Source organism: Nonomuraea harbinensis, assembly GCF_019396385.1.
In the GTDB taxonomy this organism is placed as follows: domain Bacteria; phylum Actinomycetota; class Actinomycetes; order Streptosporangiales; family Streptosporangiaceae; genus Nonomuraea; species Nonomuraea ferruginea.
Genome location: NZ_JAHKRN010000007.1, coordinates 171,196 through 226,593 on the forward strand (window position 1 = coordinate 171,196; position 55,398 = coordinate 226,593).

General features: G+C 71.6%; 58 protein-coding genes and 1 pseudogene (2 of these 59 cut by a window edge). 27 read left to right on the forward strand and 32 right to left on the reverse strand.

Going from position 1 to position 55,398, the window contains the following annotated elements; all coding sequences use genetic code 11:
* Both KME79_RS10185 and KME79_RS10190 read left to right on the forward strand, forming a co-directional pair.
* Positions 1-56, forward strand: the final stretch of a protein-coding gene (locus KME79_RS10185; protein ID WP_148033593.1) for a GntR family transcriptional regulator. 421 nt of this gene lie to the left of the window's left edge; only the last 56 of its 477 coding nucleotides appear in the window; the start codon falls outside the window, past its left edge; its stop codon occupies positions 54-56.
* A 36-nt stretch (positions 57-92) separates the two neighbouring features.
* Positions 93-614, forward strand: coding sequence for a GntR family transcriptional regulator (locus KME79_RS10190; protein WP_219544208.1), 522 nt, complete (start codon positions 93-95; stop codon positions 612-614).
* On the opposite strand, the gene KME79_RS10195 is transcribed toward KME79_RS10190, so the two are convergent.
* The 3 genes from KME79_RS10195 to KME79_RS10205 form a co-directional block, all read right to left on the reverse strand.
* The gene (locus tag KME79_RS10195; RefSeq protein WP_219544209.1) at positions 536-952 is read right to left on the reverse strand and encodes an ASCH domain-containing protein; all 417 of its coding nucleotides are present in this window, start codon (positions 950-952) and stop codon (positions 536-538) included. The genes KME79_RS10190 and KME79_RS10195 overlap by 79 nt on opposite strands.
* Positions 953-1,030: 78 nt before the next feature.
* Complete coding sequence (locus tag KME79_RS10200) at positions 1,031-2,053, reverse strand: hypothetical protein (RefSeq protein ID WP_148033596.1); 1,023 nt, start codon at positions 2,051-2,053, stop codon at positions 1,031-1,033.
* Between the two features lie 44 nt (positions 2,054-2,097).
* On the reverse strand, positions 2,098-3,018 hold the full coding sequence (locus tag KME79_RS10205; protein WP_219544210.1) for a DMT family transporter: 921 nt from the start codon (positions 3,016-3,018) through the stop codon (positions 2,098-2,100).
* Between KME79_RS10205 and KME79_RS10210 the strand changes: the two genes are divergently transcribed.
* The 5 genes from KME79_RS10210 (at position 3,017) to KME79_RS10230 (ending at position 7,427) form a co-directional block, all read left to right on the forward strand.
* Entirely contained in the window at positions 3,017-4,411 is a 1,395-nt protein-coding gene (locus KME79_RS10210; RefSeq protein ID WP_219544211.1) for an aminotransferase-like domain-containing protein, read from the forward strand. The genes KME79_RS10205 and KME79_RS10210 overlap by 2 nt on opposite strands.
* 67 nt (positions 4,412-4,478) lie before the next feature.
* A complete protein-coding gene (locus tag KME79_RS10215) occupies positions 4,479-4,994 on the forward strand; it encodes a CGNR zinc finger domain-containing protein (protein ID WP_148033599.1) in 516 nt (171 codons plus the stop codon).
* Between the two features lie 44 nt (positions 4,995-5,038).
* Positions 5,039-5,647, forward strand: a complete 609-nt coding sequence (locus KME79_RS10220; RefSeq protein WP_148033600.1) for a GNAT family N-acetyltransferase — start codon at positions 5,039-5,041, stop codon at positions 5,645-5,647.
* A 13-nt stretch (positions 5,648-5,660) separates the two neighbouring features.
* Complete coding sequence (locus KME79_RS10225) at positions 5,661-6,536, forward strand: 1,4-dihydroxy-2-naphthoate polyprenyltransferase (RefSeq protein ID WP_219544212.1); 876 nt, start codon at positions 5,661-5,663, stop codon at positions 6,534-6,536.
* Positions 6,537-6,686: 150 nt separating this feature from the next.
* Entirely contained in the window at positions 6,687-7,427 is a 741-nt protein-coding gene (locus KME79_RS10230) for a GAF and ANTAR domain-containing protein (RefSeq protein ID WP_219544213.1), read from the forward strand.
* Positions 7,428-7,452: 25 nt separating this feature from the next.
* Here the strand turns inward: KME79_RS10230 and KME79_RS10235 are convergent, their stop codons facing one another.
* The 6 genes from KME79_RS10235 to KME79_RS10260 form a co-directional block, all read right to left on the reverse strand.
* Entirely contained in the window at positions 7,453-7,935 is a 483-nt protein-coding gene (locus tag KME79_RS10235; protein WP_148033603.1) for a GNAT family N-acetyltransferase, read from the reverse strand.
* 141 nt (positions 7,936-8,076) lie between these two features.
* Positions 8,077-8,814 (reverse strand): 4-hydroxy-tetrahydrodipicolinate reductase, encoded by a 738-nt coding sequence (gene dapB / locus KME79_RS10240; RefSeq protein ID WP_148033604.1) that lies wholly within the window; start codon positions 8,812-8,814, stop codon positions 8,077-8,079.
* 24 nt (positions 8,815-8,838) lie between these two features.
* Positions 8,839-10,149 (reverse strand): M16 family metallopeptidase, encoded by a 1,311-nt coding sequence (locus KME79_RS10245; RefSeq protein ID WP_219544214.1) that lies wholly within the window; start codon positions 10,147-10,149, stop codon positions 8,839-8,841.
* Between the two features lie 52 nt (positions 10,150-10,201).
* Positions 10,202-12,520: a polyribonucleotide nucleotidyltransferase gene (locus KME79_RS10250; protein ID WP_219544215.1), complete on the reverse strand. Its 2,319-nt coding sequence runs from the start codon at positions 12,518-12,520 to the stop codon at positions 10,202-10,204.
* A gap of 340 nt (positions 12,521-12,860) precedes the next feature.
* On the reverse strand, positions 12,861-13,130 hold the full coding sequence (rpsO, locus tag KME79_RS10255; RefSeq protein WP_148033607.1) for a 30S ribosomal protein S15: 270 nt from the start codon (positions 13,128-13,130) through the stop codon (positions 12,861-12,863).
* Positions 13,131-13,290: 160 nt separating this feature from the next.
* Complete coding sequence (locus KME79_RS10260) at positions 13,291-13,692, reverse strand: VOC family protein (RefSeq protein WP_219544216.1); 402 nt, start codon at positions 13,690-13,692, stop codon at positions 13,291-13,293.
* An 80-nt stretch (positions 13,693-13,772) separates the two neighbouring features.
* Between KME79_RS10260 and KME79_RS10265 the strand changes: the two genes are divergently transcribed.
* Positions 13,773-14,366, forward strand: coding sequence for a TetR/AcrR family transcriptional regulator (locus KME79_RS10265; RefSeq protein WP_219544217.1), 594 nt, complete (start codon positions 13,773-13,775; stop codon positions 14,364-14,366).
* Here KME79_RS10265 and KME79_RS10270 read toward each other — a convergent pair.
* The gene (locus tag KME79_RS10270) at positions 14,356-15,282 is read right to left on the reverse strand and encodes a bifunctional riboflavin kinase/FAD synthetase (protein WP_219544218.1); all 927 of its coding nucleotides are present in this window, start codon (positions 15,280-15,282) and stop codon (positions 14,356-14,358) included. The two genes, KME79_RS10265 and KME79_RS10270, sit on opposite strands and share 11 nt — an antisense overlap.
* 80 nt (positions 15,283-15,362) lie before the next feature.
* Here KME79_RS10270 and KME79_RS10275 point away from each other — a divergent pair, with 80 nt between their 5' ends.
* Entirely contained in the window at positions 15,363-16,382 is a 1,020-nt protein-coding gene (locus KME79_RS10275) for a TRM11 family SAM-dependent methyltransferase (protein ID WP_219544219.1), read from the forward strand.
* Here KME79_RS10275 and truB read toward each other — a convergent pair.
* The 8 genes from truB to rimP all read right to left on the reverse strand — a co-directional run bounded on the left by truB (position 16,379) and on the right by rimP (position 24,176).
* Complete coding sequence (gene truB / locus KME79_RS10280) at positions 16,379-17,254, reverse strand: tRNA pseudouridine(55) synthase TruB (RefSeq protein WP_219544220.1); 876 nt, start codon at positions 17,252-17,254, stop codon at positions 16,379-16,381. The genes KME79_RS10275 and truB overlap by 4 nt on opposite strands.
* Positions 17,254-18,264, reverse strand: a complete 1,011-nt coding sequence (locus KME79_RS10285; RefSeq protein ID WP_308248858.1) for a DHH family phosphoesterase — start codon at positions 18,262-18,264, stop codon at positions 17,254-17,256. The genes truB and KME79_RS10285 overlap by 1 nt, the downstream gene beginning before the upstream one ends.
* An 8-nt stretch (positions 18,265-18,272) precedes the next feature.
* Entirely contained in the window at positions 18,273-18,722 is a 450-nt protein-coding gene (rbfA, locus tag KME79_RS10290; protein WP_219544222.1) for a 30S ribosome-binding factor RbfA, read from the reverse strand.
* Positions 18,723-18,763: 41 nt separating this feature from the next.
* Positions 18,764-19,060, reverse strand: coding sequence for a DUF503 domain-containing protein (locus tag KME79_RS10295; RefSeq protein WP_148033615.1), 297 nt, complete (start codon positions 19,058-19,060; stop codon positions 18,764-18,766).
* 93 nt (positions 19,061-19,153) lie between these two features.
* Complete coding sequence (gene infB / locus KME79_RS10300) at positions 19,154-22,267, reverse strand: translation initiation factor IF-2 (protein ID WP_219544223.1); 3,114 nt, start codon at positions 22,265-22,267, stop codon at positions 19,154-19,156.
* Between the two features lie 113 nt (positions 22,268-22,380).
* On the reverse strand, positions 22,381-22,692 hold the full coding sequence (locus tag KME79_RS10305) for a YlxR family protein (protein WP_219544224.1): 312 nt from the start codon (positions 22,690-22,692) through the stop codon (positions 22,381-22,383).
* Complete coding sequence (nusA, locus tag KME79_RS10310; RefSeq protein ID WP_148034851.1) at positions 22,676-23,668, reverse strand: transcription termination factor NusA; 993 nt, start codon at positions 23,666-23,668, stop codon at positions 22,676-22,678. Before nusA ends, KME79_RS10305 begins: the two co-directional genes overlap by 17 nt.
* 22 nt (positions 23,669-23,690) lie before the next feature.
* Positions 23,691-24,176: a ribosome maturation factor RimP gene (gene rimP, locus KME79_RS10315; RefSeq protein ID WP_148033618.1), complete on the reverse strand. Its 486-nt coding sequence runs from the start codon at positions 24,174-24,176 to the stop codon at positions 23,691-23,693.
* Between the two features lie 230 nt (positions 24,177-24,406).
* Here rimP and KME79_RS46885 point away from each other — a divergent pair, with 230 nt between their 5' ends.
* The 3 genes from KME79_RS46885 to KME79_RS10330 all read left to right on the forward strand — a co-directional run bounded on the left by KME79_RS46885 (position 24,407) and on the right by KME79_RS10330 (position 26,964).
* A complete protein-coding gene (locus tag KME79_RS46885; protein WP_308248859.1) occupies positions 24,407-25,405 on the forward strand; it encodes a DUF4439 domain-containing protein in 999 nt (332 codons plus the stop codon).
* A 97-nt stretch (positions 25,406-25,502) separates the two neighbouring features.
* Complete coding sequence (locus KME79_RS10325; protein WP_219544225.1) at positions 25,503-26,129, forward strand: PadR family transcriptional regulator; 627 nt, start codon at positions 25,503-25,505, stop codon at positions 26,127-26,129.
* Between the two features lie 190 nt (positions 26,130-26,319).
* The gene (locus KME79_RS10330) at positions 26,320-26,964 is read left to right on the forward strand and encodes a DUF998 domain-containing protein (protein WP_219544226.1); all 645 of its coding nucleotides are present in this window, start codon (positions 26,320-26,322) and stop codon (positions 26,962-26,964) included.
* Positions 26,965-27,032: 68 nt separating this feature from the next.
* Here the strand turns inward: KME79_RS10330 and KME79_RS10335 are convergent, their stop codons facing one another.
* From KME79_RS10335 to KME79_RS10350, 4 genes are all read right to left on the reverse strand, one after another.
* Positions 27,033-27,824: a class I SAM-dependent DNA methyltransferase gene (locus KME79_RS10335; protein WP_219544227.1), complete on the reverse strand. Its 792-nt coding sequence runs from the start codon at positions 27,822-27,824 to the stop codon at positions 27,033-27,035.
* A 62-nt stretch (positions 27,825-27,886) separates the two neighbouring features.
* Entirely contained in the window at positions 27,887-29,632 is a 1,746-nt protein-coding gene (locus KME79_RS10340; RefSeq protein WP_219544228.1) for a proline--tRNA ligase, read from the reverse strand.
* Positions 29,633-29,702: 70 nt separating this feature from the next.
* The gene (locus KME79_RS10345; RefSeq protein WP_148033623.1) at positions 29,703-30,356 is read right to left on the reverse strand and encodes a hypothetical protein; all 654 of its coding nucleotides are present in this window, start codon (positions 30,354-30,356) and stop codon (positions 29,703-29,705) included.
* A 103-nt stretch (positions 30,357-30,459) separates the two neighbouring features.
* Positions 30,460-30,912, reverse strand: coding sequence for a hypothetical protein (locus KME79_RS10350; RefSeq protein ID WP_261808768.1), 453 nt, complete (start codon positions 30,910-30,912; stop codon positions 30,460-30,462).
* Between the two features lie 245 nt (positions 30,913-31,157).
* Here KME79_RS10350 and KME79_RS10355 point away from each other — a divergent pair, with 245 nt between their 5' ends.
* The 6 genes from KME79_RS10355 (at position 31,158) to KME79_RS10380 (ending at position 38,231) form a co-directional block, all read left to right on the forward strand.
* Positions 31,158-32,459, forward strand: a complete 1,302-nt coding sequence (locus tag KME79_RS10355; protein WP_308248860.1) for an FAD-dependent oxidoreductase — start codon at positions 31,158-31,160, stop codon at positions 32,457-32,459.
* 9 nt (positions 32,460-32,468) lie between these two features.
* Positions 32,469-33,635, forward strand: coding sequence for a DUF6986 family protein (locus tag KME79_RS10360; protein ID WP_219544230.1), 1,167 nt, complete (start codon positions 32,469-32,471; stop codon positions 33,633-33,635).
* Positions 33,636-33,808: 173 nt separating this feature from the next.
* The gene (locus KME79_RS10365; RefSeq protein ID WP_219544231.1) at positions 33,809-33,988 is read left to right on the forward strand and encodes a hypothetical protein; all 180 of its coding nucleotides are present in this window, start codon (positions 33,809-33,811) and stop codon (positions 33,986-33,988) included.
* A gap of 87 nt (positions 33,989-34,075) precedes the next feature.
* Positions 34,076-35,068, forward strand: a complete 993-nt coding sequence (locus tag KME79_RS10370; protein WP_219544232.1) for an MvdC/MvdD family ATP grasp protein — start codon at positions 34,076-34,078, stop codon at positions 35,066-35,068.
* A complete protein-coding gene (locus KME79_RS10375; RefSeq protein ID WP_219544233.1) occupies positions 35,065-36,081 on the forward strand; it encodes a TIGR04500 family putative peptide maturation system protein in 1,017 nt (338 codons plus the stop codon). The genes KME79_RS10370 and KME79_RS10375 overlap by 4 nt, the downstream gene beginning before the upstream one ends.
* Entirely contained in the window at positions 36,066-38,231 is a 2,166-nt protein-coding gene (locus KME79_RS10380; RefSeq protein ID WP_219544234.1) for a peptidase domain-containing ABC transporter, read from the forward strand. The genes KME79_RS10375 and KME79_RS10380 overlap by 16 nt, the downstream gene beginning before the upstream one ends.
* Here the strand turns inward: KME79_RS10380 and KME79_RS10385 are convergent.
* The 5 genes and pseudogenes from KME79_RS10385 to KME79_RS46890 all read right to left on the reverse strand — a co-directional run.
* Positions 38,218-40,809 carry a LuxR C-terminal-related transcriptional regulator gene (locus tag KME79_RS10385; RefSeq protein WP_219544235.1) on the reverse strand — a complete coding sequence of 864 codons (2,592 nt, stop codon included), beginning with the start codon at positions 40,807-40,809 and terminating at the stop codon, positions 38,218-38,220. The two genes, KME79_RS10380 and KME79_RS10385, sit on opposite strands and share 14 nt — an antisense overlap.
* 168 nt (positions 40,810-40,977) lie before the next feature.
* Complete coding sequence (locus tag KME79_RS10390; protein ID WP_148033626.1) at positions 40,978-41,658, reverse strand: copper homeostasis protein CutC; 681 nt, start codon at positions 41,656-41,658, stop codon at positions 40,978-40,980.
* Positions 41,659-41,844: 186 nt separating this feature from the next.
* Positions 41,845-42,447 (reverse strand): GNAT family N-acetyltransferase, encoded by a 603-nt coding sequence (locus tag KME79_RS10395; protein ID WP_148033627.1) that lies wholly within the window; start codon positions 42,445-42,447, stop codon positions 41,845-41,847.
* Between the two features lie 216 nt (positions 42,448-42,663).
* A complete protein-coding gene (locus KME79_RS10400) occupies positions 42,664-43,212 on the reverse strand; it encodes a GntR family transcriptional regulator (RefSeq protein WP_261808886.1) in 549 nt (182 codons plus the stop codon).
* Positions 43,213-43,218: 6 nt separating this feature from the next.
* Positions 43,219-43,419 (reverse strand): annotated as a pseudogene (locus KME79_RS46890) (GntR family transcriptional regulator); the annotation flags it as partial.
* Positions 43,420-44,239: 820 nt separating this feature from the next.
* Between KME79_RS46890 and KME79_RS10405 the strand changes: the two are divergent.
* The 5 genes from KME79_RS10405 to KME79_RS10425 are packed head-to-tail and all read left to right on the forward strand — an operon-like array spanning position 44,240 to position 48,226.
* Entirely contained in the window at positions 44,240-44,803 is a 564-nt protein-coding gene (locus KME79_RS10405) for a flavin reductase family protein (protein WP_219544236.1), read from the forward strand.
* A gap of 21 nt (positions 44,804-44,824) precedes the next feature.
* Positions 44,825-45,193 (forward strand): PadR family transcriptional regulator, encoded by a 369-nt coding sequence (locus KME79_RS10410; protein WP_148033629.1) that lies wholly within the window; start codon positions 44,825-44,827, stop codon positions 45,191-45,193.
* A complete protein-coding gene (locus tag KME79_RS10415; RefSeq protein WP_219544237.1) occupies positions 45,190-46,107 on the forward strand; it encodes a hypothetical protein in 918 nt (305 codons plus the stop codon). Before KME79_RS10410 ends, KME79_RS10415 begins: the two co-directional genes overlap by 4 nt.
* A gap of 33 nt (positions 46,108-46,140) precedes the next feature.
* Positions 46,141-47,436, forward strand: coding sequence for a DUF2252 domain-containing protein (locus KME79_RS10420; protein WP_219544238.1), 1,296 nt, complete (start codon positions 46,141-46,143; stop codon positions 47,434-47,436).
* Between the two features lie 43 nt (positions 47,437-47,479).
* Complete coding sequence (locus tag KME79_RS10425) at positions 47,480-48,226, forward strand: SDR family oxidoreductase (protein ID WP_148033632.1); 747 nt, start codon at positions 47,480-47,482, stop codon at positions 48,224-48,226.
* On the opposite strand, the gene KME79_RS10430 is transcribed toward KME79_RS10425, so the two are convergent.
* Genes KME79_RS10430 through KME79_RS10440 form a run of 3 tightly spaced genes read right to left on the reverse strand, consistent with a single transcriptional unit; the run spans position 48,223 to position 49,618 of the window.
* The gene (locus tag KME79_RS10430; protein WP_219544239.1) at positions 48,223-49,038 is read right to left on the reverse strand and encodes an ATP-grasp domain-containing protein; all 816 of its coding nucleotides are present in this window, start codon (positions 49,036-49,038) and stop codon (positions 48,223-48,225) included. The genes KME79_RS10425 and KME79_RS10430 overlap by 4 nt on opposite strands.
* Positions 49,039-49,088: 50 nt before the next feature.
* Positions 49,089-49,340, reverse strand: a complete 252-nt coding sequence (locus KME79_RS10435) for a hypothetical protein (RefSeq protein ID WP_148033634.1) — start codon at positions 49,338-49,340, stop codon at positions 49,089-49,091.
* Positions 49,341-49,360: 20 nt separating this feature from the next.
* On the reverse strand, positions 49,361-49,618 hold the full coding sequence (locus tag KME79_RS10440) for a hypothetical protein (protein WP_219544240.1): 258 nt from the start codon (positions 49,616-49,618) through the stop codon (positions 49,361-49,363).
* A 182-nt stretch (positions 49,619-49,800) separates the two neighbouring features.
* Between KME79_RS10440 and KME79_RS46215 the strand changes: the two genes are divergently transcribed.
* The gene (locus tag KME79_RS46215; RefSeq protein WP_219544241.1) at positions 49,801-50,481 is read left to right on the forward strand and encodes an NIPSNAP family protein; all 681 of its coding nucleotides are present in this window, start codon (positions 49,801-49,803) and stop codon (positions 50,479-50,481) included.
* A 30-nt stretch (positions 50,482-50,511) separates the two neighbouring features.
* On the opposite strand, the gene KME79_RS10450 is transcribed toward KME79_RS46215, so the two are convergent.
* The gene (locus tag KME79_RS10450; RefSeq protein WP_219544242.1) at positions 50,512-52,098 is read right to left on the reverse strand and encodes a glycoside hydrolase family 3 protein; all 1,587 of its coding nucleotides are present in this window, start codon (positions 52,096-52,098) and stop codon (positions 50,512-50,514) included.
* Between the two features lie 343 nt (positions 52,099-52,441).
* Here KME79_RS10450 and KME79_RS10455 point away from each other — a divergent pair, with 343 nt between their 5' ends.
* Positions 52,442-53,119, forward strand: a complete 678-nt coding sequence (locus KME79_RS10455) for a TetR/AcrR family transcriptional regulator (protein WP_219544244.1) — start codon at positions 52,442-52,444, stop codon at positions 53,117-53,119.
* Entirely contained in the window at positions 53,116-53,790 is a 675-nt protein-coding gene (locus KME79_RS10460; protein WP_148033639.1) for a DNA alkylation repair protein, read from the forward strand. The genes KME79_RS10455 and KME79_RS10460 overlap by 4 nt, the downstream gene beginning before the upstream one ends.
* 1 nt (position 53,791) lies before the next feature.
* On the opposite strand, the gene KME79_RS10465 is transcribed toward KME79_RS10460, so the two are convergent.
* Positions 53,792-54,682 (reverse strand): LysR family transcriptional regulator, encoded by an 891-nt coding sequence (locus KME79_RS10465; RefSeq protein WP_246639629.1) that lies wholly within the window; start codon positions 54,680-54,682, stop codon positions 53,792-53,794.
* Between the two features lie 82 nt (positions 54,683-54,764).
* Between KME79_RS10465 and metE the strand changes: the two genes are divergently transcribed.
* On the forward strand, positions 54,765-55,398 hold the beginning of the coding sequence (gene metE, locus KME79_RS10470) for a 5-methyltetrahydropteroyltriglutamate--homocysteine S-methyltransferase (protein WP_219544247.1). 1,547 nt of this gene lie beyond the right edge of the window; 634 of the gene's 2,181 nt are visible here — the first part of the coding sequence; it begins with the start codon at positions 54,765-54,767; its stop codon lies beyond the right edge, outside the window.

The following is a 55,398-nucleotide window of genomic DNA, read 5'->3' on the forward strand; positions in this document are numbered from 1 at the left end:
CAGTCCCGCAACGGGGCAGCTACGTGTCCCCTCGGGATTCCTGGCCCGAACACTGATTCGACTGGTCGTATCGGTCCGCCTAGACTTGACGGATGCTCGATCGTGAGGGCCCTGTCCCCCTATACGCGCAGGTGGCTGACATCATCGAGGCCCGCATCCGCAGCGGGGAGCTTCGCGACGGCGATCCGGTGCCCAGCGAGGCCGCCATGGAAACCGGCTTCGCGATTGCCAGGACCACCGCACGCCGAGTGGCCAGAGAACTGCGCGATCGCGGGCTGGCCTACACGGTGCAGGGCGAAGGCACCTTCGTCGGCCCTCCCGACGTCGCTCGGCAGCGCAGGACCGTTCCCATCTCCCGGCAGATCGCGGCGGACATCGCCGAACGCATCTGTAACGGAGAGCTCCGGCCGAACCGCTCGATCCCCAGCGAGAAGTGGCTGATGAGGCATTACGGCGTGGCGAAAGTGACGGCCCGAGCGGTTGCCGCTCACCTCCGCGAGCAGGGGTGGGTCTTCACGGTGCCCTACCGCGGGACCTACGTCTCGCCCGAGGAGCGCTGGCCCACCACGCGGAATGACAGGCAGACCACCGTGGTCGAGTCGTCCACCTCGTAGCCTTCCTCGCGCCAGTAGTCACGATGCGCCTCGCGCCAGTGGCCGATGTCCCGGAAGCCCTCGCCCTCCGCCTGGGCGAACTCCCAGGGCACCTCGGCGAACGGCATCAGCCACACCTCGGTCACCTCCAGCGTGGCCACCTGATCCCCGGAGTCGCCGACGAGCGCGAGCCGCTCCCCCACGTGCTCCAGTTCCTCGCCCTCACGCTCGTAGTCGAGCTCCAGCAGCCCGGCCGTCGCGCGTTTGGCGCCGGCCAGCACCAGGTCGGTCAGCGTGGTGCGCATCTCGCCGGGCAGGCCGAGCTCGACGACGCGCAGGCCGTTCTTCCGTCCCCACATGACCCCGCCCCACATGAACCCAGCCGCGTGAACCCAGCCACATCAACCCAGCCGCATGAACAAGCCACAACGGACCGGTCAGAATACCGGGATGATGTCCTGCGGGTCGATGATGTCCACCGCCACACCTTCCAGGTCGAGCTCGGGGATCGCGGGGAAGGCGATGCCCCAGCGTTCGACGATGGCGCGGATCCTCGCCATGGCCACCCGCCAGTTCTCCGCCTGTTCCTCGTACGTGAGCAGGCCCAGGCCGGCGTCGCGGGCGTGGTCCATGAGCACGCGGTGGTTGGCCAGGAAGTAGGGCGGCAGCTCCCAGAAGCCCTCCGGCGGCTCCCAGAGGATCATCGACAGGAACACGAACCCGGCGCGCAGCTGGCGGGTGATGAGGCCGCGGGTCTGGTCGTCGAGCCCGGGCCACTCGTTCTCCAGGATCGTCATGCAGATCTGGAGGTGACGCGACTCGTCGCGCCCGATGCGCTTGAACATCTCGTCGAACACGGGATGCCGCGTGCCCGACGCCATGCCGCGGAACAGCGTGGAGGCGGCCATCTCGCCCATCATGAAGCTGGTGAAGAGCACCGGGAGCGAGTATCGGCCGACGGCCGAGCTGTAGCCGGTCCAGTAGCGCCCGCCGTTGTGGTAGAGCCAGCCGATGTTGTTGTGGGCGGCTCTCTCCAGGTCGTCGGCCGGTTCCCAGTCGAGCGGGCCGCCGGGCCAGAGGCGGGCGATGGTGCGCTGGCAGCACTCCTCGTGGTTCATCTCGTCACGGGTGATCGAGAAGAAGCACTTCCTGACCGGGTCCTCCTCGTGCTTCTCGAACGCCTGGATGGTGGCCCGGGCGAACACGGCCGGGCCCGAGGCGTCGAAGTTGGCGAGCACGGCGAACCAGTACATGATGCCGAGCCGCTGCTCACGGGTGAAGTCGGCCGGGTCGAGGTCGTCCCACGGAAGGTCGGCAGGGTTCCAGACCAGGCGCTTGGACTTCTCGTATATCGCCGCGAGCTTCTCGGTCTCGACCCGCCATTCCATCGGGTAGATGTTGGGTTGCGGGATCTCCGGCGCCGGCCAGAAGCCGCCTTCGGGGATCGTGAGGTCCGCCATGTGTGACACCTCCTCCCCCATCCTGCGGCGCGGTGTCACGGCTTTCAAGTACGGGCGCGCTGGGTGATGGCCACGCACACGAGCACCGCCAGTGCCGCCGCCACGGTGGCCGCCCCGTACCTCTCGCCCATCAGGAACCACGCCCACACGAGCGTCAGCAGCGGCTGGGTCAGCTGCGTCTGACCTGCGCGCGCGATGCCGCCCCTGGCCAGGCCCGCGTACCAGGGGAAGAAGCCGAGGAACATGGAGATCAGCCCCACGTACGCGAAGCCCGCGAGGGCGGCGGGCGTGGGCGCGACCGGCGTGACGGCGGCCAGGACCGCGCTGACGGGAACGGTGATCGGGAGTGACAGGACCAGCGCGTACGAGATGACCTGCCAGCCGGGCGTGTGCCTGGCGAGCCGCCCGCCTTCGGTGTAGCCGACGGCCGCCGACAGCAGGGCGCCGACCAGGAGGAGGTCCGCCCAGGCGGCCGTGGTCTCGCCGCGGGTCAGGGTGAAGGCGGTGATGGCGAGCGCCCCCGCCACGCAGGCCGCCCAGAACACCGGCCGGGGCCGTTCGCCGGCCCGCAGGACGGCGCAGACGGCGGTCGCGGCGGGGAGCAACCCGATGACGACGGCGGCGTGCGCGGTGCTCGCGCCGAGGTCCAGGGCCAGGCCGCTGAAGACGGGGAAGCCGAAGACCACGCCGAGGGAGATGAGCCCGTACGCGCGCCAGTGCGGGCGCGGCGGCAGCAGGGGCAGCCGGGCGGCTCTGAGGCACACGAGCGCCACGATCCCGGCGATGGCGGCCCGGCCGATCGCGACGAGCCAGGGGTCGAAGCCCTCCATGGCGTAGACGGTGGCGGGGAAGGACCCGGAGAAGGCGAGCACGCCGAGGAAGGCGAGCCAGGTGCCCCCGCCCGGGGCCGCGCGGCCCGGGATCGCTATCCCACTCGGGACAGTAGCGCTATTCTTACCTCTCATGGAGAACGATAGCAGTATCGCGCAGATCGCCGCGATGCTGCGGGACGAGATCACCCGGCTCCGGCCGGGCGATCGGCTGCCGTCCAGCCGGGAGATCATGCGGCGGCACGCGGTGAGCCCCGTGACGGTGTCGCGGGCGCTGGGGCAGCTCGCCGCCGAGGGAAAGGTGATCACGAAACCGGGCAGCGGGGCGTTCGTGGCACCGCGGCGGGAGCCGGTACGGGACGCCGCCGACCTCTCGTGGCAGACGGTGGCGCTCGGCGACCGGGTGGTGGACGACGACCCCATGACGGCGCTGCTCGCCCGCGCCCCCGAGGGGGTGGTGCCGCTGACCGGCGGCTATCTGCCCCCGGGGCTGCGGCCCGACAAGCAGCTCGCGGCGGCGGCCACCCGGGCGATGCGCAGGCCGGGCGTCTGGGGGATGCCGCCGCTGAACGGGGTCGACGAGCTGCGCCGGTGGTTCGCGTCCCAGGCGGGCGGTGACGTGACGGCCGCGGACGCTCTGATCGTCAGCGGCGGGCAGGCGGCGCTCAGCCACGCCTTCCGCGCCCTGGCCGCGCCGGGGACCCAGGTGCTGGTGGAGACCCCGACCTACCCGGGTGCGCTGGCCGCGGCCAAGGCGGCCGGGCTGCGCGCCACGGCGGTGCCGGTGGACCGTGACGGCGTGCGGCCCGACCTGCTGGCGGAGGCGTTCGCGGTGACGGGGGCGCGGGTGTTCCTGTGCCAGCCGACGCTGCAGAACCCCACCGGCGCCACCCTCACCCTCGAACGCCGCCGCCAGGTGCTGGAGGTGGCCAGGGCGGCCGGCGCGTTCGTCATCGAGGACGACTACGCCCGGTGGCTGACCCGGCAGGCGCCGCCGTCCCTGGTCTCCATGGACACGCACGGGACCGTGGTGCACATCCACTCGCTCACCAAGATCCTCTCGCCGAGCATGCGGCTGGCGGCGATGGTCGCGCGCGGCCCGGCGGCCCACCGGCTGCGGGCCGGCCAGCTCGTGGAGTCGTTCTTCCCCGCGCGGCCGTTGCAGGAGGCGGCGCTGGAGTTCGTCGGGTCACCGGCCTGGCGGCGGCACCTGGCCTCGGTGCACGCCGAGATCGCCACCCGCCGCGACGCGCTCGCCGCGGCACTGGCCGCCTGGATGCCGTGGGCGGAGCCGTACGTGCTGCCGATCGGGGGGATGCACCTGTGGCTGCGGCTGCCCGCGCAGACCGACGAGCGGGCGCTGGTGGAGGCGGCCAAGCGGGACGGGGTGCTGGTGAGCGCGGGCCGGATGTACTTCCCCGCGGAGCCGCCGGGCCCGCACCTCCGGGTGACGCACATCGCGGCGGCCAACGTGGCGGAGCTGGCCGAGGGCGTCCGGCGGCTCGCCGGCGCGCTGCCGCCCGCCTGACGTCCGGGCGGAATCGGTGGGATGCCGTCGAGGACATAGAAGATCACGAAGCGAGTAGAGTGTTCCCATGGTGGCGTCGGCCGAGTTGGTGCGCGATTTCGTGAACACCTACGACGTCGAGGCCGACGCCGACGACCTGGGCACCCCCTCCGAGCTCGCCCTGTGGCTGCGGGAGCGGGCGCTCGCCGGTCCGGGTGACCGGGCCGGCGACGACGATCTCGCGCTGGCGGTGGCGCTGCGGGAAGGGCTCAGGGAGGCGCTACGGCGCGGCCCTGAGCCGGTGGAGCTGCCGCTGCTGCCGTTACGGGTGACCGTGGGGCGGCGGCCGGAGCTGGCGCCGATCGGCGGCGGGGTGACGGCCGGGCTGGCCGTGATCGCGGCGGGGGTGATCGGCGGTTCCTGGGACCGGCTGAAGGTGTGCGCCGAGGAGACGTGTCAGTGGGCGTTCATCGACTCCTCCCGGAACCGTTCCCGATCATGGTGTTCCATGCGGGTCTGCGGTAACCGCACTAAAACGCGGGCATACCGGGCGAGGAAGCAGGGTTCGCGTCCTCGCCCAGGGTCAAACACCGATACGGTGTAACTCGTGCCTTGTGGCATGAACAGCAGGCGAAGGAGCGGGCCGAGATGGCAGACGTAGGCGTCCGGGCGGCCCGGCGCGAGGATGTGCTCCAGGTGGCGAATGTGCAGGTGCGCGCCTGGCGCTACGGCTACCGGGAGTTCCTGCCCGAGGGTCCACTCGAGCAGATGACAGGCCCGGCGGCCGAGAAGATGTGGCTGCGCCAGTGGGACGAGGCGATCGCCGCCCCGCCCACGTCCCGGCACCGCGTGCTGGTGGCGGTGGAGACCATCCTCGACACGGAGGGCTTCCCCGCGCTGGGTGTGGGGGGCGCCAACATGCCGATGACACCGCGCGGCGGCGAACGGGTGGTGGGCCTGGCCTCCCACTCCCCCGCCGAGGATCCGGACCTCGACCCCACCGAGGTGGCCGAGATGCTGACGCTGCTGGTCGACCCCGACTTCGTGCGGCGCGGTCACGGCAGCCGCCTGCTCAACGCCACCGTCGACTATCTTCGTGAAGACGGCTACCGGCAGATCGCCACCTGGGTGTTCGCCGACAACTACCCGGTGCTCGGTTTCCTGGAGTCGGCGGGCTGGGGCGAAGACATGGCCGAGCGGGTGCTCGACATGGGGCGCCCGATCCGCATGGTCAGGCTCACCACCGACATCAGCTAGAGGTCTCTCCCGAATGGCAACTCCTGCTCAATGGCTCGCGGGAGCCCGTCCTCGCACGCTGCCCAACGCGATCGTGCCGGTCATGGCCGGCACCGGCGTGGCGATCGGCGAGGGCGGCTTCAGCTGGTGGCGCGCGGTGCTGGCACTGCTCGTGGCGCTGCTGCTGCAGATCGGCGTCAACTACGCCAACGACTACAGCGACGGCATCCGCGGCACCGACGACCAGCGGGTCGGGCCGATGCGGCTGGTGGGCTCGCGGGCGGCCACCCCGCGCCAGGTGCTGACGGCGGCGCTGGGCTGCTTCGCCGCCGCGGCGGTGCTCGGGCTGGTCCTGGTCGTGGTCACGCGGGCCTGGTGGGTGCTGCTGGTGGGCGCCGCCGCGATCGCCGCCGCCTGGTTCTACACCGGCGGCAGTCGCCCGTACGGCTACCGCGCGCTGGGCGAGGCGGCCGTGTTCGTGTTCTTCGGCGTGGTGCCGGTGGTCGGCACCGCGTTCGTGCAGACCGAGCAGCTGTCGTGGGCGGCGCTGGCGGCGTCGGTCCCGGTCGGGCTCCTGTCGTGCTCGATGCTGGTGGTCAACAACCTGCGCGACGTCGGCACCGACGGGGAGTCGGGCAAGCGGACGCTGGCGGTCGTGCTGGGCGCGCCGCGCACCCGTACGCTCTACGCGGCCTGTCTGGTCGTGCCGTTCGCGATCGCGCTGGCGATGGTCCCGCTCGCGCCCGCGGCGGCGCTCGCGGTGCTCGCGGCGCCGCTCGCGATCTCACCGGTCCGTACGGTCCTCGCCGGCGCGGTGGGCCCCGCGCTGATCGGGGCCCTGCAGCAGACCGGCAAGCTGCAGATGGCGTACGGGGCGCTCCTGACGATCGGTCTGGCCGTCTCTCTCTGACCTTCGGGCGTTACGCTTTCTCCATCAGGGGCAGCCCATGACAAGCACGAGTAAATACCGCAATTTGCGGGATTGACTACTCTGCCGGGCTGCCGGGGGCTAGGTTCCTCATGACTGGTCCGGAGGCTTCGCAGACCCGAGGAAAAGGCGTTGGACCCGCTGAGCACCCTCACCATGACCGCAGAGTTCGAGCAGCCGCTACGCGAGATCCTCACGGTCATGACCCATGCCATACCCGGCGAAACGCTGACCAGCGTCGCCCTGCTCGGGGACGGCGGCCCCTACACCGTGGCGTTCTCCGAGCCCGGCGCGGTGGCCCTGGACACCCTGCAGTTCAGCATCGGCGCGGGCCCGTGCCTGGACGCGATCAAGAGCGGCGAGGCCGTCTGGTCCGACGACCTGGTGTCCGAACCGCGCTGGACCGGCCCGGCCGTCGAGCTCGCCGCCCACGGCGTGCGAAGCGCGTACGCGCAGCCGCTGGCCTTCGACGGCCACGTCCAGGGCACGATCAACCTCTACTCGGAGCGGGCCGGCGGCTTCCCCGCCGAGACCCGGACGGCCGTCACCGTGACGGCAGGGCAGGCCGAGGTGCTGTTCCAGGCCGTGCTGCGGGCGGCCCGGCTGAACGAGGTCATCACCCAGCTCCGCGAGGCCCTCACCACACGGGCGATCATCGACCAGGCGCTCGGCATCGTCATGGCCCGCCGGCAGTGCACCGCCCCCGCCGCCTTCGACATCCTGCGCCGCAGCTCCCAGCGGCGCAACGTGAAGGTGCACCAGGTGGCCGCGGACATCGTGGAGGCGGTCACCGGCCGGCCTCCGCTGCCACCCCACTTCGGCGACCCGCCCGCCACCCGGAACCCCGGCAGCCGCCCGTCTCCCGCTGATTGACCCGGCGGCGGCGTGACAGCGCCCCTCAGCTGAGGAAAAGCCCCATGACCACCCGTGGGGCCACCTCGATGCCCAGCTCGCGCTCCCGCCGCACCAGCTCGCGCAGCTCCGGCCCCCACGACGGCTCGGGCCAGACCTTGAATCCGTGGCGCTCGTACCACGGCGCGTTCCACGGCACGTCCCTGAACGTCGTCAGCGTCACCGCCGGCGCACCGGAGGCGCGGGCGTGATCCAGCATCGCCTCGACCAGCCGCCCGCCGATGCCCTGCCGCATCCGGCCGGGGTGGACGGCGAGCTGCTCCAGGTGGAGGTTGCCGTCGACCCGGGCGAGGAGCGCGAAGCCGGCCGGTGGGTCGCCCTCGACCAGCACCGAGGACGGGTCGCGCACTTCCTCGATCATCGTCGTGCCGGGCGGGAACGTGATGCCCACCTGCTCGAACAGCCCGTCGGCGGCGACCTCCACCGCGACCAGGCCGGGAAGATCGCCGGCGTCAGCCCATCGCACCATGCCGACACGGTCTCACGTGTGCCGGGGCCGGCGCCTCCGGATATTAGGGTTGATGATCGTAGGCTCGGCCGTGCGGCGCCGGGACCCTCTCCTCGACCGTGCCCGCCGACCTCGCCCGAGGTGGTGGGCACGGCCCGTTTCTCAGAGGTCGAGCAGGCGCTCCAGGCCCACGGTCAGCCCGGGAAGCTCCCCGACCCGCCGCACCCCGAGCAGCACGCCAGGGGTGAAGGCGGCGCGGTTCATCGTGTCGTGACGGATGGTGAGGGTCTCGCCGCCGCCGCCGAGCAGCACTTCCTGGTGGGCGATGAGCCCCGACAGCCGGACGGCGTGGACGCGGACGCCGTCGACGTCGGCGCCGCGCGCCCCGTCGAGCTCGGAGCTGGTGGCGTCGGGCATCGGCCCCACCCCGGCCTCGGCGCGGGCCTGGGCCACCAGCTCGGCGGTGCGCCGGGCGGTGCCCGAAGGGGCGTCGGCCTTGTTGGGGTGGTGGAGCTCGACGATCTCGACGGACTCGAAGTGGCGGGCGGCCCGCTGGGCGAAGTGCATCATGAGCACGGCCGCGATGCCGAAGTTGGGGGCGATCAGGCAGTTGGTGCCCGGTGAGCTCGCCAGCCAGCCCCGCACGGTGTCGAGCCGCTCGGCGTCGAACCCGGTGGTGCCGACCACGGGGTGGATGCCGTGCGCGATCGCCCACTCCAGGTTGTCCATCACCACGCCGGGATGGGTGAAGTCGACGACCACCTCGGCGCCTTCGAGGCCCTCGATCGGGTCGTCCTTGTCGACGGCGGCCACCAGCTCCAGATCGGACGCCGCCTCGACCGCCTTGCACACCTCGACGCCCACGCGGCCGCGGGCGCCGAGCACACCTACCTTGATCACAGGGTCAACCCTATACCCGGAGGGTCAGGTGATGGCGTGGGAGAAGTCCTTGTCACCGTACGGGCCGATCACGGCGAGCGTGAGCGGCCGGTTGAGCACGTCCGCGGCGATCTCGGAGAGCTCCCTGGCGGTCACCGCCTCGATGCGGGCCAGCACCTCGTCGACCGACAGCAGCTCGTCGTACACCAGCTCGTTCTTGCCGATGCGGGACATGCGCGAGCCGGTGTCTTCCAGGCCGAGCACGAGACCGCCGCGCATCTGGCCCTTGCCCCGGACGATCTCCTCCTCGGTCAGGCCGTCGGCCACGACCCTGGACACCTCGTCCCGGCAGATCTTGAGCACGTCGTCGATCTTGGAGGGCAGGCAGCCGACGTAGATGCCGAACTGGCCCGTGTCGGCGTAGGCGGAGGTGTAGCTGTAGACGGAGTAGGCCAGGCCGCGCTTCTCCCTGATCTCCTGGAAGAGCCGCGACGACATGCCGCCGCCGAGCGCGGCGTTGAGCACGCCGAGCGCGAACCGCCGGTCGTCGGTGCGGGCGATGCCGGTCGTGCCGAGCACCAGGTTGGCCTGTTCCGTCGGCCGGTCGAGCAGGCGCACGCCGGAGCGGGACTCCGCGCCGGGGCCGCTGGTGCGCGGCGGGGCCGAGGCGGCGGGGCCCGCGAGGACGCCCGCCCGCTCGTACGCCCGCGCCACCAGCTCCACGACCTCCTCGTGGCGGATGTTCCCCGCCACGGAGACGACGGTGCGCGGCGGCTGGTAGTAGCGGCGGTAGTACTCGGCGATCCGGTCGCGTCCGAGGGTGTTGATGGAGTCGACCGTGCCGAGGATCGGCCGGCCTATCGGCGAGTCGCCGTAGAGCGCCGCGGCGAACTGCTCGTGCACCACGTCGGACGGGTCGTCGTCGTGCATGGCGATCTCCTCCAGGATCACGCCACGCTCGGACTCGACGTCCTCGGGGTCCACGAGCGAGCTGGTCACCACGTCGGCGAGGACGTCCACCACGATCGGCAGGTCCTCGTCGAGCACCCGCGCGTAGTAGCAGGTGTACTCCTTGGCGGTGAAGGCGTTGATCTCGCCGCCGATGCCCTCGATGGACGCGGAGATCTCCATGGCGTCCCTCGTGGGCGTGCCCTTGAACAGCAGGTGTTCGAGGAAGTGGGTGGCCCCCATGTGCTCGGGGGCCTCGTCGCGCGAGCCGATGCCGACCCACATGCCGACCGCGACACTGCGCACGGTCGGCATGGTCTCGGTCACCACGCGCAGCCCGCCGGGGAGGGTGGTGCGCTTGACCACCCCGGCCCCGTCGCGGCCGGCGTGCAGCGTGGTGGTGGTCACGCGACCTCCCTAACCGGCCCCGTCACCCTGGCGCCGGTGCTGATTGTCGCCGTCACGAGTTGCGGTCGTCGCCCTCGGAGCCGGCGCCGCGGGCGCGGACCCGGGTGCGGGTGCGGCGCGGGCGGTCGGCCTTGTCGCCGCCGTCGGACGCCGCGTCCTCGGGCTGGCCGGAGTCGCCCCTGGCCTCCTTCTCGGCGGCCTCCTTCTCGATGACCTCGACGGGGACCAGCGACAGCTTGCCCCGCTGGTCGATCTCGGCGATCTCCACCTGGACCTTCTCGCCGACGCTCATGACGTCCTCGACGTTCTCGATGCGCTTGCCGCCGTGCAGCTTGCGGATCTGGGAGACGTGCAGCAGGCCGTCCTTGCCCGGCATGAGCGAGACGAACGCGCCGAAGGCGGCGATCTTCACGACCGTGCCCAGGTAGCGCTCGCCGACCTCCGGCATGTGCGGGTTGGCGATCGCGTTGATCGCCGACCGCGCGGCCTCGGCCGACGGGCCGTCGGTGGCGCCGATGTAGATCGTGCCGTCGTCCTCGATGGTGATCTCGGCGCCGGTGTCGTCCTGGATCTGGTTGATCATCTTGCCCTTCGGGCCGATGACCTCGCCGATCTTGTCGACCGGGACCTTGATCGTGATGATGCGCGGCGCCGTCGGGTTCATCTCCGCCGGGGAGTCGATGGCCTCCTGCATCACCTCCAGGATCGCCAGCCTGGCGCCCTTGGCCTGCTTGAGCGCGCCGGCCAGGACCGAGGCGGGGATGCCGTCGAGCTTGGTGTCGAGCTGCAGGGCGGTGATGACGTCCCTGGTGCCGGCGACCTTGAAGTCCATGTCGCCCATGGCGTCCTCGGCGCCGAGGATGTCGGTCAGGGTGACGTAGGTGTCACCCTCGCCGATGAGGCCCATCGCGATGCCCGCGACCATCTCCTTGAGCGGCACACCGGCGTCGAGCAGCGCCATCGTGGAGGCGCAGACCGAGCCCATCGAGGTCGAGCCGTTGGAGCCGAGCGCCTCGGAGACCTGGCGGATCGCGTAGGGGAACTCCTCGCGCGACGGCAGGACCGGGATCAGCGCCCGCTCGGCGAGCGCGCCGTGGCCGATCTCGCGGCGCTTGGGCGAGCCCACCCGGCCGGTCTCACCGGTGGAGTAGGGCGGGAAGTTGTAGTTGTGCATGTAGCGCTTGGTCCGCTCGGGGTTGAGCGTGTCGATGACCTGCTCCATGCGCAGCATGTTGAGCGTGGTGATGCCCATGATCTGGGTCTCGCCGCGCTCGAACAGGGCCGAGCCGTGCACCCGGGGCACCACGTGGACCTCGGCGGACAGGGCGCGGATGTCCTTGGTGCCGCGGCCGTCGATGCGCGTGCCCTCCTTGATGACGCGCTCGCGCATGAGCTTCTTCATCAACGAGCGGAAGGCGGCGGAGATCTCCTTCTCGCGACCCTCGAACTCGGGCAGCAGCTTCTCGGCGGCCAGCGCCTTGACCCTGTCGAGCTCGTTCTCGCGCTCCTGCTTGGCGGCGATGGTGAGCGCGGCGGCGAGCTCGTTCTTCACCGCGGACTCCACGGCGGCCAGGACGTCGTCCTGGTAGTCGAGGAACAGCGGATACTCGGCGGTCTCCTTGGCGGCGACCTGCGCGATCCGGCCCTGCGCCTCGCACAGCACCTTGATGAACGGCTTGGCGGCCTCCAGGCCCTCGGCCACGGTCTCCTCGGTGGGCGCGACCGCGCCCTCGGCGACCAGCTTGAGCGTGTCGCGGGTGGACTCGGCCTCCACCATCATGATGGCGACGTCGCCGTCGGCGAGCACCCGTCCGGCCACGACCATGTCGAACGTGGCCCGCTCCAGCTCGTGGTGGGTCGGGAAGGCCACCCACTGGCCCTCGATGAGGGCGACGCGGACGCCGCCGATCGGGCCGGAGAACGGCAGGCCGGCGAGCTGGGTCGACAGCGAGGCGGCGTTGATCGCCACCACGTCGTAGAGGTGCTCGGGGTTGAGCGCCAGGATGGTGGCGACCACCTGGATCTCGTTGCGCAGGCCCTTGACGAACGACGGGCGCAGCGGCCGGTCGATCAGCCGGCAGGTGAGGATGGCGTCCTCGGACGGACGGCCCTCACGGCGGAAGAACGAGCCGGGGATGCGGCCCGCGGCGTACATGCGCTCCTCGACGTCCACGGTGAGCGGGAAGAAGTCGAGGTTCTCTCTCGGCTGCTTGGACGCGGTGGTCGCGGACAGCACCATCGTGTCGTTGTCGAGATAGGCGACGGCACTGCCGGCCGCCTGCCGCGCGAGGCGTCCGGTCTCGAACCGGATCGTGCGTGTGCCGAACGAGCCGTTGTCGATGACGGCTTCAGCGGTGTGGACACCCTCCACGGGGGACCTCCTTGGTCAGTCGGTCTCCCGCGCCCTTTTCACCGGCACCCTCGTGCTTGACGGGAATGCGCCTCCCCACCGTCGTGTCCGGTGAAAGGCTGTGGCGGACTTCCTGTCAGTAGGTGCAGCGCCGGTCTTCGATCGAAGCGCCCGGTCTGGTTACCGGAAGCCACTACCGAGGACCGGCCCGCAGGCGTCGCGGGTCGCGTGGTGCTGAGCGGACGCGGGGGCTCTCAGTGTCTCGGATATTCAGTTGTACGTCAGGCGGGCGGCTCTCGGCCGCAGGACTCGCCGGACCCATATGAGAAGGGAGCGGCGAGTCCGCCGCTCCCTTTCCATGCTATCGGCGCAGGCCGAGCCGCTCGATCAGCGCACGGTAACGCGCGATGTCGACCTTCTGCAGGTACTTCAGCAGACGGCGACGGCGGCCCACGAGGAGCAGCAGACCCCGACGGCTGTGGTGGTCGTGCTTGTGGGTCTTGAGGTGCTCGGTCAGCTCGCTGATGCGCTTGCTCAGCAGCGCGATCTGCACCTCGGGCGACCCGGTGTCACCATCGGTCGTCGCGTACTCGGCGATGATGGACTTCTTGGCAGCGGTGTCGAGAGACACGGCTCTCCTTTGAGCTACGGGCACGCGCGGATGCGAATGTGCGAACGACCGTGCGTGCCTACAGTCGCCGCAGGAAGGCCTTAGGGCAGCGCGCGGCGCCGCCGTCACAGAGCCGACATGTAAGGTTACCACCACGGAGCGGATGCCGCGCTCAAGCTCTCTAGACGTACTGGGCCGCGTACTCTCCAGTGGGCTCGATGGGCTGGATGACGTCGATGAGCACCCCGTTGGGGTCGGCCACGATGAAGTGCCGCTGGCCGAAGTCCTCGCTGCGCAGCGGCAGCTCGGCCCTCAGCCCCGCGCCCGTGACGAGCCGCTCCCACTCGGCGTCCGCGTCGCCGACCTCGAAGTTGAGCAGCAGCCCCGCCGCCCTGGTCCGGTACGCCTCGGGCAGCGTGGGGTGCGCGTGGTCGAGCAGGGCCAGCTCGTACGCGCCGCGCCTCAGGCTGACGTACCAGTCGGCTTCGAAGGTGACCTCGAACCCGAACAACCCCACGTAGAAGTCACGCGATTCGGCCACCTTGTCGGTGCAGATCACCGGATAGAAGCTGGTGAGCTCCATGATGCCTCCATTTCACATACCAACGGTATGTCAAGGTACGCTAGTTCGCATACCGTCGGTATGTCAACTGGAGGCGCGCGATGACGAGGACCCGAGCCGAACAACGCGAGGAGACCAGGCGCACGCTCGTGGCGGTGGGCAGGCGGCTCTTCGCGGGCAGGGGCTACGCCGCGGTGGGACTGGCCGAGATCGTGCGCGAGGCGGGAGTGACCAAGGGCGCGCTCTACCACCACTTCGACGGCAAGGCGGCGCTGTTCCGCGCCGTGCTGGAGGAGGTGCAGCAGGAGGTGGGGGCCAGGGTGGCGGCCGAGGCCGACGCCGAACCCGACCCGTGGGATCAGCTCAAGGCGGGGTGCGCCGCGTTCGTGCGGGCCGCCGCCCACCCGGACGTGCAGCGGATCATGCTCATCGACGGCCCCGCCGTGCTCGGCTGGAACGAGTGGCGGGCGATGGACGAGGCCGCCTCCGCCCGCCATCTGGCCGAGGCGCTGACAGCGCTCGCCGGGTCGGGCACGATCACGGCCCGGCCGGTCGCCCCGCTCACCCGCCTGCTGTCGGGGGCGATGAACGAGGCGGTGCTGTGGCTGGCCCAGTCGGAGGCCGGCCCCGGCGACCTGGACGACACGCTGGCCGCGCTGTCGGGGCTGCTGGAGGGGCTGCGGGTCAGGACGTGAGGCGGCGGGCCTGGTCGACGTCGGCGTGGATCTGGTCGACGAGCTCCTCGATCGAGTCGAACCGGGTGTTGCCCCGCAGCCTGGCGGCGAAGTCGACCGCCACGTGCACCCCGTACAGCTCCAGGTCGTCGCGGTCGAGCGCGTACGCCTCGACCGTGCGCGGCACCCCCTCGAACGTCGGGTTGGTGCCGACCGAGATCGCGGCCGGCCAGCGCTCCCCCTCGTAGAGCGCGGGCAGGTTGGCCACCGGCACGCATTCCAGCCAGCCCGCGTAGACCCCGTCGGCGGGGATCGCGGTCTGCGGCGGCGACTCGACGTTGGCGGTCGGGAAGCCGAGTTGCCGCCCCCGCTGGTAGCCGCGCACCACCACGCCCTCGACCCGGTGCGGCCTGCCCAGGTCGGCGGCGGCGCCGGCGACGTCGCCCGCCACCAGCCGCTCGCGGATCAGCGTCGAGGAGACGCCCTGGACCAGCGGCACCCCCTCGGCCGTGAAGTCGTACTTCTCGCCCAGCGCGCGCAGCGTCTCGACGTCACCCGCGGCCTGGTGGCCGAACGTGAAGTCCGCCCCCACCACGACCGCCCCCGCCCGCAGCCGGTCGGCGAGCACGCCCTGCGCGAACTCCGCCGGGCTCAGCTCGGCCGTCTCCAGCGTGAAAGGCAGCACGACCACCTCGTCCACGCCCAGCTCGCGCAGCAGCTCGGACCTGCGCTTGGCGCTGACCAGGCGCAGCGGCCGGTAGCCGGGCCGCACGACCTCCTCGGGCGGCGGCTCGAAGGTCAGCGCGACCGTGCGCAGGCCACGCTCGCGGGCGACCTCGACAGCCCGCCGGACCACCTGCCGATGACCGCGATGCACGCCGTCGAACACGCCGATCGTGACGACTGACCTCTCCGATTCACGCACACCCGGCCCCATTCGCTCATCCCAGGATCAACCCTCCAAGCCTGCCATGCGCGGGCCCGTACCTCGCAACCGAGGGCGGTACGATCCGCTGCATGCCTCGATACGCGCTGCTGATCCTGCCTGCCTTCAACCGGGTCTACGCCGACAGCGCGCCCCGCCTCACCCACGCCGAGCTGGGCGTCTTCGCCGAGCGCGGGCTGGCGGCCGGCGTGCGGGCCATCGAGGAGAGCCGCATCGGCGGGCTGCCCTACGTCACGTTCGAGACGGCGGAGCCGCTCTCCGGCCCGGACGTGGCGCTGCTGTCCAACCTGTCGTCGGTCTACGCCCTGTTCGGGGTGGAGGGCGAGCTGCTGCGTCCGGTGGAGCTCAACCCGCTCGACCGGCTGAGCAGCGACCTGATCACGATCCAGAAGTACGCCGGCAAGACCAACGAGCACTTCACCAAGCTGCTGCTCAACGTCACCGTGCTGGCCTCCGACTTCCCGCTCGGCGGCGCGCTCTCCGTGTTCGACCCGCTGTGCGGCCGCGGCACCACCCTCAACCAGGCGCTCATGTACGGCTACGACGCCTACGGGCTCGACCACGACGGCAAGGACTTCGAGGCCTACTCCGGCTTCCTGCGCACCTGGCTGAAGAACAAGCGGCTCAAGCACACCGCCGAGACCGTGCCGGTGCGCCGGCAGCGGGCGCTGGCCGGGCGGCGGCTGGACGTGGTGTTCGGCACCACCAAGGAGGCCTACAAGGCGGGCGACACCCAGAAGGTCACCGTGGTCAACGCCGACACCCTGCGCGCCCGGGAGTTCTTCAAGCCCGGCTCGTTCCACGCCGTCGTCACCGACGCCCCCTACGGGGTGCAGCACGGCAGCAAGGGCGGCGGCGGGCTGTCGCGCAGCCCGCTGGAGCTGCTGGAGCAGGCCGCGCCGGTCTGGGCCGAGCTGCTGAGGCCCGGCGGCGCCCTGGGCGTCTCCTGGAACACCTACGGCGGCGGCCGGGACGAGCTGGCCGCCATCCTCACCGGTGCCGGCCTCGACGTGGTCGCCTACCCCGACTTCGAACACTGGGTCGACCAGGCGATCGTGCGCGACATCATGGTGGCGCGCAAGCCCGCCTAGGCGGAGACGAAGACCGCCAGCGGCTTGGCCATCCGGCCCTGCTCCTCCACCAGCGCCAGCAGCTCGCCGTCGGGGCCGAACATGCCGATCGGGCCCTTGCCCAGGCCGGCCGCGGGCAGCCGCCCGCCGTGCATGACCACCCTGGCCTCCTCCAGGCTCACGTCCCTGCGCGGGAACGCCGCCGCCACCGCCTCGCCGATCGGCAGGATCTCGCACTTCTCGGCGAGCTGGTCGAGAGTCCTGGCCTGGTCGAGCCCGTACGGGCCGACGCGGGTGCGGCGCAGCGCCGTCAGGTGCCCGCCGACGCCGAGCGCGGCGCCGAGGTCGCGGGCGAGCGCCCTGATGTAGGTGCCGGACGAGCAGCGCACGGTGGCGTCGACGTCGACCACGTCCGGCTGCCGGCGGACCTCGGTGACCGCGAACTCGTGCACGGTCACCGGCCGGGCGGCCAGCTCGACCCCCTCGCCGGCGCGGGCCAGCTTGTAGGCCCGCTTGCCGTCGACCTTGATGGCGCTCACCTGGGGCGGGACCTGCATGATCTCACCGGTGAGCGCGGCCACGCCCGCCCGGATCGCCTCCTCGGCCACGTCCGCGGCCGAAGCGGTCGCGGTGACCTCGCCCTCGGCGTCGTCGGTGTTCGTGCCCACACCCAGCCGGATCGTGGCCTCGTACACCTTCTCGGTCAGCGCCAGGTGACCGAGCAGCCTGGTCGCCTTCTCCACGCCGACCACGAGCACGCCGGTCGCCATCGGGTCGAGCGTGCCGGCGTGCCCGACCCGGCGGGTGCCCGCCAGGCGGCGCAGCCTGGCCACCACGTCGTGGGACGTCCAACCGGCGGGTTTGTCGACGATGATCAAGCCGCTTTCGGCCATCACGCCTCTCTCAGCAGGGCCCTGAACTTCGCCATCGTGGCCTCGGGGCTGTCGTACGAGGTGAAACCGGCCGCGTTGTGGTGGCCGCCGCCGCCCAGCGCGGCGCACACGTGCGCCACGTCGATGCGGCCCTTGGAACGGGTCGACACCTGCCAGGCGCCCTGGTCGTCCTCCTTGAGCACCGCCGCCACGTCGGCCTCGTCGGTGCGCCGCACCACGTCGATGATGCCTTCGAGCTCGGTGTACGGGAGCCCGTACGCGGCCCGGTCGACCCGCGTCACGTAGGTCCACACCAGGCCGTCGTCGAGCGTCACCCGGCCGAGCGCCGCGGCCAGCACCTTGAGATAGCCGAACGGGGCGCGGTCCCACAGCTCCCTGGCGATCTCGTCGGTGTGCAGGCCGGTGGCCACCAGCCGGGCCGCCATCTGGTGTGCGGCCGGGCTGGTCGAGGAGTGGCGGAACGAGCCGGTGTCGGTGACCAGCCCCGCGTACAGGCAGGTGGCGATGTCGCGGTCGAGCGAGCCGCCGAGCCGGTAGATGAGCTGCTCGGCGAGCATCGCGGTGGCCGCCGCCCGGGCGTCGATGAGGTCGACGGTGCCGAACCCCTCGTTGGACGGGTGGTGGTCGACCACGATGAGCGTGCGGGCCCGGCGGACGCTGCCCTCCAGCAGCCCCAGCCGGGCGATCGACGGCGAGTCGAAGGTGATCATGAGGTCGGGCTCGGCCGGGTAGCGGTCGGGGGGCACCAGCATGTCCTGCCCCGGCAGGAAGCGGAGCAGGCGCGGCACGGTGAAGTCGCGGTCGCCGAACGAGGCGGCCACCCGCTTGCCCATCGAGCGCAGCACGAACCCGACAGCGAGCATCGAGCCGAGCGCGTCGCCGTCCGGCGAGATGTGGCAGGCCAGCGCGACCTCGTCGGCCTCGGAGATGAGACCGACCGCCCGTTCCCAGGCGTCCTCGGACACCGTGACGGAACCGCTCCTGGCCGGACGGCCCGGTCTGTCGCGCACGTCGGGGGTCACAGCGCCGAAGGCCCGTCCTGCTCGTCCTCTTCCGGCTTGCGGTAGGGGTCGGCCTCGCCGGCGTAGGAGGCGCTCTGCGCCCGCTCCGCCACCTCGGCGTCACGCGCGCGCGCCGCCGAGATCAGGTCGTCGAGCTGGCGGGCGCTGTCGGGCAGCGGGTCGTGCTTGAACGTCAGCGTCGGGGTGAAGCGCACGCCGGTCTGACGGCCCACCTCGGACCTGATGACGCCCTTGGCGCTCTCGAGGGCGGCCGCGCTGTCGGCGCGCTCGGCGTCGGAGCCGAACACCGTGTAGAAGACCGTCGCCTCGCGCAGATCGGCGGTGATCCGCGTGTCCGTCACGGTGACGAAGCCCAGACGCGGGTCCTTGATCCGGCGCTCCAGCATCTCGGCGACGATCTGCTGGATGCGGTCGGCGAGCTTGCGTGCTCGTGCTGCATCCACCATGTTCGCTCCCCCTCACGCACGACGAGCGGTCGTGCTTTCGTTCAGTCATCGTCGTTGTAGAGCCGCTGCCTGGCGGACAGGAGCTCGATCTCGGGGCGGAAGGCCACCAGCCGCTCGCAGGCGTCCATCACCTCTTTGCAGTTACCCGCGGAGGCGGAGATCACCGCGACGCCGACCTCGGCCCTCCTGTGCAGGTCGAGATGGCCGACCTCGGCCACGGCCACGGCGGGAAAGCGCCGGTGCAGCTCGGCGACCAGGGGACGCACGACGGATCGTTTCTGCTTCAGCGAGTGCACGTCGCCGAGCAGGATGTCCAGGGTCAGGGCACCCACATACATCGTTGGCAACCGCCGCTTGCACTGGTGTCGAGCGCACGCCGGGCCGGTGCGGCGGAGACCGGCCCGGACGCGCGGAAGGCGCCCGGCCACGGATCAGGCCCGCGGCTTCTCCCGCATCTCGAACGTCTCGATGACGTCGTCGATCCTGATGTCGTTGTAACCGACGCCGATGCCGCACTCGAAGCCCTCGCGGACCTCGGTCGCGTCATCCTTGAACCGGCGCAGCGACGAGACGGTCAGGTTGTCCGCGATGACGACGCCGTCGCGGATCACCCTGGCCTTGCTGTTGCGGGTGATCACGCCCGAACGGACCAGCGAACCGGCGACGTTGCCGATCTTCGGCACCTTGAAGACCTCGCGGACCTCCGCCGTGCCCATCTGGACCTCTTCGAACTCGGGCTTGAGCATGCCCTTGAGCGCCGCCTCGATCTCCTCGATCGCCTGGTAGATGATCGAGTAGTAGCGGATGTCGACGCCCTCGCGCTCGGCCAGGTCGCGCGCCCGAGGCTCGGGACGCACGTTGAAGCCGATGATGACCGCGTTGTCGTCGGCGACGGCGAGGTTGACGTCGTACTCGGTGATCGCACCGACGGCGCGGTGCAGGACACGGAGCCTGACCTCATCGCCGACGTCGATCTTGAGCAGCGCGTCTTCCAGCGCCTCCACCGAACCGGACACGTCACCCTTGATGATGAGCTTGAGCTCGTCGACGCGGCCCTTCTCGAGGTCGCTGAACAGCTCCTCGAGGGTGAGGCGGCGGCTCGACTTCGCCATGTCGGCGCTGCGCTTGCGCGCCGCGCGCTGCTGGGCGATCTGCCGGGCCATCCGGTCGTCGGTGACCACGATGAAGTTGTCACCCGCGCTCGGCACCGCCGTCAGACCCATCACCAGGACGGGACGCGACGGGGTGGCCTCCTCCACCGGCTCGCCGGTGTCGTCGAGCATCGCCCGGACGCGGCCGTAGGCCTCGCCACAGACGATCGAGTCGCCGACGCGGAGCGTGCCGCGCTGGACCAGGACCGTCGCCACCGGGCCGCGGCCCTTGTCGAGGTAGGCCTCGATCGCGATGCCCTGAGCGTCCATCGTCGGGTTGGCGCGCAGGTCGAGCTCGGCGTCCGCGGTCAGCAGGATGGCCTCGAGGAGGTTCTCGATGCCCTGCCCCTTGAGCGCGGAGATGTCGACGAACAGCGTCGAGCCGCCGTACTCCTCGGCCACCAGGCCGTACTCGGTGAGCTGGGCCCTGACCTTGCTCGGGTCGGCGCCCTCCTTGTCGACCTTGTTGACCGCGACCACGATCGGCACGTCGGCCGCCTGGGCGTGGTTGAGCGCCTCGATCGTCTGCGGCTTGACACCGTCGTCGGCCGCGACCACCAGCACCGCGATGTCCGTGGACTTCGCGCCTCGGGCACGCATGGCGGTGAACGCCTCGTGACCCGGGGTGTCGATGAAGGTGACCCTGCGCTCCTGGCCTTCGTGCTCCGTGGTGACCTGGTAGGCGCCGATGTGCTGGGTGATGCCACCCGCCTCGCGCGCCGCCGTGTTGGTCTTGCGGATGGCGTCAAGCAGCTTGGTCTTACCGTGGTCGACGTGACCCATGACGGTCACGACCGGCGGCCGTGCGGCCAGGTCGGCCTCGTCGCCCTCGTTCTCGCCGAACTCGATGTCGAAGGCCTCGAGAAGCTCGCGGTCCTCCTCCTCGGGGCTGACGACCTGGATGTTGTAGTCCAGCTCGGCGCCGAGCAGCTGCAGCGTCTCCTCGTTGACCGACTGCGTGGCCGTCACCATCTCGCCGAGGTGCAGCATGATCTGCACCAGCGAGGCGGGGTTGGCCCCGATGCGGTCGGCGAAGTCGGACAGCGAGGCGCCGCGCGGCAGCCGGATCGTCGCGCCGTTGCCGCGAGCGACCTGCACGCCGCCGATCGCCGGTGCCGACATGTTGTCGAACTCCTGGCGCCTCTGGCGCTTGGACTTGCGGCCACGGGCCGGACGGCCACCGGGACGCCCGAAGGCGCCCGCCGTGCCGCCACCGCGACCACGGCCACCGCCGCCGGGACGGCCGGCGAAACCGCCGCCGCCACCGGGACCACCGGTGCCCGTGCGCTGACCGCCGCCACCCGGGCGACCGGCGAAACCGCCGCCACCGGGACGACCGCCACCGCCACCCGGACGGCCACCGCCACCCGGACGGCCGCCACCGCCGCCGCCGGGACCACCGGGACGGCCACCGCCGCCACCGGGGCCGGACGGACGACCCTGCGGCATCATCATCGGGTTGGGACGCGGGCCACCGGGACGCGGGCCACCCGCACCAGGACCGGGACGCGGGCCACCGGCGCCGGGACCCGGACGCGGACCTGCCGCACCGGGCGGGCCGGGACGCGGACCGGGCGTGGGCCTGTCGCCGCCGCGACCCTGCGGCGGGCGCGGAGCGGCGCCGTCACGCGGCGGACCGTCGCGACGGTCGCGCGGGCCTGCGCCCGCACCGTCACGGTTGCCACCGGGACGCGGGCGCGCCTGGCCCATGCCGCTCGCGTTGGACGAGAACGGGTTGTTGCCAGGACGCGGGCCGCGCGGGCCCGGCTTGGGGCCGGGACGCGGGCCGCGGTCCGACGGTGCGCCGCCGGGACGCGGAGCCTGCGCGGCGCCGCCACCCTCACGGCCGGCGCCGGGACGCGGGGCCGGCCCCGGCTTGGGGCCGGGACGGGCCGCGGGACCGGGACGCGGGCCGGGCGTCGGCCGCTGCTGGCCGGTGTCGAACCGGGCCTGCGGGGCGCTGGGCGCCTCGCCGCGGGCGGCCTCGGGCTCCTGTCGCGGCTGCTGCTGCGGCTGCGGTGGCTGCTGCTGCTGCGGCATCGGCACCGGCGGGCGAGGCGTGCCGCCTGCCGGGCCGGGACGCGGACCGGGCTTGGGCCCGGGACGCGGAGGTGATGAGGGGACCGACGCCTGAGGGGCGCCGTTTCCGGCCTGGCTGTCCGCCGGCCGGGGGGCAGCCTTCGGCGGCTGCGGTTTGCGGGACGGCGAACCGCCGCCCCTCGAGGGCGCGCCCTTCGACGCACCCAGAGCTTCGGTGAGCCTGCGGACCACCGGCGCTTCGATGGTGGAGGACGCCGAACGGACGAACTCCCCCATCTCCTGGAGCTTGGCCATGACGACCTTGCTCTCAACGCCGAACTCCTTAGCGAGCTCGTATACCCGGACCTTCGCCACTGCACTCCCTAACTCGGCCCGGGAGGCTGGCTGTGCCGTCCGGACCGTCGCTACCTTGACGTCTTCATCGCCGCGTGCTCATCAGGCGCTCATAGCAATCTGACTCCGCCCCATCAACTCGGCGTCCTACATGACATTTCGTGGTTCTCCTTCAAGTGTGCCCGCACTCGCGAGACGTCGAGCGGCCCCGGCACGCGAAACGCGCGCGGGAACGCCCGGCGACGCTCGGCGAGCTCCAGACAGTTCATGGACGGGTGCAGCGATGCACCCCTGCCAGGAAGCTGTCCTCGCTGGTCGGGGACCACCTGGTCCTCGACCAGCACCAGTCGGAGCAGCTCGGACTTGTCCGTGCGAACCCTGCAGCCCACACAGGTGCGCTGTGGGGCCGCGTGGCAACCATATTCCAGATTACCGTGTCGACGCATCTACGGAACCGGCGGCATCCTCTGCCTGGGTGTCGGGACGGATGTCGATCCGCCAGCCTGTCAGCCGCGCGGCAAGCCGGGCATTCTGCCCTTCCTTGCCGATGGCCAGCGAGAGCTGGTAGTCGGGCACGATGACCCGGGCCACCCGTCCGTCGAGATCGAGAACCTCGACATGGGAAACACGGGCGGGCGACAGGGCATTCCCGACGAACTCACCAGGGTCCTCGGACCAGTCGATGATGTCGATCTTCTCGCCGTGCAGCTCGGTCATCACGTTGCGCACCCGCGAGCCCATCGGGCCGATGCAGGCGCCCTTGGCGTTGACTCCCGGCTTGCGCGACCGTACGGCGATCTTGGTGCGATGGCCGGCCTCGCGCGCGACGGCGGCGATCTCGACGGTGCCGTCGGCGATCTCCGGCACCTCGAGCGCGAACAGCTTCTTCACCAGCCCCGGGTGGGTGCGCGAGAGCGTGACCGACGGGCCCTTGTGGCCCTTCTTCACCTGCACCACGTAGGCGCGGATGCGCTCGCCGTGGGTGTATTCCTCGCCCGGCACCTGCTCGTGGGCGGGCAGCACGGCCTCGATCTTGCCGAGGTCGACCAGCACCACCCGCGGATCCTTGCCCTGCTGGATCACGCCGGAGACCAGCTCGCCCTCGCGGCTGGCGAACTCGCCGAAGTTGATCTCGTCCTCGGCGTCGCGCAGCTGCTGCAGGATGACCTGCTTGGCGGTGGTGGCCGCGATCCGGCTGAAGTTGCCCGGAGTGTCGTCGTACTCGCGCGCGATCTCGCCGTCCTCGTCGAGCTCGGCCGCCCAGATCGTGACGTGGCCGGTCGCCTTGTCGAGCTCGGCGCGCGCCTTGGCGCCGGCTCCCTCGGTGCGGAAGTAGGCGATCAGCAGCGCGTCTTCGATGGCCTTGACGACCAGGTCGAAGGAGATGTCCTTCTCCCGCTCCAGGCTGCGCAGGACGCTCATGTCGATGTCCACGAGGCTCCCCCTAGCCCTCGTCGCCGTCGACGTCGTCGATGCGGCGAAACTCCACCTGCACCCGCCCGCGGGCCAGGTCTTGATAGTCGAGCCTGCGAGCGGCGCCGTCGACCTCGAGGTCGACTCCGGCGTCGTCGGCTGACAACACCCTGCCCTCGATGAGGCCGCCGTCTCGCATCTCCGCCTTGACCAGCCGCTTGGCGGCGCGCCTCCAGTGGCGCGGCTCGGTCAGCGGACGGTCGACCCCGGGCGAGGACACCTCGAGCGTGTAGGGAGCGGCGCCCATCGCGTCGTCCTCGTCGAGGGCCGCCGAGACGGCCTGGCTCACGTCGGCCACGTCGTCGAGGCTCACGCCGCCGTCACGGTCGACGACCACACGGAGCAGCCGCCGCTTGCCGGCCTTGGTGACCGTCACGTCCTCCAGGTCGAGGCCCTCAGCGGCGACCACGGGCTCCAGGAGCTTCATCAGGTGGTCGCGGGGTGACGCGCTGCCCATATCGACCTCCCCTATTGTCGAGTCACAGCCGGGCGGACCTCGCCACTGGCTCAGCGCCGCCGGCCCGCTCGGCCAGCGACGACAGTTGACACCCTATCTGTTCGGCGGCCTGCGCAGAGCGTCACTCACCCCACTCGCCGTGATCCCCGCACACGCCGCGCCTGACCGCGTGCGGGGGTGCCAGCCCGTACGATGCTCTCTGCGGTCCGCAACAGTGAAAGGTCCTGCTCGTGCGCCAGCCTCACCTCTCCAGGCGAGCCCTGCTGGCGGGCGGGGCCGTCGTGGCGTTGCTCGCGGGCTGCAGCGCGCCGCCCGACCCCCAGCCGGTACGCGACACCCCCGAGCAGGCGCTGGCCCGCGTCCTCATCGCCGACAAGGAGCGGACGATCGCGCTCTACGCGGCGCTGATCGCCGACGGCGGCAAGCTCACCGCCTATCGCGACCGCCACCTCGCCCACCTGGCCGAGCTGCGGCGGCGCTTCCCCGGGCTGACCGCCCGGCCTCCCGCGCAGTCCCCCAGCCGGGCCGCCAGCCCGTCGGCCACGGCGTCGGCCACGGCGTCGGTCTCCCCTACCACCACGGCCGCGCCCAAGATGACGCTGTCGCGGCTGCGGGCGCTGGAGCGCGAGGCGGCGGCGCGGCGGCCCGCCCAGCTCGCGGGTGTGGCGCCCGCCCTGGCCCAGCTGGTGGCGAGCATCGGCGCCTGCGAGGCCCTGCACGCCGCCTCCGTCGTCAAGCCGCCCCGGCCGCCTGCCGCCGGCGCCCACGGCGATCCTGGAGACGTCGAGAAGCTCCGCAAGGCGCTCTCGGCGGAGCACGCCGCGGTCTTCGCGTACGGCCTGATGGGCGCCCGCACCACCGGCTCCCTGCGCACCCGCCTCACCCGCGCCTTCGACGCGCACCGCGACCGCCGCGACCAGTTGCGCCGTCTCATCACCGCCCGCGGCGGGCAGCCCAGCGAGGCCCAGGCCTCCTACGCGCTGCCCTCCGTCCCGTCGAGCGCTGCGGCCGCCTCCCGGCTCGCGGCCCACGTCGAGACCGGGCTCACCGCGTCCTATCTGGAGCTGGTGGCGGCCGGGGACACCGCGCTGCGGCGCTACGCGGCGGTGGCCGTGCAGGAGGCGGTCGTCCGGGCCCACTCCTTCCACCGGGGCGTCACCACGGCCTTCCCGGGCATGCCGGCGCCCGCCGCTCCCGCCCCGTCCGTCACCCCGACTCCCGGCGGCTGACCTTCGGCAGCGTGGTCCGCTCCCTTGGAGCGCTCGGCGAAGTAGTTGACATCGACTAGCCGACACCGGATAGTTGATCCTGACTACAGGAGGCGTGATGGCGGAGAAGCGCAAAGTGGGAAACCTGCTGGCGCTGGCCGTCCTGTCCTATCTGAGCCGGCGTCCCATGCACCCGTACGAGCTCGGCCGGACCCTGCGTGAGCACGGGGACGCCCGCAGCATCAAGTACAACCACGGCTCGCTCTACATGGTCGTCGGGCAGCTCGCCCGCGCCGGGCTCATCGTCGAGGTCGGCACGAGCCGGCAGGGGCAGTTGCCGGAGCGGACCGTGTACGGGCTCACCGACGAGGGGCGGCGGGAGCTGCGTGACTGGCTCAGCGAGCTGGTGGAGCAGCCGAAGCACGAGTATCCGGGATTCGTGGCCGCGCTGTCGCTGATCGGGGCGCTGCCGCCGGACCAGGTCGTGGAGCTGCTGCGCAGGCGGCTGGAACGGCTCGCCGCGCAGCGCGCGGAGATCACCGCCCTGATCGAGGACACGGTGGGCGCGGGCATGCCGGAGCTGTTCGTCGTCGAGGAGGAGTATCGGCTCGCGCTCCTGGAGGCCGAGACGGCGTTCGTCGAACGGTTCGTCCGGCGGATCACGGACCCCGAGACCGGCTGGGGCCCTCAGTGGGCGCAGGCGCACGCCGCCTGGAACACCGACGGGGGTGGTCCGCCGGGCTGACCCCGCTCAACGGACTGCCGCCACGGCAGGCCGGAGGGGCAGGACCCCGGTGCGGTGCGGGAACACCGCGACCGGGGTCGGCCTCGTATCAGATCCCGCGGGAACGGAACCCGGTGCACGAGGTCGGCAACCGCAAGGGTAACCGGGATTCCTCCCCGTGGGGCACGTCGATCACTGGAGGAGTTCTGTCATGTTCCGTCCCGCTTACCCGTTAACCGCTCGATGGATGGCCCTGGGGGCGGCCGCCGGGCCCGCGCTGTTCGCGCTGTCCTGGGTCGTGCTCGGCCTGGTCAGCCCGGGCTACACGCTCTTCGGCCACCGGTTCACCGGATACTCGCCCATCAGCCAGCCCGTCAGCGGGCTCGGCATGGGCGTCACCGGGCCCTTCATGAACGCCGCGTTCGTCGTCACCGGGCTGATGCTGATCGCCGGTGTGGCCGGCGTCTTCCGCACGTTCGCGGGGCCCGGCCGCCTGGCCTGCGTGGTGCTGCTCGGGCTGAGCGGCGTGGGCCAGATCCTCTGCGGGATCTTCACCCTTGAGGAGATGATGCCGCACACGCTCGGCTACCTGCTGGCCATCGGCACGCCGGTGATCGGCTTCCTGGTGGCGGGGAGGTACTTCCGCCGGATGCCCGGCCTGCGCCGGTTCGGCACGTGGCTGCTCGTGGGCAGCCCGCTGACGCTGGTGCTGCTCGTGCTGTTCTTCCTGACCTTCCAGCCCACGGCCGACGGCGCCGAGCAGGGGGTGGCCGGGCTGGTGCAGCGGCTGGGCATCGTCGAGGTGCACGCCTGGTTCGCGGCCATGGGCGTGCTGGCCTTCAGGAGGCGGGCATGAGGACCGCCCGCGAGCGCTGACGCGTCGCCGCCTCGCTTCCGGGCAAGGCGGCGACCCTCCCGAAGAGGTCAGCGGCGGCGGCAGATCATGAGCTCGGTGGTCGGGCTCTCGCGGAGCACCCGGACCAGGCGGCGTTCGAGCGGATGCAGCAGGGCGCCGGCCAGCCAGCCCGTGATCTCGGTCAGCGTGACCGCGCGCAGGAAGCCGCCCCACAGCTTGCGCCAGACGGGGTTGGCGTCCACCTGGGCGTTCATCAGGACGAGCATGGGGACGCGGCGCAGCACCTCGAACCCGGCCTCGTCGAGGGCCGCGGTGATCCACGGCAGCGTGTGGTTGACCTGGTAGTCGGAGCGCTGCTCGGGCCGGTGCAGGAAGTTCTCCGACAGCACGAAGACGCCGCCGGGCTTGACCGCCCTGCCGATGTTGGTCAGGGCGGCGCGGTAGCGCGTGTCGTCGGTGATGTGGAAGAGCATGTCCATCGCCGACACGACGTCGTAGGAGGCGTCTTCGAGTGCGTCGCCGGGGTCGGCGATGTCGAGCCGCAGGAACGCGTCACGGGGGAAGCGGCCGCGCAGGCGGTCGACGGCCGCCTCGGTGAGGTCGCTGCCCGTGATGGACTCGGCGCCCAGCGCCCGCCACTGGCGGACGTAGAAGCCGGTGCCGGACCCGATGTCGAGGACCCGGGACTTGGGCAGGTCGAGACCCAGGGCGGCGACCTCGCGGCGGAAGCCCTCGGCGCGCACTCGGTACATCCAGATGTTGAACGCCCTGCCGAGGGCCTTGTAGCCGACGCCGCTCTCGGTCCAGTCGGACTGCAGGCGTCGCTCCCAGAAGTCTTTCAGTTCGACGTGTGGCTTCACCGGGTCGAGACTTACAGCCCCCCACCGCCCCGTCAAACCGGGGCGGTGTTTCGCCGGAATTGTCAGGATGCGCAGGCGGCGACGATCCGGTCGGCAGCCTCCGCGAGCGGGATCTCCTGCTTCTCGCCGGTCACCCGGTCGCGCAGCTCGGCCACACCCTGGGCCAGGCCGCGGCCGATCACCACGATCGTCGGGACGCCCAGCAGCTCGGCGTCCTTGAACTTGACGCCGGGCGACACCTGGGGCCGGTCGTCGACGAGCACCCGCAGGCCGCGCGACTCCAGCTCGGCGGCCAGCTCCAGGGCGGCCTCGACCTGGCGGTCCTTGCCGGTGCCGACGATGTGCACGTCGGCGGGGGCGACCTCGCGCGGCCAGACCAGGCCGAGCTCGTCGTGGGCCTGCTCGGCGATGACCGCCACCGCGCGGGAGACGCCGATGCCGTAGGAGCCCATGGTGACGCGGACCGGCTTGCCGTCGGGGCCGAGCGCGTCGAGCCCGGCGGCGTCGGCGTACTTGCGGCCGAGCTGGAAGATGTGGCCGATCTCGATGCCCCGGTCGATGGAGAGCGCCGAGCCGCAGCGGGGGCAGGGGTCGCCGGCGCGCACCTCGGCCGCCTCGACGGTGCCGTCGGGCTCGAAGTCGCGGCCCGCGACGACGTCGGCGGCGTGCTTGCCCGGCTCGTTGGCGCCGGTCACCCAGGCGGTGCCGGTGACGACCCGGGGGTCGACGAGGTAGCGGATGCCGAGCTCGCGCAGCACCTGCGGGCCGATGTAGCCGCGGACCAGGCCGGGATGCCTGGCGAAGTCGTCGGCCTCGAAGATGGCGGGCTCGCCGGGGGCGAGCGCGGCCTCCAGTCGCTTGAAGTCGACCTCGCGGTCGCCGGGCACGCCGATGACCAGGGTCTCGACCTTGTCGGAGCCGGGCGTGGACACCTTGACGACGACGTTCTTGAGCGTCTCGGCGGCGGTGATCGACAGACCGTGGTGCTCGTTGACGTGCGAGACCAGCGACTCGATGGTCGGGGTATCGGGGGTGTCCATGACGCGCAGGGCGGGCAGCCCGTCGAGGGCGCGGGCGGGCGGCGCGGGAGTGGTGACGGCCTCGGCGTTGGCCGCGTAGCCGCACGAGTGGCAGGCCACGAACGTGTCCTCGCCGGTGGGCGTGGGCGCCAGGAACTCCTCCGAGGCGGACCCGCCCATCGCGCCCGACGTGGCGAACACGATCTTGTAGCGGATGCCGAGCCGGTCGAAGGTGCGGATGTAGGTCTCGCGGTGCTGCTCGTAGGAGTGCTTGAGTCCGTCGTCGTCGAGGTCGAAGGAGTAGGAGTCCTTCATGAGGAACTCGCGGCCGCGCAGGATGCCCGCCCGGGGCCTGGCCTCGTCGCGGTATTTGGTCTGGATCTGGTAGAGCGTGACCGGGTAGTCCTTGTAGGAGGAGTATTCGCCCTTGACCATGTCGGTGAAGAGCTCCTCGTGGGTGGGCCCGAGCAGGTAGTCGGCGCCCTTGCGGTCGTGCAGCCGGAAGAGCGTGTCGCCGTACTCGGTCCAGCGGCCGGTGGCCTCGTAGTATTCGCGGGGCAGCAGCGCGGGGAAGAGCACCTCCTGGGCGCCCATCCGGTTCATCTCCTCGCGGACGACGCGGGCGATGTTCTCCAGCACCATCTTGCCGAGGGGCAGCCACGAGTAGATTCCGGGCGCTACCCGGCGGACGTATCCGGCGCGAACGAGGAGCTTGTGGCTCGGCACTTCCGCGTCTGCCGGGTCGTCCCGCAGGGTGCGAAGAAACAACGACGACATGCGCAGCAACACGGCTACTCCTTGCTCGAAACCGGCTTGAAGGATTACAGGCTATCGATTCCGAGGAGGCGTACGCGCGGGCTTATCCCCCGGGCAGGACGGCCAGCCCCATGGCGAACAGCCCGGCGATGACGGCGGCCAGCGCGAGAGCGCGCGCCCGAGCCGGCCCCGTGCGGCGCAGCAGGAGCACGGCGGCAGCCGCAAGGGCCCCCACCGGCAGGGCGGGCAGCGGCCAGAAGTACGGCTCGGCGGCGATGAACCCGGGCGTCGCCCGGTCCACGACGTCGGTCACCACGGCGGCGCCGATCACCCCGGCCGCGAGATCGCCCCACCGGTCGTCCCTGCGGGTCGCGTAGGCCAGCAGCCCGAGCCCGACGAGCAGGGCGAACGTCCAGTGGAGCCCGGCCGGCGTGCCGCCGAGAAGGGTGACGTCGAGATCGCCGCGCAGGGCGCCGCCGCCCATGGTGGCCACCACGGTCGACACCGCTGCCAGGAACGTGGTCAGCAGCGCCCAGCCGAAGCCGGTGGCGGTGGCGCCGACGGCGACCGTCAGGGCCAGATAGGCGTACGGGTCGTAGACCTGGCCAGCCCAGCCGGGGATCCGGCCGGCGCCGAGCATGCCGACGAGGCCGACGGCCAGTCCGGCGAAGAAGGCCACCACCAAGTGGATCTCGATGCGTCGCTGACGACGGTCGAATTCGAGAAAGTAGTCGTGGTCGATCGTGCTTGTCTTCATCTCAATACTCAGGTCATCCCTCCTCAGGCAGACGCCGCGGACGACCAGTTCCACATTATGTGCACGTACAAGAAAGGCAAATTTCGGTTAACCGGAAGTAACGTCAGCCGCCCAGGAGTTCTTCCCACGGATGGCGGGTGTTGGTGCGGCGGGTGGTGTCGAGCGCCTCGGCCAGGCGCCAGAGGCCGGGGCGGGCGCGCACTCGTGCCCGGCCCATCGGGTCGATGGCGCGCAGCTCGAAGCGGACGCCCATGACGTCGAGCACGGCGCAGGAGTCGCCGCTCGTGCCCGTCGTGACCAGGCCGGGCATGCGGTCGGAGAGCAGGGCCGCCACCTCGGCGGCGAACGGGCCGTCGCGCCACTCGACGTGCCAGCTCGGGTCGGCGCCGCGCCACCAGGTCAGGTCGCGGCAGGATTCGATGAAGTCGGCCTCGGTCGCGAGCGCGGCCATGACCCGGCCGAACGCCTCGTAGTGCACCGCGCCGCCGGCCGGCAGGTCGGCCGCGGCGGGCGGCGTGCCGTCCTTCGTCCGTCGCAGCGCGTGCTTTCGCCTCACGAGCAACACTGTGATCGGCGTGGACGCGTTTCCGCAAGGGGCGGGTGGGTCAGAAGTGCGGGCCGGGCGGCTGCGGACATAGGCCGAGATAGGAGGATATCGACAGACGTCACGTTCGGGCGGTATGCACGAAGGGCGGGGGTTCATCCGTACGGACGATCGGGGATAAATCGATCACACCGGCAGGTTGCACCTGGTGGGGCGTGTGCCCACTGGTACACAATCTCCGGAACGAGGGAGGCAGCGTGACGTTGCGCGTGGCGGTCATCGGATCCGGTCCTGCTGGGATCTACACGGCGGAGGCCTTGATCAAGCAGTCCGGCGGAGCCGTGGAGGTGGACGTCCTCGAACGGCTGCCGACCCCGTACGGGCTGGTCAGGTACGGCGTCGCGCCCGACCACACGTCGATCAAGTCGATCGCCAACTACCTGCGCAAGGTGCTGGAGCAGCCCGAGGTGCGCTTCCTCGGCGGCGTCACGCTGGGCGAGCACGTGACCGTCGAGGACCTGCTGGCCTGCTACGACGCGGTCGTCTACTGCACCGGCGCGATGGTGGACCGGCGGCTGGGCATCCCCGGCGAGGACCTGCCGGGCAGCGTGGCCGCCACCGACTTCGTGAACTGGTACTGCGGCCATCCCGACGTGGACCCGTCGCGGTTCACGCTCGACAGCCCCGAGGTGGCGGTGATCGGCGTCGGCAACGTGGCCGTCGACGTGGTGCGGATCCTGGCCAAGACCTCCGAGGAGCTGAGCGCCACCGACGTGCCCCACGAGGTGCTGGAGCGGCTGGAGAGCAGCCAGGTCAAGGCCATCCACATGATCGGCCGCCGTGGCCCCGAGCACGCCAAGTTCACCCTGAAGGAGCTGCGCGAGCTGGGCGAGCTCGCCAACGCCGACGTGTGCGTGCGCCCCGATGAGGCCGTCGTGCTCGGCGCCGACTTCCCCCGCCAGATCAGGGGCAACATCGAGGTGCTGCGCTCGTGGTCGGAGCGCAGCCCGGCCGGCCGGCCGCGCCGCCTGGACGTGCGGTTCTGGCTGCGTCCGGTGGAGATCCTGGGCACCGAGCGGGTCGAGGGGCTCAAGCTGGAGCGCACGATCCTGTCGCCGGAGGGCCGCGTGGTCGGCACCGGCGAGTACGAGACGCTGCCGGTCGGCATGGTGCTGCGCTCGGTCGGCTACCAGAGCATCCCGCTGCCCGGCGTGCCGTTCTCGGAGAAGACGATGACCGTGCCGAACGCGGCGGGGCGGGTGCGCGAGCGCGAGTACGTCGCCGGCTGGCTCAAGCGCGGCCCGACCGGCGTGATCGGCACGAACAAGTCCGACGCCGCCGAGACCGTCCGCACGCTGCTGTCCGACCTCTCGGGGCAGGCGCCGCGCGACCTCAGGCCGCTCGACACGCTGCTGTCCGAGCGCGGGGTCCACCCGGTGACGTACGAGGAATGGCTGGCGATCGAGTCGGCCGAGGCCGAGCTGGCCAAGTCGCTGGGCCGCGGCGAGCGGGTCAAGCTGACCGGCCTGGAGGCGATGCTGCGGGCCTGCCGCCCCTGAGAGGAACGCATGCGTACCACCGTCCCGTCAGGCGTGCCCGGCTTCCCCGAGGTCTACCGGCTGCAGCAGGAGCGCTACCCCGCGGCCGAGCCCGGCTGGCAGCCCGTGCACACCGTGTACGTGCCCGCCGACCGGTTCGGCGCCGGCACCGTGGCCGCGTGGGGCGACGAGGCGCTGGCGCTGGCCAAGGCGCACCTGGCCACGCCCGCCGAGCTGGCCGAGGTGTTCGACGTGCCGGCGGAGCTGTCGGCCGCCGTGCACGAGCGGGTGCTGCGCAAGCTCGCCGGCGAGCCGGTCGAGGACCTGCGGGTGGACTTCGAGGACGGGTACGGCGTGCGGCCGGGCGAGGAGGACGGCCACGTCGAGCAGGCGGTCGAGGCGCTGGCCGCGATGCGCGCGGCGGGCACGCTGCCGCGGCGGTGGGGGCCTCGGGTGAAGTCGTTCGCCGACGGGGATCCGGAGCGGTCCGTGCGGACGCTCGACGGGTTCGTCACCGGGATCGTCGAGCGGCTCGGCGAGCTGCCGGACGGTTTCGTGGTGACCTTCCCCAAGGTGCTGATGGAGGCGTACCTCGGGCAGTTCGTCGCGTTCCTGGAGCGGCTGGAGCGGGCGCTGGGGCTCCCCCCGCTGCGGTTCGAGATCCAGGTGGAGGCGCCGCAGACCGTGCGGTTCCTGCGTGCCGAGCTGGCCGGCGAGCTGGGCGGGAGGCTGTCGGCGGCGCACTTCGGGGTGTTCGACTACACCGCCGCGCTCGGGCTGCCGCCGCACGAGCAGCGGCTCGACCATCCGGCCTGCGACCACGCGCGGCACGTGACGCAGACGGCGTTCGCGGGCACCGGGGTGGAGCTGTCGGACGGTTCGCTGGCCGCCTCCCCCGCCTCCGGCTCGTCCGCCGACGTGCGGGCGCTGTGGCGGCGGCACGCGGCGCTGGTGCGTCACTCCCTGGCGCACGGGTTCCACCAGGGGTGGGACATGCACCCGTCGCATCTGGTGAGCCGGTTCGCCACCGTCTACGCCTTCCATCTGGCGCGTTACGACGCCTACCGGGAGCGGGTGCGCGCCTGGGAGGAGCGGCGCGCGGCCGGGGGCGGCGTGATGGACGAGCCGGCGACCGTCAAGACACTGGTGGCGGCCCTGCGCCGGGCCGACCTGGCGCTGGGCCGGCCGCAGGGATAGACGATGACGCCGGCCGGTTCCTGACACCGGCGCGGCCCTCCATGTGACGTGCGCCACACGGGTTTGAGTACTCACTACTCAGGCGGATGCCCGGGGTGCGAAGCGACCATGAGGAGCGATCAGAGCGGTGCCGCACGCTGTCGGCAGCACCGCATGTCAGGAAGGAAACCAAGATGATCAAGCTCCACATCGGTGATCTCGCACCGGAGGACACCGACGTCGTCGAGCTCGTCGACGACGACCAGCTCGACCTCGTCGTCGGCGCGATGCGCCCTGGCTCCGGCTTCGTCTGCTCTGTGACCAGCGGAGACACGAAGTACAGCAAGACCAGCGAAGAGTGCCACCGGGTCTAGCGTCCGACGCGAACCGGCGTGGCGCGCACCGATGAGGGGGACTTGCCGGGCGCGCCACGCCCTTTGATGTGGCCCTGGAGCGTTCACATGCTTTTGATCATCAGTAGTCCCGATGACGCCGTCACCATCGACTTCGTGCGCCCCAAGGTGGAAGCGCGCGGAATCCCGGTGCTCTGGTGGGACGAGGACCAGTACCCGGCGCACAGCCGGCTGACCGTCGAGGTAGCCGGCGGCGGCTGCCGGCAGATCCTGAAACACCACGGTCGGACGTACGATCTGGCCGAGGTCACCGCCGTCTGGGATCGTCGCCCCAGCCCGATCCAGGTCGGCGACCTGGTGACCGACGAGGACTACCGGGCGTACGCCGAACTGGTCGCCCGTCGTTTCCGCGACGGCTTCTGGGAGCTGGTGCCGGCGCGCTGGATGCCAGCCAAACCCACTCAGGCGCTGCGGTCCGACAACAAGCTGGTCCACCTCGCCAAGGCCGCCGAAATCGGCTTCACCGTGCCGCGGACCCTCTTCACCAACGATCCGGACGAGCTGATCCCCGCCTGGAACCGCGCCGACGGGCAACTCATCAGCAAAGCACTCACGTACAAGGACTTCTTCGTCTACGGCGAGCAGCACCTCATCTACACCACCCAGGTGCAACGGCGGCACCTGGCGGGCCGGCACCGGATCCAGCACGCGCCGGTGATCTTGCAGCCCAACATCACCAAGGCGGCCGAGCTGCGGGTGACGGTGGTGGGCGACCGGCTGTTCGCCGCCGAGATCGATTCGCAGTCCTCCCGGCTGACCGCGCAGGACTGGCGGCGCTACGACGACAACAGGGTGGTGTACCGCGCCGTCGACCTTCCCGACGAGGTGGCCAGGCGCTGCTTGGAGTTCACGTCCGCACTCGGGCTGAACTTCGGGGCCATCGATCTCATCCGCACCGAGGACGGGGAGTACGTCTTCCTCGAAGTGAACGTGAACGGCCAGTGGGGCTGGATCGAGACGCTCACCGGACTGCCCATCAGCGACGCGATCACCGACTGGCTGACCGCCGACGAACCCGCGACCAAGGAGACGACGCCGTGACCACCCCATCAACAGCCGGCTTCGGCGCCGATCTGGCCAGCGCGGTGGCGCTGCTGCGCCGCCTGCCCCGCCACCGGGACCAGGTCAGCGAGGCCCGGCGGATGGTCGCCGCCTGGTCCGCCGCCCACCCGTCGCGCCGGCCCGAGCTCGTCGTCGACCTCCCGCCGGGCGACCTGCGGGCCGGCTACGACCTGGTGCTCGCCGACCCGGAGGGCGGGAGCGTCGCCCTCACCGGGCAGGCCGAGGACGGGGTACCCTGGTCGATCGAGTACTCCACCCACTTCGCGGCAAACCGGCTGCTCAGCGTGAACGAGCGCTCGCTTTCGGTGCCCTCGGCGCTGTTCACCATCCGTGCGCTCAACCGGCGGGACCCCACCCTGCACCGGCAACTCGTCGACTTCTGTCTCCTGTGGGACCAGGTGTTCGACGAGGACGTGGCGATGGCCGCCGAGGAACTGGCCGAGGCCGCCGACCTGTTCCGTCGCGGCCGTGGCCTGCACAGCCGGGCGGCCACCCTGGAGTGGCTGGCCGACGTCGGCCTCACCGAACAGGCGTTTGCCATCCACATCGAGTTCGTCGCCCGCATCGAGCGGTTCCGGCGAGGCTTCTTCGACAAGCACGCGGCCGACCACCTGCGGGCCCACCCGGCCGACTTCGACCGGGTCGACGCGGTCTGGGTGCGGGCGGTCGACGCGAAGGCGCTGGACGACCTCCCGACGGCACGCACCCCGGCCGACCTGCTCACCCGTCTCGGGCAGCACAGCGGGGACCTCCAGCTCACCGTGGGCCGGCACTGGGCGCTGGATCTGCCCGCGCCGCTGCGCTCTCTCGTGGCGGGCGAGCTCGCCGGGCCGGTGCCCGAGGAAGGGCAGGTCATCCTCGGCGGCGTGCGGAGACGGGAAGCCGCCGACGCGACGGATCCGGCGGTGCTGGCCCGCGCCGGGGAAGCGGCGCTGGCCGAGTGGCTCGCCGGGCAGCGGGCCAAGGCGACGATCCGATGGCACTGGCTGTGATCCGGCGCGTACCACTGCGTATGCAGCTCTCGGCGGCGGACTGCGCCGCCGCCTGCCTGGCCATGGTGCTGAGCGCGCACGGCCGGCGCACCTCCGTCATGGAGGCACGCAAGCATCTCCCGTCGGACCGGGACGGCGCGAGCGCCCGCGAGCTGATCGCCGCCGGGAGACATTTCGGATTGACTCTGCGCGCGTTCTCCGCGCCGGCGGCCAGCCTCTCCCGGCTGCCGACTCCGCTCATCGCCCACTGGGGGGAGAACCATTTCGTCGTCGTCGAGGACATCCGCGACAAGGAGGTGCGGCTCGCCGACCCCGCCCAGGGCCGGCGCCGGCTGAGCCATGACGAGTTCACGGCCGCATACAGCGGCGTCGTCCTGTCCGGGAAACCCGAGGGGAAGCTGCCCCGCGGCTCCGACTCGACCTGGCGGACCGCCGCCCGGATGCTCACCGGGGTGTTCGGCGACTGGCGGCTGATCGCCTCCCTGGTCGTCGCATCCCTCGTGGTGCAGTTCTTCCCGCTTCTGGTGGCGGGGGTCACCCGGGTGGTGGTCGACGGGACGACCAGCGGGAACCTCGACGAGATGCTGCTCCCGCTCAGCGTGGCGGCGGGCGTCGGCTGGCTGGTCTTCGCGGTCGTGAGCTGGCTGCGCTCGGTGCTGCTGATCGAGCTGCAGACCGGTGTGGCGGCCCGGCTGATGCGCCGGCTCGTCGAGCACACCTTCACCCTGCCCTTCCGCTTCTTCGACCAGCGTGGCTCCGGCGACCTGCTCAGCCGCCTCTCCACCGCCTCGACACTGCGTGACCTGGTCACGGAGCGGTCCCTCGCCTTCGGCATCGACTGCCTCACCGGCCTGGGCTACCTGCTCCTGCTCGCGGTCGCCTCCCCCCCGATCGCGATCGCCGCTGCCGCCGTCGCCGCCCTGCAGGCACTCATCGCGCTGCTGGCCGGGCGGGCGAGCATCCAGCGCGTGCACGAATCGTTGAACGCCCAGGCGATGACGCAGAACACCCTGGTGGAAAGCCTCGGTGGAGTGGAGACGGTGATCGCCTGCGGGGCGGAGGAAGCCACCGTCAGCCGCTGGCGGGCCCGCTACGGCCGCGAGCTCGCGACCGCCCGGCGCCGCGACCTGTTCCTCACCGGGGTCCAGGCGCTCACCACCGCCGCACAGACCGGCCTGGCCGTCGGGCTGCTGCTCATCGTCGCCTACCAGCTGCCCAGCACGGCGCAGCTCGGCGAGCTGCTCGCCCTCGCCGCGCTGGCCGGCGCCGCGCTGGCCCCGCTGGGGTCGCTGCTCACCACCGTCCAGCAACTCCATGCCGCGATGGCCCACCTGGAACGCCTCGGCGACATCATGGACACCCCGCCGGCGCCGAACGGCCGGGGGCAGCTGCCCGGCGGCCTGCGCGGCCGCATCGACGTGAGCGGCGCGTACTTCGGCTACCACCCCTCCCGCCCGGTCCTGCGCGACATCACCCTGCGGATCGAACCGGGGCAGCGCATCGCGATCGTCGGGTCGTCCGGGTCCGGCAAAACCACCCTCGGCCGACTCCTGCTCGGCCTGCTCGAACCGACCGCCGGGCAGATCAGCTACGACGACGTGCCGCTGGAACTGCTCGACCGGCGGCGGCTGCGGCAGCAGATGGGCATCGTCACCCAGCAGCCGTTCCTGTTCGAGGGTACGATCGCCGACAACATCACCGTGGGGAAGCCCCGCTGCACACCCGAACAGATCCAGCTGGCGGTATGGGTGGCCGCGCTCACCGAGGACATCACCGCGATGCCGATGGGCCTGCACACCACAGTGGGCGAGTCCGGCTCCCAGGTCTCCGGCGGCCAGCGGCAACGCATCGCGCTGGCCCGCGCCGTGGTGCACCAGCCCAGCGTTCTCCTGCTCGACGAGCCGACCTCCAGTCTGGACGCCCGTACCGAGGCGATGATCCAGCGGCGGCTCGCGCGGGTCGGCTGCACGCAGGTGGTGATCGCGCACCGGCTCTCCACGATCCGCAACGCCGACCTCATCGTCGTCCTGGATCGGGGGACGATCGTGGAGCAGGGCACCCACGACGCCCTCGTCGCCCGGGGCGGCCGCTACGCCGAGCTCGTACGCGAACAGCAGGACCATCGGGACCAAGCGGTCAGCGGCGTATGAGACCGTCCTCGGCGAGCGCCGCCGCCAGCTCGGTGCGGCGGTGGATGCCGAGCTTGTCATAGGCCCGCTGCAGGTGGTTCTCCACCGTACGGGGCGACACCGACAACGCACGCGCGATGGCCGCGGTCTCCATCCCGCTCGCCGCCAGCTCGCTGATCTGCTTTTCCCGGCACGTCAGCACCGGCGACGACCTGGGCGGGGGCAGCCACTCCGGCCAGGCGCCCTGATGCTCGCCGAGCAGCCGCTGGGTACGGCGCGCGAGCGCGTTCACCTCCCGGCCGCCGCGGAACGTCGCCCCGGTGGCGGCGGCCTCCAGCGCGAAGCCGTGGTACCCGCGTCGCTCGAAGGCGGCGCTGACCCGGTTCATCCCGCACAGGTCCTGGTCCACCAGCGCCGCGGCGTGGTCGGCGAGGAGGCCGAACAGCTCCCCGTCGGCGTTCTCCGCGATCTTCCGAAGCCGGGCAACCGTCGCCGCCGACGGGTTGAACCGGATGTCGACGTGCAGGAATTCGGTGGCCATCAGCACGTTGCCGACGGCCAGCGCCTCCTCGGCCCGGCGGCGCAGAACCACCCCGGCGCCCTCGCGGTCCCCGGCGAGCACCAGCGCCCACACCTCGCCGAAGGCGCCGTAGTCGGCCGCCGACGGGTCGGCCCCGGCCTCCCCGAGCCGGTCCAGCAGCTCACGCGCCTCGTCGACGAGACCCCGCCCCGCGGCCACGCCGGCGCTGATCGCCAGCACGGTCTCCCGGAACCGGAACCTCGGCTGGCTGTCGGTCAGCGCGCGGGCCTCCCGCAGCCACCTCGCCGCCTGCTCGGTCCGCCCCTGGTAGTAGGAGCAGATCCCGCCGGCCAGCGCGACGAGGGCCACCCCGGCGGCCGACCCCTGCTCGACCGCGTCGTGGTAGTAACGCTGCACCGTCTCGGCCGCCCGTTCCACCGCACCGGCCATGACCAGCGCGTGCACGTGACAGACCTGCGTCATCGCCCGCATCGTCGGCCACGCGCCGCCGAACGCACCCCGGGCCGCGGCCAGTTCCTCGATCGCCCGCGCCGGCCGCCCGGTGAAGAGCAGCAACTGCGGCCGCAACGGCGCCATCGCCCCCACCAGGACCGGATCGTCCGGCGGGCGGTCCAACAGCCGCGTCACCATCTCGTCCGCCGCCTCGACCCGGCCGTCGAAGACCAGGACGAGCGCCTCGGCGGCCAGCAGGTCGCCCGAGTCTTCCGCCGCGATCGCGGCCTTGGCCTCGGCGACGACCTCCAGCGCCCGCCGCGGGTCACGGAAACCCCAGAACAGGTTGACCGCCCGCAGCGCGGCCACATTCGCCCGCGCGGCCGGGTCCACCAGCTTCCGGGCCGCCTCGGCCAGCCACTTCTCCGCCTCGGCGTTCTCACCCCGCGCCACGAGCGCCCGGCCCAGCCGCCAGGCCCCGGCCGGCGTGGCGACCTGGCGGGACAACTGCTCCGCCACCGCCACATCCCGGTCACGCAACGCCTCGTCGGCCGCTGCCAGCACCTCGTCGTCGGGCACGTCCAGTTGGGCCGCCAGCCGCCACTGCACCGTGCGGACCCGGTCGTCCGGCCGGCACGCCATCATCGTGGTGGCGAGGTCGTTGCGGATCCTGTAGATCCGCAACGCTCCGGTACGGGCGACGACGGTGTGGGCGTGCAACGGGTGCGCCACCCGGAGCAGCGGGACCCTTCCGGACTGGTCGAACTGGATGAGCCGCTGCTCTTCCAGCCGTTCCAGCACCGGCATCGGGACCAGCCGCTCCATCACCTCCAGCGGCGCCGAGTGGGCGACGGCCAGATAACGCAGCGCGTCCAGCTCCTCGGCCGAGAGCGCGTCCAGCGCCGCCGCGGCCGTGTCACTGGAGTGGGCGTCGCCGATGGCACCGTCGCGCCAGGTCACCACACCTTCCCTGGTCACCAGGGCGCCGTCGTCCACCGCGCCGCAGAGCAGCTCCCGCAGGAAGAGCGGATTGCCGCCGCTGACCCGCCACAGCCCGTCCAGCGTGAGCCCGTCCACCGGAGCCCCGAGCACCGCCTCGACCAGGTCCTTCGTCCGCGCCCGGTCGAGCGGGGCGAGGTCCATGCGCGACCACCGGCCCCACCGCCGCAGCCCCTCGGCCGGCGCCGCCTCCGTGGCCATCAGTACGCGCGCCCCGGCGTGCACCACCAGCCGCTGGAGCACCGCCGCCGAATCCTCGTCCAGCCAGCTCGCGTCGTCGATGGCGATGACGACCGTACGTCCCCGCGCGGCCTTGAGCAGGGCCGCGACGGGATCCGCCGGGTCGCCCGGCTCCGGCAGGAGCTGGCGGACCGCCCCGAACGGCACGTCCCGGTCGGCCGGCGTGCAGACGATCCGCGCGGTGTGGCACGAGCTCACGGCGCAACGGTGGAGCACGGCCTCGACGACCCGGCTCTTCCCCACCCCGGTGTCGCCGACGAGCAGCACCCCGTCCGGGCCGTCGGCGAGCAGCGCCTGGAGGATCGCCGCCACGTCCTGCCCCCGCCCGGTCAACGGCCACCGACGCCGGACCTGCTGGGCGGAGATCGTCGTAGTCAGCTCGGGCATCTGGGCATCAGCCGTCCGTCACGCGTCGGCGAAGCTCCGAAGGCCTCGCCCACCGGTTCTCACATATCCCGACTTTCCCGATCATCCGATCGGGGCCGGGGTTGAGCAGTGTATCCGAACCCCTTCAGCTGAGCCCGCGGCCGGATCCGTACGCGTCGCCAGCCCTCGCTAGTCGCGTTCGACCAGCGACCGCCAGCGGCGGACCAGCTGCGCGTCCACCGGGTCCGTCCAGCTCCGCCGGACCGCCGAGCCCACGTGGAAGGCGCGTACGCCGTAGTCCAGCAGGTCCGCTACGTGCCGGGGCCTGAGACCGCCGCCGGCCATGATGATGGAGCCGTCGCCGGCGTCGGCGCGGCCCTTGAGCACCGGCAGCCCGTCCCCCACGCCGTGCGGCGAGCCCGCCGTCAGCACCGTGGCGAGGTTGGGCAGCAGCCGTACGGCCCGCCAGGAGGCCTGCGTGTCGGCCGCGTGGTCGACCGCCCGGTGGAACGTCCAGGGCAGCGGGGACACCGCGTGGATGAGCGCCTCGGTGGCCGCCAGGTCCACGGCACCCGCCTCGTCCAGGAACCCGAAGACGAACCCGGCCGCGCCCGCCTGCGCCAGCTCGCGGGCGTCGGCGCGCAGCCGTTCCAGCACGTCGCCGTCCGCGGCGAACCCGCCGTCGCAGCGGAGCATCACCATCTGCGGCAGCGGGCACTCGGCGGCGATGGCCGCGACCGTCTCGGGCGCCGGAGTGAGCCCGCCCTCCGCCATCCCGGTGACGACCTCCAGGCGGTCGGCGCCACCTTGTTCAGCCGCCACGGCGTCACGCACGCCGAGCGCGATGACCTCCAGCAGGGATCCCGTCATGCTGGAGAGGGTATAGGCAGCTCTGCCCTGATTTGCCCGCCGAGGTGGGGAAATCCTCCTGGCGGGCCGGCATACGCCGGGCACCCGGGGAGCGCGGGCGACGGCCCGCACTCCCCTGTCAGCCGCCGACCGGACCGGCCCTGCTGTGAACGTGAACATCGCCGGCCATGCGGAACGGATCCGGAGTCAGGCGACGATCAGTTCCGGCGCCGTGAGGTCGCGGAAGGCCGTGATCGCCGGGTCGGCGGCCCTGCGCTGGAACAGCGCGCCCGACGCGCGATGCGGCAGGTCCACCGTGCGCACGTGACGGAAGCCGCGGCGCCGGTAGTAGCTCTGGAGCCCTTCGTTGCGCTTGGCGCAGTCCAGCCGCAGCCACGGCAGTCCCGACCCGTACGCGGTGGCGCCCGCCCAGTCCAGCAGGGCGTCTCCCAGGCCGCTCCCCGACCAGGGCCGCGCCACGGCGAGCTTGTGCACGTACAGGGCGGCGCCGGGGTCGTCGGCCTCGGTCCAGAACTCCGGATCGGCGTGCCCGTCGAGGGCGATGGTGGCGACGAGCGGCGCCGGCCCGTCGGGGTCGAGCGCGCGCAGCTCGTCGTCGAGCAGGAACAGCACGCGCTCCTCGATCAGCGGCAGGATACGGTCCGGGCCGAAGCCCTCGCGGGGCCACTGGCGGACGCCCCGCGAGTGCAGCCAGCCGGCCGTGTCGGCGAGGAGGTCGAGAACCCCCCGGAGGTCGACGGGCTCCGCCCGCCGGAGGGTGAGCGGGTGCAGGAGGGTGTTCGTGCGCATGATTCACCTTTCATTGCGATACGCGCGCGTACGAATACGCAAAGTGATCGATGGTTGGGATACGAATCCCAAATGGTGGCCTATGGCCCGATATATCCGATAGCCCGATATATACGGATAAATCGCTATAAGGGGAGCATTACGGCTCCCCGCGTCCAGCGAGACGGCAGGCTCGCTGGTACCGCGGCCGGCGGGATCACCCCCAACCGAGCTCTGTCAGCGGCGGTCGAGCTCGTATCTGATCAGATGTTTGTCGGCAGGCAGCACCGACACCGCGACGCGCACCGGCAGTTCGTAACGGTCGTAGCCCACGCGCACATAGACCATGACCGGCGTGCCGAGCTCCAGCTGGAGCCGCTCAGCCTCCTCCTGATTGGGCATCCGCGCCCAGATGTCGTCCACCACGCGCACCTGCTCGTGCCCCAGCTCCTCCAGCACGCGGTTGGCGCCTCTCTCGATGTCGCCCGGCCGGGCGATCGCCGAGTCGGCCACCAGCTTCCGCGGGAAGTAGGAGTCGTTGGTGTTGTAGGGCTGGCCGTCCACGAACCGCAGGCGCCGCCGTACCACGGCGAGCTCCCCGTCGGACAGTTCCAGCCTGCTGGCGATCTCCTCCACCGGAGATACGGTCAGAACCTCTATGTACTGGCTGGGCTCGCGGCCTTCCTGCGTGACGGCGAAGGCGAAGGCCTCGCGCAGCTCTCCAGAAGGCTGCGGCTCCAGCTCGCGCTGCGGGTAGATGAGCAGCGGCCTGCGATCCCTGACCACCGTGCCGCGCCGTGGCGTACGCGTTACGAGCCCTTCATTCACGAGTTCCCCGAGGGCCAATCGGACGGTGTTGCGGCTCACCCCATGGTCTTCCATGAGTTGCGCCTCTGTCGGCAGCTGTGCTCCGGGGCCGAGTACGCCGGAGTAGATGGCCCTTCTCAGCTCCGAAGCCACCTGCTGATACAGCACCGACCTTGCCACTTTCACCCCTTTTGTTCCAACAATTTAGACGATCTGGTTCTAGCAGACCATCTCCCCCTTGACCGGACGGCATCCGCAGCCGCATCATCCATTCGTTGGTACAAATCCATCGAAAGGCCGGTGAGGGGGTGAGGGCCGGTGATGCCGGACCGCGCGGGTATGCCGTACGTGCCCTGGCGGGACCCTTGCGAAGCAACACGTTTACTGCGTTACGAGTTGCCTCGCCACGGGTTCCTCCACATCAGCCAGTGCGTCCAGCCCGGCAGTTCCGCGCCTTCCCTGTCAGCCGAGCCGAACGTCCGGTGCGAAGACGGGCCCCTCGCCCACGTGAGGGAAGCGCCCCCGCCTGCGTCCCGGAGCAGTGCGGCCCGACAGGGAAAGTGGCATCGCCGCAGCTAGACCAACACCCGGAGTCCTCGCGAGAGGGTCACTCCCCCACCAACTCCGTGTGCGACCACGCGGTTCAGGACTCCATCCCTCGCCGGAGTCCTGGCGCCGCCGCTCACGGGGCAGGAAGCGCGTCCTGGCGGGTCCCCCACGCCCGCCAGGGCGCGCGTTCCTCCTTCTTCGAGGGCCTTCCCCTTCCCGCCGTCCAGCCCGCAGGCGCCGCGTCCCGGCTTTGTGTCCCCGCGGCACGGTGACGGTTCGGCGCGGGGCGGGTGACGCTTTTCTCGCCTGCCCACGCGGTCAGGTTTCCCTATCCGAGGACTGACCGTCCGGGGGATTCGGCGCTGACCGTAATAAGGGCCTCGACACCCCCTTGACGAGCGGGGGCGGGACGCCTAACTTACCAAGCAAGCGCTTGGTAAGAGTCAGGGAGGCGGCCATGGCGCAGACCCGTGAGCTACTCACCCAGGAGCGGCGGCTCGCCTCCCTGCTGTGCAGGCCGCGCCCGGCCGCGAGCGACCCCGTGGACCCCGAGACGTTCCGCGGGGTCCTCGGCCGGTTCGCCACCGGCGTGGTCGCCATCACGGCGCTCGACCGCGAGGGGCGGCCCCACGGCCTCGCGGCCAACTCGTTCACCTCGGTGTCGCTCGACCCGCCGCTCGTGGCGTTCTGCGTGGCGTACAGCAGCACGAGCTGGCCCCGGTTACGGACGGCCAAGGTGATCACCCTGAACATCCTGGCCGAACACCAGCGGGCCGTCTGTGCCCAGATGGCCACTCGCGGCGGAGACAAGTTCGCGGGCCTGACCTGGAGGGAGTCGCCCGGCGGGAACCCGGTGCTCGATGGCGCGCTGGCCTGGATCGACTGCCGGATAGACGCCGAGCATCCCGCAGGGGACCACGTCATCGTGGTGGCCCGTGTGCTGCAGCTCGACACCCACGCCGACGGCGGCCCGCTGGTGTTCTACAACCGCTCCTATGGCGGCTTCGACCCCATATCTTGACGTCCAAGATATGTTGGGGGCATGAACGTCACGGAGCCCATGTTCCTCGCGCTCACGGCGCTGGTGGACGGGCCGCTGCACGGCTACGGCATCGTCCAGGAGGTCGAGCGCATCTCCGGCGGCCGCGTCCAGCTCAAGATCGGGAGCCTGTACGGGGTGCTCGACCGGCTCGCGGCGCAGGGCCTGATCGCGCTCGACCGCGAGGAGGTCCGGCAGGGCCGGCTGCGGCGCTACTACCGGCTGACCGACGAGGGCGCCACCGTCCTCCGTGAGGAGGCCGCCCGCCTGGCCGCCAACGCCGAGGCCGCGAACTCCCGCCTGCGCGCCCGCCCGGCCGGCGGCCTCGCCATCCGGATCGCCGGCACGCCCCACCTGGGAGGTGCCGGGTGAGCGAGCTGTTGGAGCGGCGCTACCGATCCGTGCTGCGCCTGCTGCCGGAGGACTACCGGCGCGAGCGTGAGAGCGAGATGGTGGCCGCGTTCCTGGAGGCGGCCGGCGACGTCTCCAGCGCGGACAACCCACGCCCTGGGTGGGGCGAGGTGGGCAGCGTGCTCGCGCTCGCCCTGCGGCTGCGGCTCGGAGGCCAGGACTCCACCCCGCGGGCGTTCGCCCGGGGCGAGGCCGTACGGCTGGTAGCACTGCTCGGCCTGGGGTTCCAGGCCGCGCTGTCCGTCGTCACCGCGGCCGGCGGGGTGGCGGAGCCTCTCTTCTTCCTGGCCGCGGCGGAGGCCTGCTGCTGGGTCGTGGCGTTCCTCGCGCTCGTACGCGGGCACCTGCCGACGGCCAAGGGCGCCGCGGTCCTCGCCCTGCTGCCGGTCACCGGAACCGTCGCCTTCCATGCCTCGGACTCCGCGCAGCCCGCGTCGCAGACAGCCTCGTGGCTCGTCCTCACCGTGGTCCCGGTGATCGCGCTGCTGCTCGCCTACCACCGCGACGTCCTTCCGGTGACGCGGCCGTGGTGGCAGGCGGTGCTGCCGCTCACCGTGGCGGTGTTCGCGGCCTCCCTCGCCCTGCTGCCCCGGGATCCCACGTGGTCGTGGTCGTACCCCTGGACGGATCCGATCGGGCTGGGCGTGCTCGCCCTGGTGGCGGGCGTGGCGGCCGGCGCGATCCGCCGGCCGGCGGCGCCCTGGCGGCTCGCCCTGGGCATGGTCGCGGCGCTGCTGATGGCAGTGCGGCTCCTGGACATGGCGGATATGTACGGCGATCTTCTGGTCACCGGCAGCGTCCAGGTGGTGCTCCTGGCCGTCCTCGCGACCGGTCTCACCATCACGGGAAGGCGCGCGCTACCCGAGCCTGTCTAGGCGGGAAGGGCCGGGCGATCTACCGTCCGGGGTATGAGTTCACGCTCCACCTTCCTGCTCGATGTCCTGATGGCGGAGTTCGGCGAATCGATCAAGCGCGACCCGGCCGCGTTCCGGCGCAAGTTCCGGAAGATGGCGGCCTCCCCGTTCGCGTTCTACCGGGGCAGCGCCTGCCTGTTCTACGCGGACCTCACCTCCGGGTACGCGGACGAGGCGTACCTCGACCGGGCGACCAGCCGCGTGTGGATCCACGGCGATCTGCACGCGGAGAACTTCGGCACGTACATGAACGCCTCGGGCGTCCTGGTGTTCAACGTCAACGACTTCGACGAGGCGTACGTCGGCCCGTACACCTGGGACCTCAAGCGGTTCGCGGCCAGCGTGGCGCTCCTGGGGTACGCCAAGGCGCTGTCGGACGAGGCCATCGGGCGGCTCGTCGGCGACTTCGGCGGCGCCTACCTCACCGAGCTGGCCGCGATCGCGCGGGGCGGCGACGACGCCGTCGGCTCGCTCACCCTGGACACCACCTCGGGAGTGCTGCACCGGGTGCTGCAGACGGCCCGGCTGCGCACCCGGGTGGCCATGCTGGAGATCGAGACGGTCATCGACGACTACGAGCGGCGCTTCGCGTTCATGGAAGGCCGCGAGCCGGTCGCGGACACGACCCGGCAGGCGGTCCGGTCGGCGTTCGAGGACTACCTGACCACGCTGCCCACCCCGTCGAACCCGGTGGAGCACGTGATCAAGGACATCGCGCTGCGCACCGGCGTGGGCATCGGCTCGGCCGGGCTGCCCTCGTACAACCTGCTGCTGGAGGGGCGCTCGCAGGCACTGGAGAACGATGTGATCCTCTACATGAAGCAGGCCCAGGTGCCGGCGGTGGCGCGGCACATCACCGATGAGAAGGTGACCCGCTACTTCCGCCACCAGGGGCACCGGACGGCGGAGTCGCAGCGTGCGCTGCAGGCGTACGCGGACCCGTGGCTCGGCTACACCACCCTGGGCGGCGCCGGACAGCTCGTCGCCGAGGTGTCACCGTACTCGGCCGATCTGGACTGGGACGACGTGAACGAGCCGGAGGAGCTGCACGCGATCATGCTCGACCTGGGCCGGGCGGTGGCGCGCATGCACGCGGTGGCCGACGACGAGTCCGCCCACGACCTGGTCACCTTCTCCACGGAGGAGGCGATCGTGGGCGTGGTCGGGGACGATCGCGCCGGATTCATCGGGATGCTGGTGGAGTTCGCGCACCGGTACGGGGCCCAGGCCCGGGAGGATCACCAGCGGTTCGTGGACCTGTTCAGGAACGGCCGCCTCCCGGGCGTCTGACGGGGATGGCGACCAACCGGTCGGTATGGCATGCTTCCGGAACATGACTCTGTTCTCGGTGGAAGGCAAGACAGTCGTCGTCACCGGCGGCTCCCGGGGCATCGGCCGCATGATCGCGGCCGGGTTCACGGCGGCCGGCGCGAAGGTCGTCATCTCCGCGCGCAAGGCCGCCGAGGTGGAGCGGACCGCCGCCGAACTCGGCTGCACGCCCGTGGTCGCCGACCTGTCCACGCCCGAGGGGGTGGACGCGCTGGTGTCGGCGGTCACGGGGCCGCTGCACGTGCTCATCAACAACGCGGGCGCGACCTGGGGCGCGCCGCTGGAGGAGTATCCCGGGCACGCCTTCGACAAGCTCTGGAACATCAACGTCAAGGGCGCCTTCACGCTCGTCCAGCGCCTGCTGCCGCGACTGCGCGAGGCGGCGGGCGAGGACGACCCGGCACGGGTGATCAACGTCGGCTCGGTCGACGGCATCAGGGTGCCGGTGATGGAGACGTACGCCTACTCCTCCACCAAGGCGGCCGTGCACATGCTGACCCGGCACCTGGCCAGGCAGCTGGCCCCGGAGCACATCACCGTGAACGCGATCGCCCCCGGCCCGTTCGACTCCAAGATGATGGCCTTCGCGCTGGACGACCCGTCGACCCGGGCCTCCATCGCCTCGAACGTGCCGCTCGGCCGCATCGGGCGGCCCGACGACATGGCCGGGGCGGCGATCTTCCTGGCCTCGCGCGCCGGCGCCTACCTGACCGGGACCGTCATCCCGGTGGACGGCGGAATCACGGCCTAGAGCAGCTCGCGCAGCGCCGCGGCGAACGCGGCGGCGGAGCCGGGGACCTGGCGCAGGTAGAGGTACGGCTCGGTCAGCTCCAGCTCGATCAGGGCAGGGGCGCCGCCGGGTAGCCGGACCAGGTCGATCCTGGCGTACAGAAGGGGCTGTGGGATGGCGGCGAGCACCTTCTCGGCGAGTTCGACCTGGTCCGGGGCCGGTGTGCGCGGCTGCGCCCGGATGTTGTCGACGCCCGTCATGCCGGGGGCCAGCATGGGCGAGCGGCGGACGGCGTGGCTGAAGCGACGGTTGAAGTAGAGCAGCGAGGTCTCGCCCTCCGCCTCGACCATGTCGAGGTAGGGCTGGACCATGGGGGTGCGGCCGGCGGCCTCGAGCGCGGCGGCGAAGGCCGTCGCCTCGGCGCGGTCGGAGGTCCTGATCGTGTCGCGGGCGCTCGCCGAGACCGTGGGCTTGACGACGTACTCCCGGTGGTCCGGCAGGTCGCGGGAGGACCAGTAGGTGGGCACGATCGGCAGGCCGAGGTCGCGCAGGTAGGTCTTGTCGGTGTTGGACTCCAGGACGGCGGCCGGGTTGAGCAGCCGGGCGACGCGCTCCACACGCCGGGTCCAGGCCAGGAACTCGGCCCTGCGGTCGCAGTAGTCCCAGACGGATCGGACGACGACGGCGTCGTAGGCGCTCCAGTCGGCCTCCGGGTCGTCCCAGCGCTCGGTCCGGCCTTCGAGGCCGGCCTCGCGCCAGGCGGCCAGGACGACCTCGCGCTCGTCATCGTGGCCATCCGGGTCGTCGAAGGTGACGTAAGCACACAGAACCATCCGGAGATGGTAGCGCCCGCGCCCCCGGGCAGCGCGGGCGCCTCCACCTGCTAGTCGACGTCGACGGCCACGCGGGCCCAGCTGCGGTTGGTCGCCACGACCGCGTTGCCGTTGATGTTGGTCACGTTGGTCGCGGCCGAACCGCCGCGGTTGCTCGTGCCGATGTTGCTGAAGTTGTTGCCCGTCTGCGACGACTCGCTGTTGCGGCTGTCGTTGTCGATCCGGGTGTCGGCGTGAGCGGGGACGGCCATGAGGGCGAGGCCGGCGGCGGTGAACCCGATGAGCGCGAGCTTCTTGATCATTTCTTGGTGGTCCCTTCGGATCAGAAGAAGATGTAGGTGATGGCGGTGCTGCCGTTGGCCGCCGTGATGGCGTAGCCGTTGAGGTTGTTGACGTTGACCGACCGGCCCCAGCCGTGGTTGGCCGCGCCGACGCGGGAGAACGTGTTGCCCGACTGTGACGACGAGGTGTTGGTGCTCCAGTTGTCGGTCCAGCTGTCGGCGTGCGCCGGTGCGGCCAGCACCGTGACGCCGACCGCTGTCGCCACCACGAAGCCCGTGGCGCACAGCTTCTTGATCACTTCAGCTCCTTCGTCGTGTGAGGGCAGGCGAACGCCCTCATTGACCTGCCTTGACCCGGGGGGGTCAAAGCCAAAGCGATCGTATAACCCTGGGTAGCCAATCAACAGCATATGGTGATCAGAAGATTGTTCTGCGCTATCCCTGACGGAAGACGTCAGTGTCCCGGGCCTAGCGTCACCGCATGATCTACGAGCTTCGCCGCTACACCATGGTGCCCGGCGCCCGTGACGTGCTCATCGACCTGTTCGAGCGGGAGTTCGTCGAGACGCAGGAGGAGGCGGGGATGCGGATCGTCGGCCACTTCCGCAATCCCGACGACCCCGACCAGTACCCCTGGATCCGCTCATTTCCTGACATGGAGGCACGCAAGGCGGCGCTGACCGCCTTCTACTCGGGGCCCGCCTGGAAGGCGAACCGCGACGCGGCCAACGCCACCATGCTCGACTCCGACGACGTCCTCCTGCTCCGCCCCGTCTCCGCGCCCGACACCCCCGCCTGGTCCTGGCCGCGCCCCCTCGCCCCCACCGGCCCGCGCCCGCCGGTGGGCGCCACCGCTCTCCCCTCTTCCCTGTACGTGGCCACGATCTGCCACGTCGAGGACGGGTTCGCGGCGTACTTCGCCTCCCAGGTGGCGCCCGCCCTGGTGTCGGCCGGGGCGCCGCCTCTCGCCTGCTTCGAGACCGAGCCCGCGGCCAACACCTTCCCGGCGCTTCCCGTACGGGAGGGAGAGAACGTGTTCATCTGGCTGACCCGGTTCGAACGGGCGGCCGACGAACTTCCCCTCCCCACCCTCGACGCTTACCTGACAGCACCCCCACACCGCCTCCCCCTCACCCCCGCCGCCCGCTCAGCCCTCAGGTGACGAACGCGCCTCCACCTCTCCCCGGCCCGCTCAGCCCATGGGCGTGCCGGCGATTATTTCTGCGGCGGCCTGGCCGCAGACGCGGGCGGCGCCGTAGGTGGCGATGTGGACGGCGCCGAGGTCCGCGCGGTGCGGCAGGCCCATCTCCACCACTACCGCGTCCGGGCGGGCACTGAGCAGGTGACGCAGCGCCTCGGCCTGCCACGGGTGCCGGTGGGCGTCACGGACCACGAGCACGAGCCCGCGGCCGGTGATTCGGGCGAGCAGGTCCTCGATCGCGGCCCCGGTTGCCTCGCCGGTGGCGAACCGGGTCGCGGTGGTGCCCGGCAGCAGCTCGGCGAGCGGCGCGGCCACGCCCCATGGAGTGGCCTTGTCGATGGCCATGTGCGTCTCGGGGGCGAGCTCCACGACGTGCGGGGCGTCGGTCAGCGGCAGCACCGGCGGGCTGGCCCGGCGCGTGACGCGCAGCGCCCGCCGCGCGGCCACCATCCCGATCCCACCACCGCCCCACCCGGTGCCGCCCATACCGCCAGCGCCGCCCGTGCGGCGGCTAGGGAACTCCGCGTCCTCCGCGCGCCTCAAGCCCTCCGCGCCACCTGCGCTGCTCCCGCCGTCTGTGCTGCCCGGGGAGGTGGTCCAGAGTGCCAGCTCGCGGACCCTGCGGGCGGCGTCGGCCAGTCTCTCCTCGGGCAGCAGCCCTTCGGTCACCGCGGTGAGGATGGCGTCGCGCATCGCGTCGATGGTGGCCTCGTCGAAGCTCTCGCCGCCGACGCAGATGGCGTCCGCGCCGGCGGCGATGGCGCGGGCGGCGGCACCGCCGATGCCGTACGGACCGGAGACGGAGGTCATCTCGATCCCGTCGGTGACGATCACCCCGTCGAAGCCGAGCTCCTCGCGCAGCAGCCCGGTGAGGACCTTGGGGCTGAGCGTGGCGGGCAGGTGCGGGTCGTACGAGGGCACGAGCAGGTGCCCGGTCATGACGGCCCGCACGCCCTCGGCGATGGCCGCGCGGAACGGCCGCAGGGCCTGCTCGATGCCGCCGTCCGCGACGACCGGCACGCCGTGGTGGGAGTCGACCGAGGCGTCCCCGTGCCCGGGGAAGTGCTTGGCGCAGGCCGCGACGCCGGCGGACTGCAGGCCGCGGATGAACGCCCGGGTGTGCCGGGCGACCAGCTCGGGGTCGGCGCCGAAGGCACGCAGCCCGATGACGGGGTTGCGGGGGTTGGAGTTCACGTCGGCGGAGGGCGCGAAGTCGATGCCGATCCCGACGGCCGCGAGATCCAGCCCCAGGTCGCGGGCGAGCTCCTCGGTCAGGGCGGGGTCGTCCACGACGCCGAGCGCGTAACCGCCGGGGCGGCTGCTGCCCGTGGCGACCTCCAGCCTGGTCACCTCGCCGGTCTCCTCGTCGGTGCCGACCAGCACGTGCGGGTTCTCGGCGCGCAGGGCCTCCGTGAGGCGGGCCACCTGCTCGGGATCGGCGATGTTGCGGGAGAACAGCACCACCCCGGCCAGCCCCTCGGAGAGTCTGCGGCGCAGCCACTCGGGCGGCGTGTGCCCCGCGAAACCCGGCAGGAGGACGGCGTCGGTCATGCGGAGGAGATCGCGGCTCGGAGGCATGAACCGCAATCTAATAGGAAAGTTTCTTATTTGCTAGAGGCGTTCCCGAACGTCACCCCGTCCCCCCCTGACGACGAAGTCCGACACCGTCACCCGCGAGCGCCCTTCTGTCCATGAAGTCCATCGCCTAGCCGCGACCCCGCACCCCAGGTCGCCGTGCCGCCGGAGGGGCCGCGCTGGTGGGGTGGTCCGGTCCGGAGGATCACACCGTCGGGCAGCGAACCCCGACGCGACGCCGATAGTGAACAGGTTCGCCGTGTGTTCATGGTGGCCCGGAAGCGCTGGATAATGGCTGGGAGCGGTGGAATCAACTGTTCACCAAGCGCTTGGTCGAGGGCGCATAATGGTGTCCGTGACAACGCGAAAGAACTCCGGCGACACCGCCACCCAGGCGAAGCGTGCCGGCGCCGCCTCCTCGGGGGCTGCGTCCGAGCGCCGCGAACATCTCGTCAGACTCGCCGCGGAGCTCTTCGCCGCCAAGGGATTCCAGGCCACGACCGTCCGGCAGATCGCCCAGGAGGCGGGCATCCTCTCGGGCAGCCTCTACCACCACTTCGACTCGAAAGAAGCGATCGTCGACGAGGTGCTGTCCACCTTCCTCGACGACGTCACCGCCCGCTACCGCGCCGCCGTCGCCGCCGGCGACGACCCGCTCGCGGTGCTGACGGAGATGGTCCGCATCGGGTTCGGCACGCTGGAGCCGCACCGCGCCGCGATCACCGTGATGCAGAACGACTGGAACTACCTGCGTCAGTTCGAGCGCTTCAACTACCTGGTCAAGGCCGAGGAGGAGGTCGAGCAGATCTGGGTGACGCAGATCAGGGCCGGCCAGGCGGCCGGGCAGCTCCGCGACGACGTCGACCCGAAGCTGACCTACCGGATGATCCGCGACACGATCTGGGTGGCGGTGCGCTGGTTCCGCCCCGACGGCAGGCTCGACACGACCGCGCTGGCCGAGCACTTCGTCACCGTCCTGTTCGACGGCCTGGCCACCGGCGAGCGGACCTCGCAGCGGGCATGAGCCTGACCGACGAGGTGCGGCTGGCCTTGCGCAAGGCGGCGGAGCCCGGCAAGGCGGCCGCCATGCGGGCCTACATGAAGTCGGCGATGCCGTTCCTCGGCGTCCAGGCCGGGCCGCGGCGGGCCGCGCTCAGGCAGGTGTTCGCCGACCACCCCCTGGAGACGGCGCCCGAGTGGCGGCGGGCGGTGCTGCGGCTCTGGCGCGAGGCCGAGTTCCGCGAGGAGCGCTACGCCGCGATCGAGCTGACCGGCTTCCGCCTCTACCGCGACTTCCAGACCCTCTACACGGTCCCGATGTACGAGGAGATGATCGTCACCGGCGCCTGGTGGGATCTGGTGGACGAGCTGGCCACACACCGCGTCGGCGGGTTGCTGACCGCCTTCCCCGAGACGATGCGGCCGCTCATGCTGGAGTGGGCGCACGCCGGTGACCTGTGGAAGCGGCGCACGGCGATCCTGTGCCAGAACCGGTTCAAGGCCCGCACGGACACCGCCCTGCTGTACGCGTGCATCGAGCCGAGCCTGTCCGACAACGACTTCTTCGCACGCAAGGCGATCGGGTGGGCGCTGCGCGAGTACGCCAAGACGAACCCGGACGAGGTGGTGCGTTACGTACGGGCCAAGGGCATCTCAGGGCTGAGCCGCCGGGAGGCGCTGAAGAACATCACGTAGCTCATCTGGTCCACAGCGCGTCCTGCATCGCCTGGACGAGCGCCAGCAACTCGTTCGTGACCCGCTCCCTGGACCAGGCCAGCGCGTACGTGATCTGGAGGTCGGCGCCCTCCAGCGGCACGAACACGACGTCGTCGCGCCGCACGCTCCGCACCAGCAGGTGCGGGATCGGCAGCACCCCCGCCCCGGCGGCCACCAGGTCGAGCGCGGCCCCGAAGTCGTCGTCGCGCACCATGCGCGGATGCCCCGGCAGCCCCGCCCACCGCCGTCCACCGGGCGTCAGCACCACCAGCCCGGCAAGGTCCGCCGGCCGCACCTCACCCCGTCCGGCCTCCGCCGGGCGGGACGGTCTGGTGAGGTGGGGCTCGGGGGCGCGGGCCGCCAGGGGATGGGTGGACGGGACGGCGAGGTGGTCGACGGTCACGTGGAAGCGGGCGGCGGTGGTGAAGCGGGCCGGGGCCGGGGTGGCCAGGATGGCGGCCGACACCTCGCCCGCGTCCAGGGCTGCCGCGGCGGCGGCGCGGCCCGCCGCGTGCAGTTCGACCGCCACCGGTGGAGTGCGGCCGGCCATGCGCCGGGCGATGCGGGCGGCCAGCGGGCCGGCGAGCGGTGGATAAGCCAGATGAATGACCGGCCGGGCCAGCCGGGACGCCTCCGCCGTGAAGGCCGCCGCCGACTCCAGGACCTGCTCGGCGTACGGCAGCAGCGCCGCCCCCGCCGCCGTGAGCCGCACCGTGCGGGCGCTGCGCTCGAAGAGGCGGACGCCGGTGACGCGTTCGAGCCGGGCCACGGCCTGGCTGACGGCCGGCTGGGACATGCCCAGGTCGGCGGCGGCACGGGAGAAGCTCAGCCGCGCCGCCACCCGGGCGAAGCACTGGATCTCCCTGACCATAAGCGTCACGAATAGATGATGCACGAGGCGGCCGGAGCCGTGCACGATGCCCGGACGTCCACGATCGTCTTGAGGAGCCTCGATGCCCGCTTTCCCCCAGTCCACCGTGCTCGGATACCCGCGGATCGGCCCCCGCAGGGAGTTGAAGCGCGCCCTGGAGTCGTACTGGGACGGCCGCGCCACCCGTGACGAGCTGGAGGCGGCGGGCGCCGCGATCCGGGCGTCGACCTGGCGCAGGCTGGCCGAGCTGGGCCTGGAAGGGCTGCCGTCGAACACGTTCTCCCTCTACGACCAGGTGCTCGACACGGCCGTGCTGCTGGGCGCGGTGCCGGAGCGCTACCGGGAGGCGGCGGACCCGTACTTCGCGATGGCGCGCGGTGCCGACGGGCTGGCGCCGCTGCGGATGACGAAGTGGTTCGACACGAACTACCACTACATCGTGCCGGAGATGGGCCCGGAGACGGCCTTCAAGCTGGACGCGGCCAAGCCGCTGGGCGAGGTGCGGGAGGCGCGGGCGCTGGGGTACGAGACGCGGCCGGTGGTGGTCGGGCCGGTGACGTTCCTGCTGCTGTCGGCGGACCCCAAGGCGGCGCTGGCGCGGCTGGACGACGTGCTCGCCTGCTACGAGGAGCTGCTCGGGGCGCTGGCGGCCGAGGGCGTGGCATGGGTGCAGCTCGACGAGCCGGCGCTGGTCGCGGACCGGACGCCGGCCGAGC

Coding starts and splice junctions, on each gene's coding strand:
- KME79_RS10190 (WP_219544208.1), top strand. CDS start 93: ATGCTCGATCGTGAGGGCCCTGTCCCCCTATACGCGCAGGTGGCTGAC.
- KME79_RS10195 (WP_219544209.1), bottom strand. CDS start 952: ATGTGGGGACGGAAGAACGGCCTGCGCGTCGTCGAGCTCGGCCTGCCC.
- KME79_RS10200 (WP_148033596.1), bottom strand. CDS start 2,053: ATGGCGGACCTCACGATCCCCGAAGGCGGCTTCTGGCCGGCGCCGGAG.
- KME79_RS10210 (WP_219544211.1), top strand. CDS start 3,017: ATGGAGAACGATAGCAGTATCGCGCAGATCGCCGCGATGCTGCGGGAC.
- KME79_RS10205 (WP_219544210.1), bottom strand. CDS start 3,018: ATGAGAGGTAAGAATAGCGCTACTGTCCCGAGTGGGATAGCGATCCCG.
- KME79_RS10215 (WP_148033599.1), top strand. CDS start 4,479: ATGGTGGCGTCGGCCGAGTTGGTGCGCGATTTCGTGAACACCTACGAC.
- KME79_RS10220 (WP_148033600.1), top strand. CDS start 5,039: ATGGCAGACGTAGGCGTCCGGGCGGCCCGGCGCGAGGATGTGCTCCAG.
- KME79_RS10225 (WP_219544212.1), top strand. CDS start 5,661: ATGGCAACTCCTGCTCAATGGCTCGCGGGAGCCCGTCCTCGCACGCTG.
- KME79_RS10235 (WP_148033603.1), bottom strand. CDS start 7,935: ATGGTGCGATGGGCTGACGCCGGCGATCTTCCCGGCCTGGTCGCGGTG.
- KME79_RS10260 (WP_219544216.1), bottom strand. CDS start 13,692: ATGGAGCTCACCAGCTTCTATCCGGTGATCTGCACCGACAAGGTGGCC.
- KME79_RS10265 (WP_219544217.1), top strand. CDS start 13,773: ATGACGAGGACCCGAGCCGAACAACGCGAGGAGACCAGGCGCACGCTC.
- KME79_RS10270 (WP_219544218.1), bottom strand. CDS start 15,282: ATGGGGCCGGGTGTGCGTGAATCGGAGAGGTCAGTCGTCACGATCGGC.
- KME79_RS10275 (WP_219544219.1), top strand. CDS start 15,363: ATGCCTCGATACGCGCTGCTGATCCTGCCTGCCTTCAACCGGGTCTAC.
- truB (WP_219544220.1), bottom strand. CDS start 17,254: ATGGCCGAAAGCGGCTTGATCATCGTCGACAAACCCGCCGGTTGGACG.
- rbfA (WP_219544222.1), bottom strand. CDS start 18,722: ATGGTGGATGCAGCACGAGCACGCAAGCTCGCCGACCGCATCCAGCAG.
- KME79_RS10295 (WP_148033615.1), bottom strand. CDS start 19,060: ATGTATGTGGGTGCCCTGACCCTGGACATCCTGCTCGGCGACGTGCAC.
- KME79_RS10305 (WP_219544224.1), bottom strand. CDS start 22,692: ATGCGTCGACACGGTAATCTGGAATATGGTTGCCACGCGGCCCCACAG.
- nusA (WP_148034851.1), bottom strand. CDS start 23,668: ATGAGCGTCCTGCGCAGCCTGGAGCGGGAGAAGGACATCTCCTTCGAC.
- rimP (WP_148033618.1), bottom strand. CDS start 24,176: ATGGGCAGCGCGTCACCCCGCGACCACCTGATGAAGCTCCTGGAGCCC.
- KME79_RS10325 (WP_219544225.1), top strand. CDS start 25,503: ATGGCGGAGAAGCGCAAAGTGGGAAACCTGCTGGCGCTGGCCGTCCTG.
- KME79_RS10330 (WP_219544226.1), top strand. CDS start 26,320: ATGTTCCGTCCCGCTTACCCGTTAACCGCTCGATGGATGGCCCTGGGG.
- KME79_RS10345 (WP_148033623.1), bottom strand. CDS start 30,356: ATGAAGACAAGCACGATCGACCACGACTACTTTCTCGAATTCGACCGT.
- KME79_RS10360 (WP_219544230.1), top strand. CDS start 32,469: ATGCGTACCACCGTCCCGTCAGGCGTGCCCGGCTTCCCCGAGGTCTAC.
- KME79_RS10365 (WP_219544231.1), top strand. CDS start 33,809: ATGATCAAGCTCCACATCGGTGATCTCGCACCGGAGGACACCGACGTC.
- KME79_RS10370 (WP_219544232.1), top strand. CDS start 34,076: ATGCTTTTGATCATCAGTAGTCCCGATGACGCCGTCACCATCGACTTC.
- KME79_RS10380 (WP_219544234.1), top strand. CDS start 36,066: ATGGCACTGGCTGTGATCCGGCGCGTACCACTGCGTATGCAGCTCTCG.
- KME79_RS10385 (WP_219544235.1), bottom strand. CDS start 40,809: ATGCCCGAGCTGACTACGACGATCTCCGCCCAGCAGGTCCGGCGTCGG.
- KME79_RS10390 (WP_148033626.1), bottom strand. CDS start 41,658: ATGACGGGATCCCTGCTGGAGGTCATCGCGCTCGGCGTGCGTGACGCC.
- KME79_RS10395 (WP_148033627.1), bottom strand. CDS start 42,447: ATGCGCACGAACACCCTCCTGCACCCGCTCACCCTCCGGCGGGCGGAG.
- KME79_RS10405 (WP_219544236.1), top strand. CDS start 44,240: ATGGCGCAGACCCGTGAGCTACTCACCCAGGAGCGGCGGCTCGCCTCC.
- KME79_RS10410 (WP_148033629.1), top strand. CDS start 44,825: ATGAACGTCACGGAGCCCATGTTCCTCGCGCTCACGGCGCTGGTGGAC.
- KME79_RS10420 (WP_219544238.1), top strand. CDS start 46,141: ATGAGTTCACGCTCCACCTTCCTGCTCGATGTCCTGATGGCGGAGTTC.
- KME79_RS10425 (WP_148033632.1), top strand. CDS start 47,480: ATGACTCTGTTCTCGGTGGAAGGCAAGACAGTCGTCGTCACCGGCGGC.
- KME79_RS10430 (WP_219544239.1), bottom strand. CDS start 49,038: ATGGTTCTGTGTGCTTACGTCACCTTCGACGACCCGGATGGCCACGAT.
- KME79_RS10435 (WP_148033634.1), bottom strand. CDS start 49,340: ATGATCAAGAAGCTCGCGCTCATCGGGTTCACCGCCGCCGGCCTCGCC.
- KME79_RS46215 (WP_219544241.1), top strand. CDS start 49,801: ATGATCTACGAGCTTCGCCGCTACACCATGGTGCCCGGCGCCCGTGAC.
- KME79_RS10450 (WP_219544242.1), bottom strand. CDS start 52,098: ATGCCTCCGAGCCGCGATCTCCTCCGCATGACCGACGCCGTCCTCCTG.
- KME79_RS10455 (WP_219544244.1), top strand. CDS start 52,442: ATGGTGTCCGTGACAACGCGAAAGAACTCCGGCGACACCGCCACCCAG.
- KME79_RS10460 (WP_148033639.1), top strand. CDS start 53,116: ATGAGCCTGACCGACGAGGTGCGGCTGGCCTTGCGCAAGGCGGCGGAG.
- KME79_RS10465 (WP_246639629.1), bottom strand. CDS start 54,682: ATGGTCAGGGAGATCCAGTGCTTCGCCCGGGTGGCGGCGCGGCTGAGC.